At 51.5% G+C, this 57,671-nt stretch carries 54 protein-coding genes and 3 tRNA genes (1 of these 57 running past the window's edge); 19 read left to right on the forward strand and 38 right to left on the reverse strand.

What is annotated here, in order from left to right; translation table 11 throughout:
• Positions 1-174: 174 nt before the first annotated feature.
• From cgtA to rplU, 4 genes are all read right to left on the reverse strand, one after another.
• A complete protein-coding gene (gene cgtA / locus AACU55_RS05345) occupies positions 175-1,347 on the reverse strand; it encodes an Obg family GTPase CgtA (protein WP_134706794.1) in 1,173 nt (390 codons plus the stop codon).
• Positions 1,348-1,380: 33 nt separating this feature from the next.
• A complete protein-coding gene (locus AACU55_RS05350) occupies positions 1,381-2,337 on the reverse strand; it encodes a DMT family transporter (protein ID WP_037034243.1) in 957 nt (318 codons plus the stop codon).
• An 85-nt stretch (positions 2,338-2,422) separates the two neighbouring features.
• Positions 2,423-2,680 carry a 50S ribosomal protein L27 gene (gene rpmA / locus AACU55_RS05355; RefSeq protein WP_013573805.1) on the reverse strand — a complete coding sequence of 86 codons (258 nt, stop codon included), beginning with the start codon at positions 2,678-2,680 and terminating at the stop codon, positions 2,423-2,425.
• Positions 2,681-2,698: 18 nt separating this feature from the next.
• Positions 2,699-3,010 carry a 50S ribosomal protein L21 gene (rplU, locus tag AACU55_RS05360; RefSeq protein WP_013573804.1) on the reverse strand — a complete coding sequence of 104 codons (312 nt, stop codon included), beginning with the start codon at positions 3,008-3,010 and terminating at the stop codon, positions 2,699-2,701.
• A 259-nt stretch (positions 3,011-3,269) separates the two neighbouring features.
• Here rplU and ispB point away from each other — a divergent pair, with 259 nt between their 5' ends.
• Positions 3,270-4,241, forward strand: coding sequence for an octaprenyl diphosphate synthase (gene ispB, locus AACU55_RS05365; RefSeq protein WP_013573803.1), 972 nt, complete (start codon positions 3,270-3,272; stop codon positions 4,239-4,241).
• A gap of 53 nt (positions 4,242-4,294) precedes the next feature.
• Here the strand turns inward: ispB and AACU55_RS05370 are convergent, their stop codons facing one another.
• Positions 4,295-4,654 (reverse strand): DNA-binding protein, encoded by a 360-nt coding sequence (locus AACU55_RS05370; RefSeq protein ID WP_013573802.1) that lies wholly within the window; start codon positions 4,652-4,654, stop codon positions 4,295-4,297.
• Positions 4,655-5,314: 660 nt separating this feature from the next.
• On the opposite strand from AACU55_RS05370, the gene AACU55_RS05375 reads away from it, so the two are divergent.
• Entirely contained in the window at positions 5,315-5,587 is a 273-nt protein-coding gene (locus AACU55_RS05375) for a helix-turn-helix domain-containing protein (RefSeq protein ID WP_013573801.1), read from the forward strand.
• 43 nt (positions 5,588-5,630) lie between these two features.
• Here the strand turns inward: AACU55_RS05375 and mdh are convergent, their stop codons facing one another.
• On the reverse strand, positions 5,631-6,569 hold the full coding sequence (gene mdh, locus AACU55_RS05380) for a malate dehydrogenase (RefSeq protein ID WP_013573800.1): 939 nt from the start codon (positions 6,567-6,569) through the stop codon (positions 5,631-5,633).
• A gap of 464 nt (positions 6,570-7,033) precedes the next feature.
• Between mdh and argR the strand changes: the two genes are divergently transcribed.
• The 3 genes from argR to yhcN (AACU55_RS05395) all read left to right on the forward strand — a co-directional run bounded on the left by argR (position 7,034) and on the right by yhcN (AACU55_RS05395) (position 8,682).
• Positions 7,034-7,504: a transcriptional regulator ArgR gene (gene argR / locus AACU55_RS05385; RefSeq protein ID WP_013573799.1), complete on the forward strand. Its 471-nt coding sequence runs from the start codon at positions 7,034-7,036 to the stop codon at positions 7,502-7,504.
• 449 nt (positions 7,505-7,953) lie between these two features.
• Positions 7,954-8,217 (forward strand): peroxide/acid stress response protein YhcN, encoded by a 264-nt coding sequence (yhcN, locus tag AACU55_RS05390; protein WP_013573798.1) that lies wholly within the window; start codon positions 7,954-7,956, stop codon positions 8,215-8,217.
• Between the two features lie 201 nt (positions 8,218-8,418).
• Positions 8,419-8,682: a peroxide/acid stress response protein YhcN gene (gene yhcN, locus AACU55_RS05395; RefSeq protein WP_014411566.1), complete on the forward strand. Its 264-nt coding sequence runs from the start codon at positions 8,419-8,421 to the stop codon at positions 8,680-8,682.
• Between the two features lie 298 nt (positions 8,683-8,980).
• On the opposite strand, the gene mpl is transcribed toward yhcN (AACU55_RS05395), so the two are convergent.
• A complete protein-coding gene (gene mpl / locus AACU55_RS05400; RefSeq protein WP_013573795.1) occupies positions 8,981-10,366 on the reverse strand; it encodes a UDP-N-acetylmuramate:L-alanyl-gamma-D-glutamyl-meso-diaminopimelate ligase in 1,386 nt (461 codons plus the stop codon).
• A 167-nt stretch (positions 10,367-10,533) separates the two neighbouring features.
• On the opposite strand from mpl, the gene fbp reads away from it, so the two are divergent.
• Positions 10,534-11,538 (forward strand): class 1 fructose-bisphosphatase, encoded by a 1,005-nt coding sequence (gene fbp, locus AACU55_RS05405; protein ID WP_013573794.1) that lies wholly within the window; start codon positions 10,534-10,536, stop codon positions 11,536-11,538.
• A gap of 123 nt (positions 11,539-11,661) precedes the next feature.
• On the opposite strand, the gene AACU55_RS05410 is transcribed toward fbp, so the two are convergent.
• The gene (locus AACU55_RS05410) at positions 11,662-13,233 is read right to left on the reverse strand and encodes a methyl-accepting chemotaxis protein (RefSeq protein ID WP_134706795.1); all 1,572 of its coding nucleotides are present in this window, start codon (positions 13,231-13,233) and stop codon (positions 11,662-11,664) included.
• Between the two features lie 316 nt (positions 13,234-13,549).
• On the opposite strand from AACU55_RS05410, the gene ppa reads away from it, so the two are divergent.
• Positions 13,550-14,080: an inorganic diphosphatase gene (gene ppa / locus AACU55_RS05415; RefSeq protein ID WP_013573791.1), complete on the forward strand. Its 531-nt coding sequence runs from the start codon at positions 13,550-13,552 to the stop codon at positions 14,078-14,080.
• Between the two features lie 101 nt (positions 14,081-14,181).
• Here ppa and AACU55_RS05420 read toward each other — a convergent pair whose 3' ends face one another.
• From AACU55_RS05420 to tamA, 3 genes are read right to left on the reverse strand one after another with little or no spacing between them, the layout of a single operon-like run.
• On the reverse strand, positions 14,182-14,535 hold the full coding sequence (locus tag AACU55_RS05420; RefSeq protein WP_013573790.1) for a gamma-glutamylcyclotransferase family protein: 354 nt from the start codon (positions 14,533-14,535) through the stop codon (positions 14,182-14,184).
• A 31-nt stretch (positions 14,536-14,566) separates the two neighbouring features.
• Positions 14,567-18,382: an autotransporter assembly complex protein TamB gene (gene tamB / locus AACU55_RS05425; RefSeq protein WP_112152040.1), complete on the reverse strand. Its 3,816-nt coding sequence runs from the start codon at positions 18,380-18,382 to the stop codon at positions 14,567-14,569.
• Complete coding sequence (gene tamA, locus AACU55_RS05430; RefSeq protein WP_222940672.1) at positions 18,379-20,058, reverse strand: autotransporter assembly complex protein TamA; 1,680 nt, start codon at positions 20,056-20,058, stop codon at positions 18,379-18,381. The genes tamB and tamA overlap by 4 nt, the downstream gene beginning before the upstream one ends.
• Positions 20,059-20,387: 329 nt before the next feature.
• On the opposite strand from tamA, the gene msrA reads away from it, so the two are divergent.
• Together msrA and AACU55_RS05440 are read left to right on the forward strand one after the other, a co-directional pair.
• Positions 20,388-21,023: a peptide-methionine (S)-S-oxide reductase MsrA gene (msrA, locus tag AACU55_RS05435; protein ID WP_014411565.1), complete on the forward strand. Its 636-nt coding sequence runs from the start codon at positions 20,388-20,390 to the stop codon at positions 21,021-21,023.
• A 227-nt stretch (positions 21,024-21,250) separates the two neighbouring features.
• Positions 21,251-22,600 (forward strand): hemolysin family protein, encoded by a 1,350-nt coding sequence (locus AACU55_RS05440; protein ID WP_013573786.1) that lies wholly within the window; start codon positions 21,251-21,253, stop codon positions 22,598-22,600.
• 113 nt (positions 22,601-22,713) lie between these two features.
• On the opposite strand, the gene AACU55_RS05445 is transcribed toward AACU55_RS05440, so the two are convergent.
• Positions 22,714-22,920: a DUF1107 domain-containing protein gene (locus AACU55_RS05445; RefSeq protein WP_013573785.1), complete on the reverse strand. Its 207-nt coding sequence runs from the start codon at positions 22,918-22,920 to the stop codon at positions 22,714-22,716.
• A gap of 309 nt (positions 22,921-23,229) precedes the next feature.
• On the opposite strand from AACU55_RS05445, the gene AACU55_RS05450 reads away from it, so the two are divergent.
• The gene (locus AACU55_RS05450) at positions 23,230-23,787 is read left to right on the forward strand and encodes a YtfJ family protein (RefSeq protein WP_134706796.1); all 558 of its coding nucleotides are present in this window, start codon (positions 23,230-23,232) and stop codon (positions 23,785-23,787) included.
• Between the two features lie 35 nt (positions 23,788-23,822).
• Here AACU55_RS05450 and cysQ read toward each other — a convergent pair whose 3' ends face one another.
• The gene (cysQ, locus tag AACU55_RS05455; protein WP_134706797.1) at positions 23,823-24,569 is read right to left on the reverse strand and encodes a 3'(2'),5'-bisphosphate nucleotidase CysQ; all 747 of its coding nucleotides are present in this window, start codon (positions 24,567-24,569) and stop codon (positions 23,823-23,825) included.
• 198 nt (positions 24,570-24,767) lie between these two features.
• Between cysQ and AACU55_RS05460 the strand changes: the two genes are divergently transcribed.
• Positions 24,768-26,717, forward strand: a complete 1,950-nt coding sequence (locus AACU55_RS05460; RefSeq protein WP_134706798.1) for a bifunctional 2',3'-cyclic-nucleotide 2'-phosphodiesterase/3'-nucleotidase — start codon at positions 24,768-24,770, stop codon at positions 26,715-26,717.
• 123 nt (positions 26,718-26,840) lie between these two features.
• Positions 26,841-27,506: an iron-sulfur cluster repair protein YtfE gene (ytfE, locus tag AACU55_RS05465; protein ID WP_134706799.1), complete on the forward strand. Its 666-nt coding sequence runs from the start codon at positions 26,841-26,843 to the stop codon at positions 27,504-27,506.
• Between the two features lie 65 nt (positions 27,507-27,571).
• Here the strand turns inward: ytfE and fklB are convergent, their stop codons facing one another.
• Positions 27,572-28,192 carry an FKBP-type peptidyl-prolyl cis-trans isomerase gene (gene fklB / locus AACU55_RS05470; RefSeq protein ID WP_037034256.1) on the reverse strand — a complete coding sequence of 207 codons (621 nt, stop codon included), beginning with the start codon at positions 28,190-28,192 and terminating at the stop codon, positions 27,572-27,574.
• Positions 28,193-28,447: 255 nt separating this feature from the next.
• Here fklB and AACU55_RS05475 point away from each other — a divergent pair, with 255 nt between their 5' ends.
• Positions 28,448-29,158 carry a LysM-like peptidoglycan-binding domain-containing protein gene (locus tag AACU55_RS05475; protein ID WP_013573779.1) on the forward strand — a complete coding sequence of 237 codons (711 nt, stop codon included), beginning with the start codon at positions 28,448-28,450 and terminating at the stop codon, positions 29,156-29,158.
• Positions 29,159-29,245: 87 nt separating this feature from the next.
• Here AACU55_RS05475 and rplI read toward each other — a convergent pair whose 3' ends face one another.
• The 5 genes from rplI to yjfP all read right to left on the reverse strand — a co-directional run bounded on the left by rplI (position 29,246) and on the right by yjfP (position 31,585).
• Positions 29,246-29,698, reverse strand: coding sequence for a 50S ribosomal protein L9 (rplI, locus tag AACU55_RS05480; protein WP_013573778.1), 453 nt, complete (start codon positions 29,696-29,698; stop codon positions 29,246-29,248).
• Between the two features lie 39 nt (positions 29,699-29,737).
• Entirely contained in the window at positions 29,738-29,965 is a 228-nt protein-coding gene (gene rpsR, locus AACU55_RS05485) for a 30S ribosomal protein S18 (RefSeq protein WP_002210155.1), read from the reverse strand.
• A gap of 4 nt (positions 29,966-29,969) precedes the next feature.
• A complete protein-coding gene (gene priB, locus AACU55_RS05490) occupies positions 29,970-30,287 on the reverse strand; it encodes a primosomal replication protein N (RefSeq protein ID WP_013573777.1) in 318 nt (105 codons plus the stop codon).
• 5 nt (positions 30,288-30,292) lie between these two features.
• On the reverse strand, positions 30,293-30,685 hold the full coding sequence (rpsF, locus tag AACU55_RS05495) for a 30S ribosomal protein S6 (RefSeq protein ID WP_013573776.1): 393 nt from the start codon (positions 30,683-30,685) through the stop codon (positions 30,293-30,295).
• A gap of 150 nt (positions 30,686-30,835) precedes the next feature.
• Positions 30,836-31,585, reverse strand: a complete 750-nt coding sequence (gene yjfP / locus AACU55_RS05500) for an esterase (RefSeq protein WP_134706801.1) — start codon at positions 31,583-31,585, stop codon at positions 30,836-30,838.
• Positions 31,586-31,864: 279 nt separating this feature from the next.
• Here yjfP and AACU55_RS05505 point away from each other — a divergent pair, with 279 nt between their 5' ends.
• Both AACU55_RS05505 and bsmA read left to right on the forward strand, forming a co-directional pair.
• Positions 31,865-33,814, forward strand: coding sequence for a methyl-accepting chemotaxis protein (locus tag AACU55_RS05505; RefSeq protein ID WP_134706802.1), 1,950 nt, complete (start codon positions 31,865-31,867; stop codon positions 33,812-33,814).
• Between the two features lie 96 nt (positions 33,815-33,910).
• The gene (gene bsmA, locus AACU55_RS05510; protein ID WP_037034266.1) at positions 33,911-34,222 is read left to right on the forward strand and encodes a biofilm peroxide resistance protein BsmA; all 312 of its coding nucleotides are present in this window, start codon (positions 33,911-33,913) and stop codon (positions 34,220-34,222) included.
• On the opposite strand, the gene AACU55_RS05515 is transcribed toward bsmA, so the two are convergent.
• From AACU55_RS05515 to nnr, 15 genes are all read right to left on the reverse strand, one after another.
• Positions 34,223-35,854, reverse strand: a complete 1,632-nt coding sequence (locus tag AACU55_RS05515) for an isovaleryl-CoA dehydrogenase (protein WP_134706803.1) — start codon at positions 35,852-35,854, stop codon at positions 34,223-34,225.
• Positions 35,855-35,990: 136 nt separating this feature from the next.
• Positions 35,991-36,734 carry a 23S rRNA (guanosine(2251)-2'-O)-methyltransferase RlmB gene (rlmB, locus tag AACU55_RS05520; RefSeq protein ID WP_014411562.1) on the reverse strand — a complete coding sequence of 248 codons (744 nt, stop codon included), beginning with the start codon at positions 36,732-36,734 and terminating at the stop codon, positions 35,991-35,993.
• Positions 36,735-36,826: 92 nt separating this feature from the next.
• Positions 36,827-39,325 (reverse strand): ribonuclease R, encoded by a 2,499-nt coding sequence (gene rnr / locus AACU55_RS05525; RefSeq protein ID WP_013573770.1) that lies wholly within the window; start codon positions 39,323-39,325, stop codon positions 36,827-36,829.
• 41 nt (positions 39,326-39,366) lie between these two features.
• The gene (nsrR, locus tag AACU55_RS05530) at positions 39,367-39,792 is read right to left on the reverse strand and encodes a nitric oxide-sensing transcriptional repressor NsrR (RefSeq protein ID WP_013573769.1); all 426 of its coding nucleotides are present in this window, start codon (positions 39,790-39,792) and stop codon (positions 39,367-39,369) included.
• A gap of 227 nt (positions 39,793-40,019) precedes the next feature.
• Positions 40,020-41,318, reverse strand: a complete 1,299-nt coding sequence (locus AACU55_RS05535; protein ID WP_013573768.1) for an adenylosuccinate synthase — start codon at positions 41,316-41,318, stop codon at positions 40,020-40,022.
• A 144-nt stretch (positions 41,319-41,462) separates the two neighbouring features.
• Positions 41,463-41,663, reverse strand: coding sequence for a DUF2065 domain-containing protein (locus AACU55_RS05540; protein WP_013573767.1), 201 nt, complete (start codon positions 41,661-41,663; stop codon positions 41,463-41,465).
• Positions 41,664-41,761: 98 nt separating this feature from the next.
• Positions 41,762-42,760 carry a protease modulator HflC gene (gene hflC, locus AACU55_RS05545; protein WP_013573766.1) on the reverse strand — a complete coding sequence of 333 codons (999 nt, stop codon included), beginning with the start codon at positions 42,758-42,760 and terminating at the stop codon, positions 41,762-41,764.
• Positions 42,761-42,762: 2 nt separating this feature from the next.
• Positions 42,763-44,061, reverse strand: coding sequence for an FtsH protease activity modulator HflK (gene hflK / locus AACU55_RS05550; protein WP_013573765.1), 1,299 nt, complete (start codon positions 44,059-44,061; stop codon positions 42,763-42,765).
• Between the two features lie 33 nt (positions 44,062-44,094).
• Positions 44,095-45,399: a ribosome rescue GTPase HflX gene (gene hflX / locus AACU55_RS05555; RefSeq protein WP_013573764.1), complete on the reverse strand. Its 1,305-nt coding sequence runs from the start codon at positions 45,397-45,399 to the stop codon at positions 44,095-44,097.
• Between the two features lie 98 nt (positions 45,400-45,497).
• Positions 45,498-45,806: an RNA chaperone Hfq gene (gene hfq, locus AACU55_RS05560; RefSeq protein WP_013573763.1), complete on the reverse strand. Its 309-nt coding sequence runs from the start codon at positions 45,804-45,806 to the stop codon at positions 45,498-45,500.
• Between the two features lie 114 nt (positions 45,807-45,920).
• The gene (gene miaA / locus AACU55_RS05565; RefSeq protein WP_013573762.1) at positions 45,921-46,862 is read right to left on the reverse strand and encodes a tRNA (adenosine(37)-N6)-dimethylallyltransferase MiaA; all 942 of its coding nucleotides are present in this window, start codon (positions 46,860-46,862) and stop codon (positions 45,921-45,923) included.
• Positions 46,855-48,774 (reverse strand): DNA mismatch repair endonuclease MutL, encoded by a 1,920-nt coding sequence (mutL, locus tag AACU55_RS05570; protein ID WP_134706804.1) that lies wholly within the window; start codon positions 48,772-48,774, stop codon positions 46,855-46,857. The genes miaA and mutL overlap by 8 nt, the downstream gene beginning before the upstream one ends.
• 31 nt (positions 48,775-48,805) lie before the next feature.
• Positions 48,806-50,572 carry an N-acetylmuramoyl-L-alanine amidase AmiB gene (gene amiB / locus AACU55_RS05575; RefSeq protein WP_134706805.1) on the reverse strand — a complete coding sequence of 589 codons (1,767 nt, stop codon included), beginning with the start codon at positions 50,570-50,572 and terminating at the stop codon, positions 48,806-48,808.
• A gap of 7 nt (positions 50,573-50,579) precedes the next feature.
• A complete protein-coding gene (gene tsaE / locus AACU55_RS05580) occupies positions 50,580-51,047 on the reverse strand; it encodes a tRNA (adenosine(37)-N6)-threonylcarbamoyltransferase complex ATPase subunit type 1 TsaE (protein ID WP_013573759.1) in 468 nt (155 codons plus the stop codon).
• 10 nt (positions 51,048-51,057) lie between these two features.
• Positions 51,058-52,572, reverse strand: a complete 1,515-nt coding sequence (nnr, locus tag AACU55_RS05585; protein WP_134706806.1) for a bifunctional ADP-dependent NAD(P)H-hydrate dehydratase/NAD(P)H-hydrate epimerase — start codon at positions 52,570-52,572, stop codon at positions 51,058-51,060.
• Between nnr and queG the strand changes: the two genes are divergently transcribed.
• Positions 52,571-53,725 carry a tRNA epoxyqueuosine(34) reductase QueG gene (gene queG / locus AACU55_RS05590; RefSeq protein ID WP_013573757.1) on the forward strand — a complete coding sequence of 385 codons (1,155 nt, stop codon included), beginning with the start codon at positions 52,571-52,573 and terminating at the stop codon, positions 53,723-53,725. The two genes, nnr and queG, sit on opposite strands and share 2 nt — an antisense overlap.
• A 314-nt stretch (positions 53,726-54,039) precedes the next feature.
• Here the strand turns inward: queG and AACU55_RS05595 are convergent.
• The 4 genes from AACU55_RS05595 to orn form a co-directional block, all read right to left on the reverse strand.
• A tRNA-Gly gene (locus tag AACU55_RS05595) sits at positions 54,040-54,115 on the reverse strand.
• Positions 54,116-54,176: 61 nt separating this feature from the next.
• Positions 54,177-54,252 (reverse strand) — tRNA-Gly (locus AACU55_RS05600).
• A 57-nt stretch (positions 54,253-54,309) separates the two neighbouring features.
• Positions 54,310-54,385 (reverse strand) — tRNA-Gly (locus AACU55_RS05605).
• Between the two features lie 184 nt (positions 54,386-54,569).
• Positions 54,570-55,124 (reverse strand): oligoribonuclease, encoded by a 555-nt coding sequence (orn, locus tag AACU55_RS05610; RefSeq protein ID WP_037034280.1) that lies wholly within the window; start codon positions 55,122-55,124, stop codon positions 54,570-54,572.
• 126 nt (positions 55,125-55,250) lie between these two features.
• On the opposite strand from orn, the gene rsgA reads away from it, so the two are divergent.
• From rsgA to mscM, 3 genes are all read left to right on the forward strand, one after another.
• Positions 55,251-56,288, forward strand: a complete 1,038-nt coding sequence (rsgA, locus tag AACU55_RS05615) for a small ribosomal subunit biogenesis GTPase RsgA (protein ID WP_037034282.1) — start codon at positions 55,251-55,253, stop codon at positions 56,286-56,288.
• A gap of 182 nt (positions 56,289-56,470) precedes the next feature.
• Positions 56,471-57,466 carry an archaetidylserine decarboxylase gene (gene asd, locus AACU55_RS05620; protein ID WP_134706807.1) on the forward strand — a complete coding sequence of 332 codons (996 nt, stop codon included), beginning with the start codon at positions 56,471-56,473 and terminating at the stop codon, positions 57,464-57,466.
• Between the two features lie 47 nt (positions 57,467-57,513).
• Positions 57,514-57,671 carry the start of a miniconductance mechanosensitive channel MscM gene (gene mscM, locus AACU55_RS05625; protein WP_134706808.1) on the forward strand. The gene runs 3,211 nt beyond the window's last position, so only the first 158 of its 3,369 coding nucleotides appear in the window; it begins with the start codon at positions 57,514-57,516; the stop codon falls past the right edge of the window.

Genomic DNA, 57,671 nt, shown 5'->3' on the forward strand with positions numbered 1-57,671 from the left:
GGGGGCAGTAAGATTGATAATACCGAGAGCTTGTGAAAGTTCCATTTAAAAAGGGTCCATGATGAGCATGAACCCTTTTTACACGAGCCACAGGATCGGTCAACTGATCCTTAAACGATCGGCATTATGCCAATGGCAGCCTTTCTTTCAGCGATGAAACGCTAATACACGGGATTAACGTTCGTAAATGATTTCTACGCCTTCGTCGTCATCTTCATCCCAGTCATCATCCCAGTCGTCGTCGGCTTCAGATTCCACTTCAGCCAGTTGTTCACGGTGATAATCATCCCACATGAACTCAACTTTCTCGGGTGCCGCTTCTTCAATCGCCATGTGCTTAGGATTTTCGTTGATGAACTTCATCACGTCCCAACACAATGCATTCACACCTTCGCGGTTTGCAGCGGAAATAAGGTAATAGTTACCTTCCCAACCTAATGCATCAGCAATCGCCTTAGCACGCGCTTCAGCTTCTTCTTTCTCGATCAGATCAACTTTATTGAACACTAACCAGCGCGGCTTATCAGCCAGCTTGGCGTTGTATTGCTTCAGTTCATTGATGATGACTTTGGCATTTTCGATCGGATCAGATTCATCGATCGGCGCAATGTCGATCAGGTGCAACAGAACGCGGCAACGCTCAAGGTGCTTCAGGAAGCGGATACCCAGACCAGCGCCTTCAGAAGCCCCTTCGATCAGACCGGGGATATCTGCAACCACGAAGCTTTGTTCGTGATCCATACGTACAACACCGAGACTTGGCACCAGTGTGGTAAACGGATAATCAGCCACTTTCGGCTTCGCTGCAGAGACGGAGCGGATAAACGTCGATTTACCTGCGTTTGGCAGACCCAGCATGCCTACATCGGCAAGCAGCATCAGTTCGAGTGCGATATCACGCTCTTCACCTTTGGTGCCCATGGTTTTCTGACGCGGTGAACGGTTCACGGAAGATTTAAAACGGGTGTTACCGAGTCCGTGGAAGCCGCCTTTAGCGACCATATTAACCTGACCATTTTTGGTCATATCCGCCAGGACTTCGCCAGTGCTTTGGTCAAGAACTCGCGTTCCCACAGGCACTTTAATGGTGATGTCCTTACCGCGTTTACCAGTACAGTCGCTGCTCTGACCGTTAGTACCGCGCTCAGCACGATAAGATTTCACAAAGCGGAAATCGATCAGCGTATTGAGGTTCTCATCAGCAACGAGGTACACATCACCGCCATCACCACCGTCGCCACCGTCAGGGCCGCCACGTGGAATGTATTTTTCGCGGCGGAAGCTGACGCACCCGTTACCGCCATCACCGGCCACAACCAGAATCGTGGCTTCATCAACAAACTTCATTTGTTCTGTCTCCGTAAATCATTCGCCGGGCAGCTAAAGTTTAGCTACCAGGTTTTGCTCTGTCCGACGTGGCCACCATCGATGGCCAATTGCGGAAAACATTGCACCCGCCACCACCACAAATGCTCCCAGATAACCAATAAAATTAAGTACTGGTACAGCAAAAAAGTCAGGCCAGGCAAGTGCCAATAAATCTGAAAATAGCAGGGTAAACAGCGGCGTGAGTGTCACTAATGCACTTACCTGAGCTGCCTGCCATCTCGCCATCGCTTCCGCTAAGGCGCCATATCCTACCAAGGTATTCGCGCCGCAAAACAACAGGCAGGCAAACTGCCAGCCGCTGAGCTGTGAAAGCACCGCAGGGCTGGCCAGCGGGAGCAATGCGATAGAACATAAAGTGTACAGCAAAAAAAGGATTTGCGGTGAAGCCAGTTGACGCAGTAAAACCTTTTGCGCCACACCGTATATCACCCAAACTGTTGCTGCCCCGACGCCAAAAATCACACCCAAAGTGTAATCCGTCAGACGGGTGAAAATCTCAATCAGACTGGTATTGAAAAACAATATCAGCCCAAAAATTAACATACTGGCGCCAATAACCTGCGTAACGCGCATCCTTTCTTTTAGGATGATTACGCTGGCCACCATCATACCGACCGGAGAAAGCTGTCCGATAACCTGAGAAGCCGTCGGGCTAAGAAATTGCAAAGAAGAACTAAAAAGAACAAAGTTTCCCAGTAATCCACAAGTTGCAATCAGCACTAAAACCAGCCAGCGCGGTCGCCTGAAAATCGCTCTCGGGGGTAGCCTTCGCCTCATGGCCAAAATGCAACCCAGCACAACGGCCGCCATCGAAAACCGATACCAAACCACAGTAAAGGGATCCATCACCACCAGAACCTGCTTCATGGCGATAGGCAAAGAGCCCCAGCTCATGGCAGTAATCAGCGCCAACAGAATCCCGACAGGTGCCTGTGATTTCGTATCCATATCCCGCCAGAATGGGCTAACCAGAATGTAAAAAGCCCCGCAACGAATTGCGGGGCTTACATCTATTTACTAAGACGCGAAAAACTTATTCAGCTTCGATGCTGATGTACTTACGGTTTTTCGGGCCTTTAACTTCGAACTTGACTTTACCGTCAGCCAAAGCAAACAGAGTGTGGTCCTTGCCGCAACCCACGTTGATACCAGCGTGGAATTTGGTGCCGCGCTGACGAACGATGATGCTGCCTGCCAGTACTGCTTCGCCGCCAAAGCGTTTTACGCCCAGACGTTTAGCTTCTGAATCGCGACCGTTACGTGTGGAGCCGCCAGCCTTTTTGTGTGCCATTGTTCCGCTCTCCTAATCTTAAGCGCTGATGCCGGTGATTTTAACGTCAGTGAACCACTGACGGTGGCCCTGCTGCTTACGATAGTGTTTACGACGACGAAACTTAACGATTTTGACCTTTTCGCCACGACCGTGAGCAACGACTTCAGCTTTGATTACACCGCCAGCCACTAAAGGCAGACCGATGTTGATTTCTTCACCGTTTGCAATCATCAGAACCTGATCGAACTCGATAGCTTCGCCAGTTGCAACGTCCAGCTTCTCCAGACGGATAGTCTGTCCTTCGCTGACACGGTGTTGTTTACCACCACTTTGGAAAACCGCGTACATATAAAACTCCGCTTTCCGCGCACTCAACTTTGTATAGTCCAGAGGGCGCTATAAATATTCACAATAGGGCGCGAATTCTACGCAAAAAATCAGCATAAGACAAGAGTACAATGACGACAAAAGAAGAAAAAAAGCGCAGTTCTTCCGATATCATTTATCTACACTGTTTTTCAAGTACAATCCCCTTTACAGTTAGCGCCATGTGCCAATGTGAGCCAGACCTCATTGCGGTGAAGAGAACAACAGCTGAAAAAACACAATGAACCTAGAACAGATTATTGATCTTACCCAGGACGACATGGCTGCAGTCAATGCATCCATCCTTGAACAGTTGAATTCAGAGGTTTCTCTCATCAATCAACTGGGATATTACATCATCAGTGGCGGCGGCAAACGTATCCGCCCGATGATAGCAGTACTGGCAGCCAAAGCACTATCCTACCAGGGCGATAAACACATCAAAGTCGCTGCTCTGATTGAGTTTATTCATACCGCCACACTGTTACATGACGATGTGGTTGACGAATCAGATATGCGTCGGGGAAAGGCCACTGCGAACGCCGCATTTGGCAACGCAGCCAGCGTATTGGTCGGCGATTTTATCTACACCCGCGCATTTCAAATGATGACAGATCTTGAATCGCTTCCTGTTCTGGCTCTGATGGCAAAAGCGGTGAATGTGATTGCAGAAGGCGAAGTGCAGCAACTGATTAATTGCAATGATCCTGACATCACAGAAGCCAGTTACATGCAGGTGATTTACAGCAAAACTGCGCGTCTTTTTGAAGCCGCGTCGCAAGCCTCTGCCATGCTGGCGGGCGGAAACAATGAGCAGATTACAGCTTTGCAAGATTATGGTCGTTATCTGGGCACCGCTTTCCAGCTGATTGATGATTTGCTCGATTACGATGCTGATGGCGAAACGCTGGGCAAAAACACTGGCGATGACCTTGATGAAGGAAAACCGACGTTGCCCCTTCTGCATGCGATGCAGCACGGTGACGCCGAACAATCCGCTATGATCCGCAAAGCTATCGAAGAGGGTAACGGGCGCCATTTATTGGAACCCGTGCTGGCAGCAATGCATCAGTGGGGCTCTCTGGCTTACACCCGCCAGCGTGCTGAAGAAGAAGCTGATAAAGCCATCCAGGCGCTTCAGGTGCTCCCGGAGTCGGAATATCGCTCTGCGCTTGAAGGCCTCGCGCATATGTCTGTAAAACGCGATTTCTGATATTTGCCTGTCGTACCTGCCAGAATAAAGCAGGCGCGACAGGCATTATTGCGCTAGTTTTTTTCAGGCTCACGTAATCTGTTGAGCAACTCAGATATCCCTTCCCTCACAATGAATGAGATCATCGTTTCACGTTCAGGTTCTCTCAGTTGCTTATAACTTTCGATCCAGATCGCCAGTGGGTCCTGATGTGACGTATACACATATTCAGCAGAACGCTCATTCATCGATAAGCTGGCGGCGGCATTACCGGGCAAGCTGTCGATGTGATATTCCACTGCACGTCCCTGAACGCCCAGCCTGCGGCGTTTAATCCAGCACAATCTGCGAGCCATCCCATGCACACCTTGGGTTGACGTCGGCAGTCCTTCTTTTCCGGTCAGTTCCTTTGCTGCAAACCACTCTTTTTTCATAACATTCCTTGTTTCTTATTAAGTAAGTAAGAAAGATCGTTGTTATACATCCATGAGGGTAATGCTGATATTTTCTGGTAATGAGCGTTTATATAAAAGGTGGTATTAACATAAGTCATTTAGAAAAACACCTATTTGACAGAAAGAAGATATTCAATTTTTTGGAGTGAGTCTATAGATGTATGTAAATGCTTCCATGAATTATGTTTATCAACAGCCGGGTGAACTGATTAAATTTTTTTTCGGAAAGCAGTTTAAATAAAATCTTAAACTAAAATAAGAGGGAAATTAAAAAAAGCAAATTACAACAAGTAGATAGCCATCTAAGAAAGCAAGAAAAACCGCCTTAAATCATAATTTAAATAACTGAAATTCAATTAGTTAATTAACCTTATCAATGTATTTGTTCAAAAAAAACACATGCCAGTTACGTTTTCACTTTAAAAAAATACAATAATAAAATTATAAACTGACACAAATCACAAAAAGCAAAAGGAATTTACTTGTTTGTCTAAATCAAAATAAGAATGTATTTTCTAAATAAGTAAAATAATGGATTTTAGGAAACATTGATATGGTTTATATGAGTAGTATGAGCAATTTTTAAAAGTATGTTTAATAGCGTGTTTATTGAAAATCATTTTTCAGAAGGAAGAGATCATGATGACAAGGAATGAAGACTGGCACCAGGCTGATATTATTGCAGCACTGAGAAAGAAGGGCACCACACTCGCAGCAGTATCACGATCAGCAGGCCTGAGCTCTTCGACACTTTCAAATGCATTATCACGACCATGGCCAAAAGGAGAATTGCTTATCGCAGGCGCTTTGGGTATCCATCCCTCACTGATCTGGCCTAGCCGGTATTTTGATCCCAAAACGTTGCAAATCATTGAACGCCGTTGCCGCCCGACCAATGAAACACCGCGTTAAGAAAAACAAAAGCCGCCCGTTAACCGGCGGCTTTGTTCAATGTTCACTTATTAATAAACTGCTCACCAAGCTCGATATCTTTGCGAAGAATATCCAGCATCGAATCCAGCGATTGCTGCTCAAAAGCACTGAGCTGACCGATATCGATAAGCTCTGCAATGCCATTTTTACCTAGCAGAACCGGTTGTGCGAAAAATCGCGCATAATCGCCTTTACCTTCAACATAGGCACATTCCACAACATTCTCTTCACCCTGCATCGCCCGCATCAGTGAAAGTCCGAAGCGTGCTGCAGCCTGCCCCATTGAAAGCGTGGCAGAACCGCCACCGGCTTTGGCCTCTACCACTTCCGTTCCGGCATTCTGAATACGCTGAGTCAGTGCAACAATTTCGCTTTCAGTGAAAGAGACACCTGGGATCTGAGACAATAAAGGCAGAATCGTCACACCGGAGTGCCCGCCGATAACTGGCACTTCGATATCTTCAGGTTGCTTACCCTTCAGCTCAGCCACAAAAGTATTGGAGCGGATTGCGTCCAGAGTCGTTACGCCAAACAGTTTATTTTTGTCGTAGACGCCCGCATTTTTCAATACTTCAGCCGCAATCGCGACCGTGGTATTTACCGGGTTAGTGATAATACCAATGCAGGCTTTCGGGCAGGTACTGGCAACTTGCTGGATCAGATTCCGCACGATCCCGGCATTCACATTAAACAGGTCTGAACGATCCATGCCGGGTTTACGTGCCACCCCCGCAGAAATCAGGACGATGTCAGCCCCTTCCAGAGCCGGTTTAGCATCTTCACCACAGAAACCTTTAATTTTGACCGCGGTAGGGATATGGCTGAGATCGACGGCGACACCCGGAGTGACCGGTGCGATATCATATAATGAGAGTTCGGAACCGGAAGGTAGCTGGGTCTTGAGCAGAAGCGCGAGGGCCTGACCGATACCACCCGCAGCACCTAGAACTGCAACTTTCATCCTATACTCCTTTTTTATCATTAACTTATAAGTGTCATGTAATTAATTGGTGTGACCTTAATCACTTACGCTGTTAAAAACAATCGCTCACCTGCAGAGAATCTGAGGTTGGTCGTTTAGAAAGTAAAAAAACATCTCTAAGATGACCTTTTTCCGCTTTTAGTGACTTTTTATCGGAAAGCTTCATCATTAAAAATAGCACCACAAAATAGGCCAGGTTAATAAATGGTTAAATTCGGTCCAATGTGAGAGCTGAATCGAGATCATCACATTAAATCCCTTGTGCAACACAGTTCACCCGCAATGCACAATTTTGGCATATTCATTAAATTGAGCTTAAAACAGCGGCACTTACATTCCTTGTTCCAAGCTTAATTAATGATTTTTGCAATTAACCTCTGTTGCATAAAAATTCAATTATCTGCATAATCAGCCCCACTATGATTCAGAGACCAGGGTGCAAAATGCGTAATCCTGCTAAACAGGAAGATTTGATCAAAGCCTTCAAGGCACTGTTGAAGGAAGAGAAATTCAGCTCTCAGGGCGAAATCGTTGTCGCACTTCAGGATGATGGTTTCGAAAATATCAATCAGTCAAAAGTCTCACGGATGCTGACAAAATTTGGTGCTGTCAGAACTCGTAATGCGAAGATGGAAATGGTGTACTGCCTGCCCGCTGAAATTGGCGTGCCGACAACCACCAGTCCTCTGAAGAATCTTGTGCTGGATATCGACCATAACGATGCCGTTGTGGTGATCCGAACCAGCCCGGGAGCCGCACAACTGATCGCGCGTTTACTCGATTCCCTGGGTAAATCCGAAGGGATCCTCGGAACAATTGCCGGTGATGATACGATCTTCACGACACCGGCCCGCGGATTTAGCGTCAAACAGTTGCACGATGCGATCCTCAGTTTGTTCGAGCAGGAGCTCTAGGGCTGCAACATTTTGCACCTCCTGTCGCTTTCATTCTGTGCCTGAGGTCAGAAGATTACCTTCTCTGACCTCATTCAACGTCATTCACTTCCTTTATTGCTGCCTTCCGTTTCTCAAAAAAACGCAAACGCACCGCCTTTCTGTTAAATCTCGCTACAACCTACGAAATTCCGTCACACAAATATTTCCAGGGTGTGATTCACCGCAAGAATAAGCACAAATAGTCAAATTCACTCAATCCATTGATTTTACTAAAAATCAACACAAAATGAACGTTTTTCATCCACTTTTTATGCCTTTCTGTTATTAAAAACACAGATAGTTGACATATAACCACCTAAATAACTATTAGCGAGCTATTAATTTATGGCGTGACTAGATGTATACTCATTTCCGTGGTGTGAAGCACCAGTTGTTGGAAACATAATAAAATCGACGAGGTCAAAATCATGAAAGTTAAAACTACCATCGCAACATTAAGCATTCTCTCTGCATTGTCATTTGGCGTTTTTGCAGCACAACCTGTTACACAAGAACAAGCCGCAACAATGCAGCCTACAGGGATGATCAGCGTCAGCGGCGTAGCCGGTGCACCATCAGATATCCGTCAGGCACTGTCAGATAAAGCCGATGCCAAAGGTGCTAAAGCATTCCGTGTTATCGAAGTTCGTGAAGAAGGTAACTACCACGCGACCGCAGAAATTTACCAATAATTTCGGGTAAACGAAGCGAAGGGGCCTGAATGACTCAGGCCCGCGCTATGCGCATTAAGAAGGATTTGTCACTGCACCATCTACGTTCCCGCACGCTTTATGCGCTCCAGAACACGATATTACAGTCCTGATAAATCCAAATCTCAATCGACGTTGCTCTCTGATGAAAAGCACCAACGTCTGTGAATTCAGGAAACCATCATGAAAATTATTACCACTATTGCCGCACTTAGCCTGTTGTCTGTTGTTTCTTTTGGTGCCTCTGCCGCACAGCTTGTGACAAACCAGCAGGCAGAAAATCTGCAACCGATGGGCATGGTCAGCGTTAGCGGCGTCAACGGCGTGCCAATGGATATCCGCCAGCAGCTGTCTGATAAAGCTGAGAGCAAGGGCGCAAAATCTTTCCGTGTGATCGAAGCCCATAACGACGGTGCTTATCACGCGACAGCAGAAATCTATCAATAACATTTCTGAGTAAGTCACTGATATAAAACCGCTGTTTGAGTATTTCATAAATTAGCGTTACCGGGTTTCAACAGCCACAGACCAGCGAAAATAAGCGCTGTTGAGGCTGGGAAGAGCGTTGACACTGCCACTGCCCGACTCTCTTGCTAACGATACCCTCGTCGTCCTGTCCGACGACACCCTTTGGCCCTCAAAATTTCGGGGGCTTTTTTTTGCCTGAGAAAACCTTAACACGGCGGATCACAGGCATAAAAAAAGCACAGCAACTGCTGTGCTTATTCACTATAAAAATATGATTTTACTGAACTTGTGACGCTTTCGCTTTTGCAGCCAGGGCCGTAAGCAGTTTTCCATGTATACCACCAAAACCGCCATTGCTCATCACCAGAATATGATCGCCAGGCTGCGAGGCCTTAACGACCATATCGACCAGCGAATCGACGTCTGCGCTCCAGTGAGCAGGCTGAATACAGTGTTCAGCCACTTCGGCCACCTGCCAGGGAATATGCTGCGGCTGTAAAAGGAAAACTTCATCAGCACGTCCCAGGGAAGGTGCCAGTTCATTTTTACTCATGCCCATTTTCATGGTGTTTGAACGGGGTTCCAGCACGGCCAGAATACGTGCAGTTCCGCCGACTTTGCTGCGCAATGCAGAAAGCGTTGCCAGAATAGCCGTCGGATGGTGAGCAAAATCGTCGTACACGCTGACATCATTTTCTACGCCGCGCAATTCGAGACGGCGACGGGCATTAATGAAATCGCCTAATGCCTTACAGGCATCTTCCGGCTTCACGCCCACATGGCGTGCCGCAGCAATCGCCATCAGGCCGTTATGCATGTTGTGCTCGCCAACCAGATTCCACTTCACCTGCCCGACCGCTTCGCCGTGCAAATAAACCTCGAAAGTACTGGAATCTGGCGTCAGTTTCTTAGCATCCCACACACAATTTTCGGCATCACCGACAAATTCCTGCTCACTCCAGCACCCCATCGCCATCACTTGTTTCAGCGGTGTGTCGTGCTCCGGCAGAATGATTTTTCCCTTGCCCGGCACCAGACGCACCAGATGGTGGAACTGTTTCTGAATCGCTTTCAGATCATCAAAGATGTCAGCGTGATCGAATTCGAGATTGTTGAGGATCAGCGTACGCGGGCTGTAATGAACAAACTTGGAACGCTTATCGAAGAACGCACAGTCGTATTCATCAGCTTCCAGCACGATAAACGGGCTGTTGCCCAGACGCGCAGACACCTCGAAATTGCCCGGCACGCCACCAATGACGTAGCCCGGTTCATAACCGCAGGCTTCGAGGATCCACGTTACCATGCCGGCAGTGGTGGTTTTACCGTGCGTCCCCGCAACGGCAATAACCCAGCGCTCTGGCAGAACATGGTCATGTAACCATTGCGGGCCCGAGACATAAGGGATCCCAAGCTCCAGCACCGCTTCGACACAAGGATTGCCGCGCGTCATCGCGTTGCCGATGATCACCAGATCCGGCTGAGGATCTAACTGGGCAGGATCGTACCCCTGGATCAGGTCGATCCCCTGATTTTCCAGCAGCGTACTCATCGGTGGATAAACGTTGTCGTCCGAACCGGTTACCTGATGCCCCTGTGCACGAGCCAGCATCGCCAGCCCGCCCATAAACGTGCCGCAAATCCCAAGAATATGAATGCGCATATATTTTCCATTAATGCCTTTAAGTCAGCCGCTATTCTACCGCTCAGAATCCTCCAGAAGAAATGGATTTGCCTATGATTCGTCCATATATTTGGGCTAAACTGCTCACGCTCTTGTGAAATTTTTATTAACGTACCGTTATCTATCCTCGATTCAGGGAAAGTGTCATGAAAACGTTAGGCGAATTTATTGTTGAGAAGCAGCAAGATTTTCCACATGCAACTGGTGAACTGACAGCGTTACTTTCAGCAATTAAACTCGGCGCTAAAATCATTCACCGTGATATCAACAAAGCGGGTCTGGTCGACATTCTGGGTACCAGTGGTGCAGAGAATGTGCAGGGTGAAGTGCAGATGAAGCTTGATCTGTACGCAAATGAAAAATTAAAAGCCGCGATGAAGGCGCGTGGTGAGATTGCCGGTATCGCGTCAGAAGAAGAAGATGAGATTGTCATTTTCGAAGGTGAACGCGCTGAAAATGCAAAATACGTCATTTTGATGGATCCGCTGGATGGTTCTTCAAACATCGACGTTAACGTTTCTGTCGGGACAATTTTCTCGATTTACCGCCGTACGACTCCGCTGGGTCAGCCGGTGACGGAAGCTGACTTCCTGCAACCGGGGAACCGCCAGGTCGCCGCAGGTTATGTGGTATATGGTTCTTCCACCATGTTGGTTTACACCACCGGCGCAGGCGTTCATGCCTTTACCTACGATCCTTCACTTGGTGTTTTCTGCCTCTCTCACGAAAAAGTCTGTTTCCCTAAAAAGGGCAACATGTACTCGATCAACGAAGGCAACTACATTAAATTCCCGCTTGGCGTTAAAAAATACATCAAGTATTGCCAGGAACAGGATGAAGCGACGCAACGCCCTTACACCTCACGCTACATCGGCTCGCTGGTGGCAGATTTCCACCGCAACCTGCTGAAAGGTGGCATTTATATTTATCCAAGCACCGCCAGCCATCCGAACGGAAAACTGCGTCTGCTGTATGAATGCAACCCGATGGCTTTCCTGGCCGAGCAGGCTGGCGGTAAAGCCAGTGACGGTAAAAACCGTATCCTGGATATCATCCCGCAGAAACTGCATGAACGTGCACCATTCTTTGTGGGCAACAGTTCAATGGTGGAAGACGCGGAGCGCTTCATTGCCCAGTTCCCTGATGAATAACTGAAATACGCATCAAAAAATCATCAAAGAATGAATGTGATACCTGTGTAGCTTTGCATTGACCCAAACATAAAAAGGTGGCTTAAAAGCCACCTTTTTTATTGTTTACCGCTCAGGATTTTTTCAGAAATGATCGGCTCGATTGAGTTTAAACACCGCCATGCTTTTTGCCAGTAACTGCGCCTGCTCTTCCAGTGAACGTGTGGCCGCTGTCGCCTGTTCCACCAGTGCGGCGTTTTGCTGCGCTACCTGATCCATCTGCGTAATCGCCACGTTCACCTGTTCGATGCCGTGCGTTTGTTCGGTCGTCGCGATGGAAATCTCACGCATCAGGCTGGTCACTCGTGTCACTTCGCTGGAGATTTCCAGCATAGTGTTTGCGGCAGATTTCACCATATCCGAACCTTCAGAAACCCGGCTTTCAGAATCCACAATCAGCTCTTTAATCTCTTTAGCCGATTGCGCACTGCGTTGCGCCAGGCTTCGCACTTCACCCGCCACCACCGCAAAACCACGACCCTGCTCGCCGGCACGTGCGGCTTCGACTGCCGCATTCAGCGCCAGAATATTGGTCTGGAAGGCAATGCCGTCGATGACCGTAATAATGTCGCCGATACGTTTTGAGCTATCGGTGATGCCCTGCATTTTATCCATTACCTGATGGACGACTTCGCTGCCTTTGTTGGCAATGACTGACACGCTTTGCGCCAGTTGATTGGCCTGGTCAGAGTTCGCGGCATTCATGCGCACGGTTGAGGTCAGTTGCTCCATGCTCGCGGCAGTTTCTTCCAGCGATGCAGCGGATTCTTCGGTGCGCTGCGCCAGATGGACGTTACCGGCAGCCAGTTCGCGGGAACCGACATCGATCTGATTCCCGGCATCGCGTACGCGTCCGACAGAAAGCGCCAGCGAATCCTGCATTTGCTTCATCGCTTTCAGCAAACGCCCCATTTCGTTATTACGGGAATCATCAATTTCATGGGTCAGATCGCCTTGGGCGATATATTCCAGTTGCGCAATGGAGAACGTCAGCGGATGCATGATGATCTTCTGCAAGGCGAACCATGCCAGCACCGCGATAATCAGCGCAATGATGAAGCTGGTGGCAATCACTGTCAGTTGGATACGTGCATTGGCGCGGGCCTGTTCAATGCGGTTGTTGGTATTATCTACGGCATAGGCACGGAAATCCGCCAGCGCTTTATCATAAGCATTGCTGTAAGGCGTGATTTTGTTTTCCAGCACATCGTAATAACCGTCTGCACTTTGCGCCTGAATTGCTGCCAGCAGCGGCACTAAGCCGTTAGCTTTATAGGCATCGTAGGTTTTCTTCACGGCGTCGGATAAATCTCTGCCCTGCTGAGTGTCATCCTGGATGCTGATAAATTTCGCCAGATCGGTATCGGCTTGTTTGATATAACCGCTAATGCGGTCCGCTGTATTTTTCGCATCATCCATCATGCCAATTTCCAGCTGACGTACCGCCACGCCGCTGGCGACACGTGTGCGTAACGAGAAACTGTAGCTGTCGGCCAGTGAACCAAGTTCATCGCCCTGAAGCTGGTTAATTTTTTGCAGTGATGTCGCACTTTGCCGGATGGCATTCGCCCCCAGTACGCTCACCAGCAAGAGAATTAACGTCATAAATACCAGCAGGCCAATCAGACCGGCTTTTACGCTCAACTTATTCAACATACGGTGTTATCCAGCCATTCAGGTGAAAAGGAGATACTTCAGATGGGTAGGGATCAGGTTAATCCTGATTTTTTGTTTGAATATTGTTATCGGCAATCGCTCGAATATCTTGATAAGAAAAGCAAAAACAGGCAGTTACGCGGAAAAGTATCGGATCAGTAAATTTTACTGCCAATACGGAAGATTTAGCCGAGGTTCAACAGCAGGTCATGCCGGAAAATGCGCGCAGACGATTCGACGAAAAGGGCGGGAAATCGCGGGAGAGTTGGCTATAATGTGCGGCACTCTATTCCTGGTTCAATGAAGGAAACCAACAATGAGCTTACTGAATGTCCCGGCGGGCAAAGAACTGCCAGAAGATATCTACGTAGTGATCGAAATTCCTGCAAACGCAGATCCAATCAAGTACGAAGTGGATAAAGATACCGGCGCGCTGTTTGTAGACCGTTTCATGTCTACTGCGATGTTCTATCCGTGCAACTACGGTTACATCAACCACACGCTGTCTCTGGATGGCGACCCGGTTGACGTTCTGGTTCCGACTCCGTACCCGCTGCAACCAGGTTCTGTGATCCGCTGCCGCCCTGTCGGTATGCTGAAAATGACCGACGAAGCCGGTGAAGATGCGAAACTGGTTGCCGTTCCGCACACCAAACTGAGCAAAGAATACGATCACATCAAAGATGTGAACGACCTGCCAGAACTGCTGCGCGGTCAGATCACCCACTTCTTCGAGCAATACAAAGCGCTGGAAAAAGGCAAATGGGTAAAAGTTGACGGTTGGGCTGATGCTGCTGCTGCAAAAGCTGAAATCGTGACCTCTTTCGAACGTGCTAAAAACAAATAAGTTTTCTGCCGTTTGAACAAAAAAACACCGCCAGATGGCGGTGTTTTTTTATGTATTAAGCGTTGTCAGACAACGATTATTTTCCGACGACCTTGCTCAGATTACTCACTTACTGCTTCGTTACGCTTAACCCAGTCACCACCCTCAATTCTCGGCACACCATCCAGTGAACGAATGTAGAGGTAAATCCAGGCGCTGCCATAAGGTGTCGAAATCAGCTCACGACGATAATCTTTCGTATTACTTTTCAGCTCATCTAACTCAGCCATGATGGACGAGTTAATGCGGTAAACTTCGCAATAGACTTTGCCTTCCCCTGGTATAACAGCAGGATAGTGACCCAGATTATACAGGGCGTAACCTTCCAGCTCATGATCACCCAACCATTGAGCATTCGTCATCCAATGACTGTTGCCTTGCTTGCGTCGTAAGCTACCGTAAACAATTATTCGCATGTTTATATTCGTATAGTAAAAGTCACATGAATTAAAACTCAAACTGATAGAGCAAATCCAATGCCTGATCGATGCCCGATACAGCCTGCAGGTAAAGCTTGGGCATCAACCGGTAGCGCAGAGTGAGCGTTGCCAGCGAGTCGAATATCCCGACGCCATATTTCACCTGTAAACCCGGTAAAACATAACCACTGACCACGACCTGGGAGCTGTCTCCCACGCCCTGAGTATCCAGCGCCAGATTGCTGACACCGAATGCCTCGCCGATTTTACCCACAAGTTTACCACTTTGTGCAACCCCTAACCCGATAAGAGCGGAAGTCATTGCGCCGCTGTCACCGCCGGAGTTGTCTAATCCTTGCCCGCGAAGCAGGTAGGACAAGGCTTCCTGCTGTGACATCGCCGGATCTGAGAATATCTCAAGTTTAGGCGCATCGGCCTCACCGGTAACTCTCAAACCAGCAACCACATCGTTTTCTGTCGCGTCCGGGTTACGGATCGCTTCCAGATTCAGTAGCGGCTGGTCCGCCGGGCCGGAGAACAGCAACTGGCCTTTACGCACAATCAGATCCTGCCCGTAAGCATGGAAGCGCCCGGACGGAATATTAATTTGCCCGTTCAGCCCCAGGCCGCGGCTGTCCTGTGCCACTTTCAGCGCACCTTCCAGCCGGGCTTTCAGACCGAAGGCATCGAGACGAACATCTTTACCAATGTTCACCATCAGATTGCTGTTGATCGGAATAGAAGCAGAAGCCGGTGCGATAGGCTGACGCTGATCGTTGAGCATTACTTCATCCGACGACACGCCCACTGCACTTTCCGGCAATTCCTGCACCGTAATGCGCGCCCACGGAATATCAACGGTTCCGTTAAGCGAGAACAACTGCGGCGTGGCATCAAACACTAAATCCGGTGAAACGTCCAGACGTACCATCGGTGGCACGGAAACCCGCACTTTGTTGCCTCTCGCCGCGATGCGGGCGCGCCAGGCATTAATTTCACTCCAGTCGGCGTTACCGTTCAGCTCAAGCTGACCCTGCGCAGTTTTGATCACCCCTTCCATGATGGATGACATGCCGTTGAAATTAATGCCGATATTGGCATCGGTGATATCAAACGGCATAAATTGCGCGTCGAAATCAACACCGGTCAGCGCCAGCCTGCCAAACACCAGCGGTTTCTGTGCGTTACCGCCGAGGCGCAGATTGGCATTCAAAATACCCGAGGCTTTTTCGCCGTCCATCAGCGCGGGTTGCAGCAAGGCCATCGAGATACGGGCAATATTCACATTACCGCTGAGGTTACGTTTTCCCTGCGGATCGGCAATCTGGATGCTGCCGTCAAGCTGACCGTTGTGGGTGATTTTAATCAGCCAGTCGAGACTGGCACGACCGTTGTTCAGCCCGGCGTTCAGATTCAGCGTATCAAACGCCACCGGCAGCGGGCTGCCCTGCACCAGTTGCTGAACTTTCACGCCTTTACCCACCAGTGAAACACTGGCCTGCGGCAGTCCGCCTTCCGCTTTCCAGCTCACATCGGCTTTCCCACTGAACACGCCGCTCAGCTGTGTGTCATCGGTCAGGAAAGGTTTGATCATCGCCAGGTCAAAGCGGTTGAGCACCACGCTCGCCTGCCCGCTGGCACCGGCATCAATCGTTTTCGGTACGCACAAATCAGCATTCGGGTTTTGCCAGCAATGCGGACCAACGGTGATCCGTTGCTCTTTATTAAAGTAATCCAGTGCAATCGAACGGTTCAGTCGCCATTGCCCGACTGGCGTATCAAACAAGGTATTGGTGATGTCGCCTTTCCATTCCTCTGTGGCGCGGTCAAAACTGCCGCTCAGCGCCAGACGACCTGAAACCGGTTTGCCATCGACTTTCAACGTCAGTTCATGCTTTTTCTCGTTACCTTTGGCCTCGAGATTAATGTCAGTGATATCCAGCGCATCCTGTTTAAGCTGCTGAACGCGTACACTAAAATTGCCCTGGATCTGATCGGTAGAGCTGACGTCGCCTTTAATATCCACGCGGCGCACCGTCAGCGCCTGCCATTTAAGGCCCGTCGCTGTTATATCCGCCAGCAGCTTCGGTGCCTTGAGGTCACCGCGCAGTTGCAGCATTCCTTTCACTACACCGCCCAGACCCGGCAATGCACCGTCAAGATGTGGGGCATCGACTTTAGCGTCGAGATTCCAGGTATCAGCGAGCGTCCCCTTCACATCCAGATTATTGCGCCCCAGTTCAAGATGCAGTTGCGGGATATCCCACTGGCCATAACTGTTGCCGCGCACATTACCCTGCGCTTTGACCGCGTTTTGCTTCACGTTACCGGTCAGATCCAGCACCGGCACCTGAATCTGCCATGTGCCGCCATACAGGCTGCCGCGCGTGGTGATCTTGCCCTGCAATTTCGCCGGCCAGTCAGGATACTGTTTAGCGGTATTAATGCCGGTCAGCTTCAGTTCACTGTTCCAGCTGATGGCTTTACTCCAGTCCACCACGCCGGTCAGGTCGGTATTGCCTTCCAGCGCGGCAAGGCGCAGCAGGCTCAGTTTGAACTGCTCCACGTTGCCTTTACCGTCGAGGGTCAGCGTCGCAGGCGGTATCTGCTCGCCTTTGAAATCTGAACGCAGTGACAGCGCGTAATCGGTCGCTTTACCACTCACGTTAAATTTGAAGCCTTTCACCTGATACTGCGGCGTGCCGGTCAGCGGCCATTGCAGCGCATCGCTGGTAAGTTGCAGATCCAACGGCAAACCGGCTTCCGCCAGCTGAGTTTGCAAGGCCAGCTGAGCACGCACCGGGCCGGAAAGATTGAGGCCAACATCCAGCTTATCGCGCAGCCCGCCCGCGACTTTCAGTTTGATCTTCTCCCCTTTCAGCGGATCGATATTCACGGCGGTATTGAGGGTCATATCGACCGGCCAGTTCTGGTTGAGCGTCGCCTGCCCCATACCATCCACGGAACCCTGTGGCGAGCGCACCATCAGTTTATCCAGTTTTACAATCTGATTTTGCGTACTGGCTTTCAGCTCGAAACGGGTGATCAGCACATCGGTATCGCCGGTGAGACGCAGGTTTTCGGCGAGAATTTGCTGAATATCCAGATCAACCGGCAGACGGAAATCCGGTAACTCAGGCAGCAGCGGTTTAGCAAACAACTCCTGCAATGTTTCACCCAGCGGCTTCTCCGGCACGACCACCGGCGGTTGTGCCGGTTTGCCCGTCGCTTTTTCGACGGCTTTGTCCTGCGCGGCCTGCACCACGTCCGGTAACGGGCTGACTGGCGTTTTCGGCAGCGCAATCAGTAATCCGCCGATACGCGTTGGCATCAGCTGAATTGCGCGGCCTTCCCAGTGCGCCCCGGTGCGGAATGACGCCAGCGAAATAGCCCGGTCATCCAGCGTAATATTGATGTTATCCAGCGTCAGCAAACGCAGCGTGATCGGATACGGCGTGCTGAGATTGGTTAGCGGCTCGCTGTTTTCCGGCTCAGGTTGCGCGGCGGCTGGCGTCATTTCTTTGGTATTGACCACCACATTAACGTCTTTCACCCGCAACGCATTGACGCACAGCGCGCTGTTTTTCAGGCAGGAGAAATCGAGGGAAAGGTGAAACTCCCCGGCTTTAACGTCCACACCCGGCATTTCGTAATGCACGCCTTTCAGTGTCAGGTCGCGCCATCCACCTTCGGTACTGGCTATGTTCAGGCCCGGTACGAACCGGTTGGCACCGTTGATCATCAGGTGCAAACCGGTTTGTGTGCCGACCAGAAAGGCCACCAGGCTGATTAACAGCACCAGGAAAATCAGGAATCCCAGGCAGATCTTTTTAAATAAACTCATAATTCCGGACCCAAACCGATGTAAAACTGCAATCCATGCTCATCTTTGTCACCCACCGGAGCGGCAACATCTAATTTCACCGGGCCGATCGGCGAAGCCCAGCGCACACCCACACCCGCGCCGGTTTTAAAATCGTTTTGTGTAATGTCATTAACCGCTTCACCGGAATCGACAAACACGGCGCCCCACCATTTTCCGGTCACGTTGTACTGGTATTCCACCGAACCGGTGCCCAGATAGGACGCACCGGTCAGTTTGCCTTCGTCATCACGTGGAGAAATGGATTTGTATTTGTAACCACGGATACTGCGGTCACCACCGGCGAAGAAGCGCAAGGATGGTGGCACACGTTCGAAGTCATTGGTTTCAATCCACCCCAGATTGCCGCGGAACACAAAACGGTGCTTGTCAGCCAGGGTGCGGATCCAGACGTTTTGCGCCTGAATCACGGCGAAATCGACGTCAGAACCCCAGCTAGTATCGGACACATCAAGAGAGTAGCGCTGAGAATCGCCCCAGGTTGGCATCAGACCGCCGCGCTGACGCGTACGGTTGAGGCTCACACCCGGATAAATCAGCATGGTGGTGTTGGTCACGCTACCCTGCGTAAAGTGATCGAGGCTCCAGCGCAGATTGACCGCATGCTGCCAGCCGCTCGAGAGATCCCAATAACGCGCCAGATTGACGGTGGTGGAATCTGAATTGGTATCGTTCAGGTCTTCACGTTTGAAACCGCCCTGCACCAGGTAATATTGCTCCAGCGGGGATTTCAGCAGCGGAATTTTATAACTGAGATCTAAAGACTGCTCCGGGCCGGAGAGCGTGGTTGAGGTTTCAAAACTCTGACCACGATCGTTAACCCATGGTTTCTTCCAGTTGGCCGTCACCCGCGGGCCAATGTCCGTGGAATAACCGATACCGGTTTCGATGGTATTCTCGGTGCGCGGCGACACCACGGCATTCAGCGGCAGGGTTTTCGTGGCTTTGGCATCCGTGAAATCCGGTGACACGACAACAGAGTTAAACCAGCCGGTAGCAGACAGGCGGCGGTTAAGCTCAGCCAGTTGCGCCGTGGTGTAGTAATCACCCTGATGAAATGGCACCAGATTTTGCAGATATTCATCACGGATCTGCGATCCCTGATAATGCACGTCACCGAAGCGGTAACGCTCGCCGCTGTCAAACTGAATGTCCCAGAACGCTTTGTGCTCGTCTTCGATGACGCCCAGTTGGCTTTTACGCATCGTGGCGTCAAAATAACCTTTGCGCAGGGCAATGCCGGTCAGTGAGCTTTTGAAATTGTCGTACGTCCCGTGGTTTAAAATCGTCCCTACCGCAGGCACATCACGCTGTTTGAGCTGTTCGAATTCATTATCTTTGTCTGCCTGCCCTTCAATCACGACACTCGTGCCAGCGATTTTCACCGGTATCCCTGGTGTCACTTTGGCAATCAACACCGGACGCCCGGGCGGCGGTGTTTCGCGGTAATCAAAATCGATGGTCGGCGAATAATACCCCAGCGGCCGTAAACCCTGTTCAATGGCAGCACTGACGCGGGCACGGAACCGTCCGTTAGCCCCGACTTCATCGCTTTGAATGGCTGATAAACGAACGCGGACGTTCCTTTCTAAATCGCCATCCAGGCCTTCCAGTTGCAAACGCACCTTCGCTGCCATGGAAAGTGAGGGGGCCAGCAGTACAAATAACAAACCCAGTTCACGATATCGTGGCACACGCACTCCTGCTAAATTTTACTGTCCTGTTAAAATATCAGATGCCCGCCGGAGATTATCTGCCCATCTTTGGCAGATTCATCTTTTTAAAGTCTGATGAAAGCATTTTAGTGCTAATCCCCTGAAAATGTTCAACGACGAAGCAACGTCCTTCGTATTGTGTGCAAAGACGCAATCAGATACAACTAACACTGACCTGTTGGTCGTTGTTATTCGTACAAACCTTTTGTGACAAACCTCGTTCACTAAAGCAACAACTGGAGTTTTCTGTGGTGCAACTTTCCGATAAAACGCAGTCTGTCACGCAGGCAGAAGCGTTACCTGGCCGTACAACCCCGATGCCGGTGGCAACCCTTCATGCAGTAAGTGGCCACTCAATGACGCATGTTCCTGACAACATGGAAGTCGCGATTTTTGCGATGGGCTGCTTCTGGGGCGTAGAGCGTTTGTTCTGGCAACAGGAAGGGGTTTACAGTACGGCAGCCGGTTATAGCGGCGGTTTCACTCCCAACCCGACCTACCGCGAAGTGTGTACCGGCCAGACCGGTCATGCGGAAGTCGTGCGCGTAGTCTTTGACCCGGCGATTATCAGCTACACAAAACTGTTGCAGATTTTCTGGGAAAATCACGACCCGGCGCAGGGTATGCGTCAGGGTGGCGATATTGGCACGCAATATCGCTCCGCGCTGTATGTGCTGAGCGCAGAACAACAGGATCAGGCGCTGGCAAGTCTGGCGAGTTTCCAGCAGGCGATGGACGAAGCCAACGATAAGCGCACTATTACCACGGAAATCACCGAAGCCCTGCCGTTCTATTATGCGGAAGATGAACATCAGCAATATCTGTTCAAAAACCCGGAAGGTTACTGCGGATTAGGCGGCATAGGCGTCTGTCTGCCGCCGCAATAATGCGGGATTTTTAAGCGCTGGCGGCAGTCTCAGTGCTGCTGCTATACTATGCGGGTCACAAAAGTGGCCCTTGAAAACTATTTCTGGCAATTATCTTTGTTTTTCATCCTTAACGCTTTTTTCTTCTGAACAGCTTTTTAATGTTTTTTAAAAAGGGTGTTCTTTAAGCAACAAAAATAATGAGTGCCTTTCTCTGCCGGTTAATTCCGGTGTTAAACGGATAGATTATGTTAAACAGTATTTTACTGATTCTCTTATTAATCGCGATCAGTGCCTTTTTCTCGCTGTCAGAGATATCGCTGGCCGCTTCCCGCAAAATAAAACTCAAACAGTTGGCAGACGAAGGAAACGTCAATGCCTCCCGTGTCATGAAGTTACAGGAAACCCCTGGCCTGTTCTTTACCGTGGTGCAGATTGGCCTCAATGCCGTCGCCATCCTCGGTGGTATCGTGGGTGATGCCGCATTTTCCCCGGCTTTCCGGACCTTTTTTATCCGCTTTATGTCGCCTGAAATGGCGGATCAAATCAGCTTTATCTTTTCGTTCGTGCTGGTCACCAGCCTGTTCATTCTGTTTGCTGACCTGACACCGAAGCGCATCGGTATGATTTCACCTGAGTCGGTTGCCGTCCGTATAGTCAACCCGATGCGTTTCTGTCTGATGATTTGCCGCCCGATGGTGTGGTTCTTCAACGGTATGGCGAACATGATTTTCCGTCTGTTCAAGCTGCCCATGGTGCGTAACGACGACATCACTTCCGACGATATTTATGCCGTCTTTGAAGCCGGTGCGCTGGCAGGCGTACTGCGTAAGCAGGAACATGAACTGATTGAGAATGTGTTCGAGCTGGAATCCCGTACCGTTCCGTCGTCAATGACCTCACGTGAAAGCGTGATTTATTTTGACCTGCGTGAAAGCGAAGAAAGTATTAAAGAGAAAATCGCCACTCACCCGCATTCCAAATTTCTGGTGTGTGACGGTCATATCGATCAGGTCGTCGGTTATGTTGATTCGAAAGATTTACTGAACCGTGTGCTGGGTAATCAGAGCTTAATGTTGAGCAGCGGTGTGCAAATCCGCAATGCGCTGATTGTGCCGGATACGCTGACGCTTTCCGAAGCACTGGAAAGCTTCAAAGCGGCAGGCGAAGACTTTGCCGTGATCCTCAACGAATATGCGCTGGTGGTGGGTATTATCACGCTTAACGACGTGATGACCACGCTGATGGGGGATCTGGTGGGTCAGGGTATGGAAGAACAGATTGTGGCCCGTGATGAGCATTCATGGCTGGTTGAAGGCGGTACGCCAATCGAAGACGTGATGCGCGTGCTGCATATCGAAGAATTCCCGCAATCCGGTAACTATGAAACCATCGGCGGCTTCATGATGTTCATGCTGCGCAAGATCCCTAAGCGTACGGATTTTGTGAAATTCTCCGGCTTCAAATTTGAAGTGGTCGATATCGACAGCTATAAGATTGATCAGTTGCTGGTGACGCGTATTGTCGACCAGCCTGCTGCACCGCTGCTGCCAAAAACGCCGCAGGAAATTAAAGACGACAAGAAAGCGCAGGGGTAAGGCGCTTTTTCAAGCGTGGAAAATTCAAACGCCAGAAACACTAACGGCTCCTTCAGGGAGCCGTTTCTTTTTGCGCACGCTGCTATAAAGCAGTGACAACACGCAGGGCACACTTAGCCCATTTCTGCCTGCAAATGCGTAACCTGACGGTTAACTTCAGACATCACGCTAAAGTGGCGCTTATCGCGTACCTTTGGCAACAAGATCTTGCCTTGGTCGAATTCAAAAGCGCCGACGTCCTTGATATACAAACGTCCACGAAACAGTGTCTTAACGTACTTTGCGACTTTCATCGGATTGTAACGCTGGAATATTCTCATTTTTCTATTGTTCTCCGTTAAATCACTGCAGGTACCGGCCACGTCGCAAGGCGACAGATACCGGGACAGAAAAGTGTTTTGCAGTGAAGAGACCTATAACATAGCAGGGCGCTCAGGTATTGCCAGTGGATTTAACTGCTTTTACATTGATTTTCAGTATTGTCTTAAACCCTGACATTCAAACACAGTATAACCCTGCTTTATGTGGCAATTTTGTAATCAGCAACACAAATTTAACATACCAACAGGACAGACCACTTAGGGCGTCCTATGATTGGCGTGACTGTTCTTTTACGCCCCGGAGAATCTATGCTTTTAAGAAGTCTTTTTGTGATCACTTTTATGACATTTTCGCTTTTTGCATCTGCCCACAACTTTACCGTCGGCCAGCGTCTGGCACCGGTCGGGGTGGATGATAAAGGCGAACTGAATGACGTTAAGGATGTATTCAGTTACAGCAAATGGAACAGCGCAAAACTTCCTGGAAAAGTGCGTATTGTGCAGCACATGGCGGGAAGAAGCAGCGCCAAGGCCCTGAACGAACCGCTAATTACCGCGATCAGAGCCGCGAATTTGCCCCATGACCGTTATCAGACCACGACTATCGTCAATACCGACGACGCTATTATCGGTACCGGCATGTTTGTGCGTAAAAGCATAGAAAGCGGCAAACGTGAATTCCCGTGGTCGCAGGTAATTGTCGACAGCAACGGTGCGGTGAAAAAGGCATGGGACCTGCAACCGGAAAGTTCAGCAGTGGTGGTTCTGGATAAAAACGGGGTAATTAAATTCGCCAAAGACGGGCAGTTGTCACCGCAGGAAGTCCAGCAGGTGATTACGCTGGTGGATCAGCTGGTAAAAGAATAAAACGTAAAAACCCCGGCGTAAACCGGGGTGTCATATCAGAATAAAGACACTCTGAAGCCCGGATTCAGGAACGATTCGCGTGGCACGTAGTTCAGCGTCTGCCCTTTCCAGTCATGTACCTGCGCACCGGCAGCCAGCGCGACAGCATGACCGGCGCCGGTATCCCAGATATTAGTCGGTCCGAAGCGCGGATAAAGTTGTGCCGCACCTTCCGCTACCAGACAGAATTTCAGCGACGAACCGATCGCTACCGTCTGATGTTCGCCCAGTTGCGCCAGGTAATCCTGCAATTCAGGGTCATTACTGAAGTGTGAACGACTGACGACCACCAGCGGCGGATGCGCTTCTTTCACTTCAATCTGCTGACGTTCGCCCTGCTCTTCTTTCCAGGCTTTGCCTTCTGCGGCGCTGTACATCACCTTGGTCACCGGCACGTACACCACGCCTAACACCGGGATACCGTCTTCGATCAGTGCAATATTAACGGTGAATTCACCGTTACGCTTGAGGAATTCTTTCGTACCGTCCAGCGGATCAACCAGCCAGTAGCGCGTCCAGTTCTGACGCTCGCTCCAGCTTTGCGGGTCTTCTTCCGACAGCATCGGCGTTTGCGGATCCAGCGTTTGCAGGCCGGTTTTAATCACGTTGTGCGCTGCAATATCTGCTGCGGTGACCGGCGAATCGTCTTTTTTATGGCGCGCATCAAGCGGTTGTTCACCGTCATACACCGCCATGATTGCGTCACCCGCATCGCGCGCTAACTGACAAATTTGCTCTAACATCGTTTACCTCAGTGCTTTGATTCTCATTTCTCAAGCCTAGTTTTTTTTGCCGCGAATAGCCATCCCGTAATGTGAACACGTCATAAAGCTGTTACATCTCACATTTATCCATGACAACTGATTACATTCTCAGCAAATTTTGAGATACATATCCGGTTTTCTCTTACGGGCATCATCCCTTTCTCTGGAGGCAAGGCAATGAATAAACGTCATCTGACGTTATCCCTGCTGGCGGTACTGACGGCAGCATCCGTTCAGGCGTCACAGGTGGATCTGCGCATTATGGAAACCACGGACCTGCACAGCAACATGATGGACTTCGATTACTACAAAGATAAACCGACCGATAAATTTGGACTGGTACGCACCGCGAGCCTGATCCATGCGGCACGGAACGAAGTCACCAACTCAGTATTAGTCGATAACGGCGACATCATACAGGGCAGCCCGCTGGGCGATTACATGGCGGCGAAAGGCCTGAAACAGGGCGACGTCCATCCTGTTTATCTGGCGATGAATACACTCGATTACGCGGTCGGTAATCTCGGTAATCACGAATTTAACTACGGTCTGGATTATCTGAAAAAAGCACTGGCCGGGGCGAAGTTTCCTTACGTAAATGCCAACGTCATTGATGACAAAACCGGTAAGCCGCTGTTCACGCCATTCCTGATCACCGATAACGCGGTAAAAGACCGGGAAGGTAAAACCCATAATTTGCGCATCGGCTATATCGGTTTCGTGCCGCCGCAAATCATGGTCTGGGACAAAGCCAATCTGCAGGGCAAAGTCACTGTGGCGGATATCACCGAAACCGCTAAAAAGTGGATCCCCGAAATGCGTAAGCAAGGTGCCGACATCATTGTCGCCATCCCGCACTCTGGTCTTTCCGGCGACCCATACAAAACCATGGCAGAAAACTCGGTGTATTACCTGAGCCAGGTGAAAGGCATCGACGCCATTATGTTCGGCCATGCGCACGCGGTTTTCCCGAGTGAGGAATTCGCCAGCATCAAAGGCGCGGACATCAGACAAGGCACGCTGAATGGTGTTCCTGCCGTGATGCCCGGCATGTGGGGCGACCATCTTGGTGTCGTGGATATGGTGCTGAACAACGACAGTGGCAGTTGGAAAGTCGAAATGGCTAAAGCTGAAGCGCGCCCGATTTACGATAAAGAGCAGAAGAAATCTCTGGCGGCGGAAGATCAGAGTCTGGTGAAAGTGCTCGCCCCTTCTCATGACGCAACACGTAAATTTGTCAGCAAGCCAATCGGCAAATCCACCGACAACATGTACAGCTATCTGGCACTGGTTCAGGACGACCCGACGGTACAAATCGTCAATAATGCGCAGAAAGCCTATACCGAACATTTCATTCAGGGCGACCCGGATTTAGCCGATCTGCCGGTACTTTCTGCTGCTGCACCCTTTAAAGTCGGCGGACGTAAAAACGATCCGGCCAGTTTCGTGGAAGTGGAAAAAGGTGAGCTGACTTTCCGCAATGCGGCAGATTTGTATCTGTATCCGAATACACTGGTGGTGATGAAAGTCACCGGACAGGAAGTCAAAGACTGGCTGGAATGTTCTGCCGGACAGTTTAATCAGATCGATATTCACAGCACCAAACCACAACCGCTGATCAACTGGGATGGCTTCCGTACTTATAATTTTGACGTTATCGACGGCGTGAAATATGAAGTTGATGTCAGCCAGCCGGCAAAATTCGATGGTGAATGCGCACTGATTAATAAAGATGCAGAACGCATTAAAAACCTGACCTACAACGGTAAGCCGATAGACCTGAAAGCCACCTTCCTGGTCGCCACGAATAATTACCGGGCTTACGGCGGAAAATTCGCAGGTACCGGCGATAAACACATCGCTTTCGCGTCACCGGATGAAAACCGTTCCGTGGTTGCGGCGTACATCAGTGCCGAAACCAAAAAAGCAGGCGCGGTCACACCAACGGCGGACAACAACTGGAAGCTGGCGAAAATTGCGGCACCGCAACCGCTGGATATCCGTTTCGAAACGTCTCCTGGCGACAAAGCGGCGGCCTTTATTCAGTCTCACGCACAATACCCGATGACGGCCAAAGGCACCGATGCCATAGGTTTTCAGATTTATCAGGTCGATTTGCAAAAATAATGCCCTGTCAAACGCCCCGCCTGGGGCGTTTTTTCTTTCTGTACTTCCTTTGAGCTATAGCCGCGCCTTAAACATGTATTTATAATACATGTTATAAATTCTTTCATTTAACGAGGCTTCATCATGGACTATCGCGACCAACTCCTTGGCGCTCTGGCTGTTGCCATTCCGCGCGCTACCCGTCTGTTCCGTCAGTACGATCTCGATTTCTGCTGTGGCGGTAAACAAACCCTGCTGCGCGCCGTCACCAAAAAAGAGCTGGATATTGATCTCATCGAACAGCAGATTGCTGAAATTGCCCGGCTGCCGGATACCTCCACTGACTGGAAAACCGCACCGCTGGCGCAAATTATCGATTTTATTATTCCTCGCTACCATGACCGCCACCGTCAGGAGCTGCCTGAACTGGTTCTGATGGCAGAGAAAGTGGAACGGGTACACGGTGACAAATTGCCTTGTCCCCATGGTCTGGCGGTTCAGCTGCAACTGATTCTGGAAGAACTGACCAGCCACATGATGAAAGAAGAACAGATCCTGTTCCCGATGATCCGCGGCGGAATGGGCCGTCAGGCTGCCGGTCCGATTTCAGTCATGGAACGTGAGCACGATGATGCGGGGCAGATTCTTGAAGAGATTAAACGTCTGACCAATAACGTGACGCCGCCGGAAGGGGCGTGTGTGACCTGGCGTGCGCTGTACGCCGGGATCAACGAATTCATCACCGACCTGATGGAGCATATCCATCTGGAAAACAACCTGTTGTTCCCGCGCGCGCTGCGTGGAGAATAATTCAGGTTTCAGAGGTAAAAAAGGGCGCATATGCGCCCTTTCTTGTTTCTGCTATCCGGAAGGAATTACAGAATTTCCAACAGCTCAACTTCGAAGATCAGCGCGCTGTATGGAGGGATGGAAGCCCCCGCGCCACGTTCGCCGTAAGCCAGGTTATGTGGTATATACAGTTCCCACTTAGAGCCGACAGGCATCAGGGTCAGTGCTTCGATCCAGCCCGCGATCACGCCATTGACCGGGAATTCAGCCGGCTCGCCACGCTGTACGGAGCTGTCAAACACGGTACCGTCGATCAGTTTACCGGTGTAATGAACACGTACGCGATCCTGACGGCCCGGAATAGTGCCTTCGCCCTGGGTGATGACAGAGAATTGCAGACCAGACTCGGTGCTGCTCACGCCTTCGCGCTGTGCATTTGCAGCCAGGAATTCCTGACCCTGAACAGCCAGAGCTTCCTGGCGTTCACGACGAACAGCATCAGCACGTTCGTGGACTTCACGCAGTGCGCGGTGAACCACATCAACAGGAACGGCTGGCGTATTCCCTTCCAGCGCGTCGCGTAAGCCTGCCAGCAGTGCGTCAGGCTCTAAACCCTGCAAACCTGATTCCTGCAACTGTTGACCGACCTGCAGGCCGATACCGTAACTTGCCTGCGCTTCTACGCTGTCAAATGAAGGGGTAGTCATGAAATTTCCTTAGCTCTTAAAAATGTCGAACGCGCAGCATAGCAGCGCAAGGCTTTTGGGTAAAATTCTCTGTGAGGCAACATGACGGCAGGCGCAGTTCCTTTCCTTTTTCGGTAAATTTTTCGCATTTGACGCCATTCACGACATCGTTCGGGTGATATTTGTGCTTTGTCCCTTTCCGCATCAAGCAGTTAAACGGCTATACTAGGCAGCAACAGGCAGTCGACATTACGACAGTTAACAAGAGAGGTCGTCATGGGCAGAATCCCGCCCAGGAGAAGGAAAGCCATCCGTATTTATCAACCCATGTTGAGATCCTGGATTGCCATTATGAAAAGGCCGATGCGAGACACCACAGCACCGCAGAGTGAAAGCGAGAGTGAAATCACTTCTGCAGAAACGGAAACCGGTACTTCCGCCGCCGCCCGGGGCAAAACGCTGCTGAGCAAAATCTGGCACATGAGCGACGATTTCCACTGGTTGTCGCCCCTGCCGTATGCGCACCGCCGCGGCATTATTCTGGCTGTGCTGGTCATCCTGCTGGCATTACTGTGGCCCTATACGCCAGAAAACACCTATGCGCCGTCGCAACCGCAACAACCGGCAAGTATCCCGATGCAGGCCGATTTGCGTAACGATCAGGGCCGCACGACGCAAATGGCGCAGCCTGAGCCTGTTCAGCCGCAGAGTAATGACAACAGCGGCACGTGGCGCAGTTATCAGGTGCAGTCGGGTCAGACGCTGGCGCAGTTGTTCCGCGATAATAATATGGCAGTAAATGACGTATTTTCGATGGCACGGGTAGAAGGGGCGGACAAACCGCTGAGTACCCTGAAAACCGGGCAGGAAGTGAAGATACAGCGTGATGCGCAGGGGATGGTCATGGCCCTGCAAGTGACAACGGATCAAAATGTTACCGTGACGTTTACCCGTCAGCCGGACGGCAGTTTCCAGCGCGGTAACTGATCGGCTTCTTATCTTTGCATTGTTCATCATGCAGAAAAGCAAAACGCCGGCACATGGCCGGCGTTTCACAGGTTAACTTCAGCGCTATTACGCTTCAGCAACCACAACTACGTTCAGTTTAGCGAATACGTCGCTGTGTACCTGGAACTCAACTTCGTGTTCACCAGTGGTACGCAGAACGCCATTCGGCAAACGAACTTCGCTTTTAGCAACTTCAACGCCAGCAGCAGTTACTGCATCAGCAATATCGCGAGTACCGATAGAGCCGAACAGTTTGCCTTCGTCGCCTGATTTAGACGCGATGGTTACTGAACCCAGTTCGTTGATTTTAGTTGCGCGAGCTTCAGCAGCGTTCAGAACGTCAGCCAGTTTGGCTTCCAGTTCTGCACGACGTGCTTCGAAGAACTCAACGTTTTTCTTGGTAGCAGGAACAGCTTTGCCCTGTGGTACCAGGAAGTTACGAGCGTAGCCCGCTTTAACGTTAACTTGATCACCCAGGCTGCCCAGGTTTGCTACTTTATCAAGCAGAATAACTTGCATTACTTTATCCTCTCAAAGTCGTTAATAGACAGTGGCCGATTACTGATGACGATCAGTGTATGGCAACAATGAAAGGTAGCGAGCGCGCTTGATGCAACGAGCGAGCTGACGCTGGTATTTTGCACGAGTACCGGTAATACGGCTCGGGACAATTTTACCGCTTTCGGTAATGTAGTTTTTCAGTGTAGCGATGTCTTTGTAATCAATCTCTACAACGCCTTCCGCGGTGAAACGGCAGAACTTGCGACGACGGAAATAACGTGCCATTAGGCTAGTCTCCAGAATCTATCAAATCAATCTGCTCGGCATGTAACACCACTTTATTCAGACCATTGCGCCCTTGATGGCAGCTAATGAATCCGGTCACAGTGAGTTGCGTGCCGACCGTTATACTGTGAGTTAATGCTTGTGACGCTTGTCCACTGACAACCACGGGCATTCTGCACCATGCTTGTCGGTTAAATCCGGCTTCCTGCTGCGACGATTTGTGCTCTAGCACAAACTGGCAGTGTGGAATGCCCGAAGGACTGACTTTACGAATGGGGGTCTTGCACACAGTGCCCGACAACACCAGACGATTCGCCGTCACGGCAATTACTCTTCAGAATCCCCAGCTTCAGCATCATCGTTAGCTTCAGCAAAGTCTTCGCGGCGATCACGACGCTCATCTTTTGCTTTAACCATTGGAGATGCTTCAGTTACCGCGTGTTTAGTACGCATAACCATGCTACGGATAACGGCGTCGTTGAAGCGGAAGTTAGTTTCCAGCTCATCGATCGCTTCCTGCGGAGCTTCAACGTTCAGCAGAACGTAGTGGGCTTTGTGCAGTTTGTTGATCGGGTAAGCCAGTTGACGGCGGCCCCAGTCTTCCAGACGGTGAATCTGACCAGCTGCGTTAGTGATTACTGCACTGTAACGCTCGATCATGCCCGGAACCTGTTCGCTTTGGTCAGGGTGAACCATAAAAACGATTTCGTAATGACGCATCGAATTGCTCCTTACGGATTATTCAGCCTCCTGTCAGGGTCAACCGCGGCCCATGGAAGCAAGGAACGTGTTTGTGTGCGGTCGAAAAAATGACGCGCAATTATATGTACAGCCTGTGGGAAACTCAAGGAGAAAGGCAGATTAATTTCTCTACAGCTTTGCAGCGAAGAATGCCGTGGCTTCTGCCAGCGCATGAACCGAGACTTTATGCTTCGCGCCCGCCTCAGAAATAAAGGTCAGATTATCATCTGCACCGCTTTCAGCCAGTTCCTGCCGCAAGCGCTGGCTTTCAGCAAAAGGCACCACATCATCTTCTTCACCGTGCCAGACAAACAACGGAATATCTGCGATTAACGCCGCTTTCCCGGTGAAATCCAGACTCAGCAAAGGCGCGATTTCGCGTTCAAATACGTCACGCTGCACAATGCCACCGGCGTTGTAAGCTGGAAAAAGGTGGTGAGATAAACGCGCGAAATAACCAGAGCCCATCAGGTTGGCCGCCGCTTTAATCCATGGGAATTTGATCAGCGCCGCCATGGTGGTCATGCCCCCCATCGAAACGCCAGCGACGCCTAAACGCTGCGGATCCGCCAGACCGCGTCCGACAAACTCGTCTTTCAGACACGCCAGTTCATCAATGTTGTTCTGCAAAATGCTCCAGAAATTCGCCAGACATCGCGCTTCGTCGTTTTCTGCGCGCGCACCGTGCATTAATGCATCAGGCAATATCACGCGAAAACCCGCCTTTGCCAGCGTGTAGCCGAAATATGAATAAATCTCTTTGGAAGACAGAAAACCATGATAGAAAAAAATCGTCGGAAGTTGCTGCTGATACTGTCCGGCGGGCACGGCATGAATGATCTGGATCCCTTCAATATTTTCTTCGTACATCTCAACCATCGTGCTTTCCCCTGTGCATTTAGAAAAAATATCGGCCTCTGTGAGTTTTGACATTCTACGGGTCTGCAAAACGGCGACCACAACCTTTTTCGTATGATTTATAACCCGTTATTCAAAATCCGCATTTTTCAATTGGCTGACCTTAATTCAAATTCACACATTTATATTTATTTCATTGATTCAGATCAATTTTACATGAAATAAATGGTTACATTTGATGGTTAATCCTTTCCCGTTCTCCGCCGTTAGTGCGCTATCAGAAGCTAACGGGAAAAACCCATGAAAACGGCATCAAAACGCTCATTTCGACGGTGGAGCATTGGCGCAAAACTGGCCAGCATCGCCTCCCTGCTGGTCGGTTCCTTATTTATTATTTTCACTTTGTCACTGACTCACTCCGCTGGAAAGCAGGTCAATGAACTGGCCGTTAACGCCATTTCCGAGCAGGTGACCGGGGTGGTAGACATGATTGAAATGTACAATGCCAGCCTGAATGCGGAAGTGGACAGCTATACGCGTCTGTTCAGCCATTTTCTGCCATCGGATTTCGAACTTGATACTACCAGCCCGATGATGGTGGGCGATCAGTCAGCACCTGTCATAAAAGCAGGCGGTACGCCACTGAATCTGGATAGCAAAATCCCCGATGATTTTCTGGCGCGCACCGGCGCAATTTCCACCGTGTTTGCACGCCGCGGCGATGACTTTATCCGCGTAACCACGTCCCTGAAAAAACAGGACGGCACCCGCGCCATCGGCACCTTGCTCGACAGTAGCAGCCCCGCTTATGCGCAAATTATGGCAGGGCAACCTTTCAGCGGGCTGGCAACGCTGTTCGGCAAAAAATACATCACCAAATATCAGCCGGTGCGCGATGCACAGGGCAGCGTCATTGGGATTTTGTTCGTGGGTGTGGATATCACGCAGGAATATGCCGACATGCGCCAGAAAATCCTGTCCAAACGCATTGGCGAGAAAGGCTATTTCTTTGTGCTCAACAGCGCACCCGGTAAAGATCTCGGTAAATATCTGGTGCATTCCACTGATGAAGGAAAAACGCCAGCGTGGCCTGAAGGCGAACTGCAGCAGGTGATGGCGCAGCCGAAAGGCCAGCGTGAGTACACTGACGCAACCAGCCAGCATCAGCAATTCATGGTATATGCGAATGTGCCGGCCTGGCATTGGGTGGTGGTCGGCAGTACCGATAAAAACAGTCTGATGGAACAGGTCAATAGCACGCGTAATCACTTCCTGATGGTGAGCCTGCTGGCGCTGGCATGTTTCGCTGCACTGTTTATCTGGCTGACGCGCAAGCTGGTCAGCCGCCCGCTGAGCGACGTCGTGAGTATTGCACAACAATATGCCAGCGGTGACCTGCGCGCGCGGGCTGAAACCCAGCGTGTTGATGAAATTGGTGCCCTGATGCATGCGATCGACGGAATCGGCCACGGGCTGGAAAAAATTGTCGGTGAAGTCCGGCAGGTTTCCTCTGAAATTATGATGAATACGCAAGGACTTGCGCGCGACAGCGAGCAGATTAATCATCAGATCGGCACGCAAGCCAGCAGTCTGGAAGAAACCTCAGCCAGCATGGAGCAGATCACCGCTACCGTACAGAACACGGCGGACAATGCCACACAGGCCACTCAACTGGTGCAACAGACCGACAAAGCGGCCACGGTCGGTGCTGATGCAGTGAATCAGTCGGTTGAGAGCATGGAGGCCATTAAGCACGCCTCAACGCGTATTGCGGATATCACGACCGTCATCGAGGGCATCGCCTTCCAGACCAATATTCTGGCCCTTAACGCTGCCGTAGAAGCTGCCAGAGCCGGTGAGCACGGGCGCGGGTTCGCGGTTGTCGCTGCAGAAGTCCGGGCGCTGGCACAGCGCAGTTCAAATGCGGTGAAGGAGATTGAAAATCTGGTCGCAGATTCCCTGAGTAAAGTCGAGGACGGCCACCAGAGTGCAGCCAAAACGCAGATAAACATGAACGATATTTTGCAGGGTATTCGCCAGGTCAAAGTGCTGATGAGCGATATCGATCTGGCCTCGCACGAGCAGTCGTCCGGTATTTCACAGGTAAACATTGCCATTATGCAGATTGGTAAAGCGACGCAGGAGAACGCCACGCTGGTGGAGAATTCACAGCAAACTGCGGCGGCGCTCAGCGAACAAGGCCGCCATCTCTCACAACTGGTCAGCGTCTTTAAAATTTCCGAACGGTAAGACGTGAATTGCGCGGCAATATACACCGCGCGGACTCGCCAGCACACCGGTGAAAGGGCTACACTTCAGGGTATCGCCCTTTTACCGGATATCACGATGAAATCCCTCCGAATCTCCGCTGCGCTGTTGTTAGTGGTTGCGCTAAGCGGTTGCAGTAATCTGATGCAAACCACGCCGGTTCCGCCGCCTGCCGTGACGACCAAAGCGCAGGAAATTACCCGTGCGCAGACTTCCACTCTCACCAAAATTGGCAGCATCACGGTCGATGTGATTGGCAGCCCGATGGATGCAGAAGCAGAAGTGCAGCGACGCGCCGATGCGGCGGGTGCGCATTACTACGTGATCATGTTTAACAGCGAAACTATTATTCCCGGCCGCTGGTATTCACAGGCCACACTCTACCGCTGATTATTCAGCGCCGATCGCCCGGTTAAGCAACAACTGGCACAAACGTTCCGGCAACAGCGTTTCTCCACGCGGATCAAGCACCATTCGGCACCACGCGTCTGCCACCGGTGGCGACGCAAACTCCAGCATTTGCGTCGCGGTCAGCAGGTTAAATAGCTGACCGGTAAGCCAGCGACCCTGCGCTTCTTCCGGCTTACGCAGCCGTTGTAAAAACTGGCGCGACGCCCGGTCAAAGACGCGGTTTTGTCCGCGCGCCTGATGCAAAATCTGCTGAACCATTTCCGCGCTGGCAGGCAGTTTTTTCAGCGTGCGCAGCACATCAAGACACATAACGTTTCCCGATCCTTCCCAGATACTGTTGACCGGCATTTCGCGGTACAAACGCGGCAACTCGCTGTCTTCGCAATAGCCAATCCCTCCCAGCACTTCCATCGCCTCTGCCACAAACGGCATCCCCTGGCAGCACACTTCGAACTTTGCAGCGGGCGTCAGCAGGCGGCATAATAATTGTTCCGCCGGATTATCCTGCGCATCGGACGCCGCGGCCAGACGCATCAGCAACATCGTCTGCCCTTCCAGCAACAGCGCCATGCGGCTCAGCGTCTGGCGCATCAGTGGTTGTTCGATAAGCTGTTTACCAAAAACCTGCCGCTGGAAGGCGTGGTACAGCGCAACCGACAACGCCCGGCGCATCATAGCGTGGCTGCCCAGCGCGCAGTCAAAGCGCGTATGACCGCCCATTTTCAGGATATGGCGGACGCCCTCGCCTTCTTCGCCCAGCAGCCAGCCGGTGGCATTCTGAAACTCCACTTCGCTGCTGGCGTTCGAACGGTTACCCAGTTTGTCTTTCAGGCGTTCGATGCGGATCGCATTGCGCGTTCCGTCTGGCAATACGCGCGGCAGAAAGAAGCAGGACAGTCCGCCATCAGTCTGCGCCAGCACCAGATGCGCATCGCTTTGCGGCACGGAGAAGAACCATTTGTGGCCCACCAGATGATAAGGTTTTCCGCTGCCTCGTCCTTCCAGCGCCGTCGCCCGCGTGGTGTTGCTGAGCACGTCCGAGCCGCCCTGTTTTTCCGTCATGCCCATGCCGATCAGCACGCCTTTCTTCTGATCGCCGGATTGCAGATGCGGATCATAACGGTCAGATAACAGCGGTTTCATCCAGCCACTGAACTCCGGCGGCAGATATTTTTGCAGCAACGGGATCGCGCCAAATGTCATCGTCACCGGGCATAACGTCCCCGCTTCAACCTGACCGTGAAGAATAAAACGCGCCGCACGCGCCACCACCGAACCGATACGCGCATCTTCCTGCCAGGGTAAATTGTGCACGCGGTTGGCGATCAACCCTTGCATCAGCAGATGCCACGCAGGATGGAAACGCACGTCATCAAGACGTTCACCGGTGGTGTCATAACGCAAAAGATCGGGCGGATTGGTATTCGCCAGCCTTCCCAGCTCCAGCGATTCTGCAGAGCCTAACTGCTGCCCGAGGGACGCCAGGACATCGGCATCCCAGCCCGCCTGCTGGCGGGAAACCGCTTCGCGCAACGGGGTGTCGGAAAGGAATAAATTGCTGTTACTCAGTGGTTTGGGTTGATTGAAAACCCGGTGTGTTTCCCAGTCCATCGCCTGCTCCCTGTTAAAAGGATATGGCGTAAGTATGGTAAAAAACGGGGAATTAACAGGCGGACAGATCACAAAGGCAGAAATGCAAACGGGAGCCCTGAGGCTCCCGTTTAATCAGCGGATCAATAAACGACAATCAGCTTTTCTTCAGGCCGCGCTGACGTACCGCTTCGAACAGGCAAACACCGGTGGCTACGGAAACATTCAGGGAAGAGACGCTCCCCGCCATCGGGATGCTGATCAGTTCGTCGCAATGTTCGCGGGTCAGACGGCGCATACCTTCGCCTTCTGCGCCCATCACCAGCGCCATCGGGCCGGTCATTTTACTCTGGAACAGGTCATGATCCGCTTCACCGGCCGTGCCGACGATCCAGACATTATGTTCCTGCAATACGCGCAACGTACGCGCCAGATTGGTCACGTTGATCAACGGCACGTTTTCAGCGGCGCCGCTGGCAACTTTTTTGGCGGTGGCGTTCAGTTTCGCGGAACGGTCGCGCGGAACAATCACCGCGTGAACACCCGCCGCATCCGCGGTACGCAGACAGGCACCCAGGTTATGTGGATCCGTTACGCCATCCAGCACCAGCAGGAACGGACAATCGAGGCTTTCCAGCAACGCAGGCAGGTCATTTTCCTGATACTGGCGGCCTTCGCGCACACGCGCAATAATCCCCTGATGCACAGCACCTTCGGATTTCTCATCCAGCCACTGGCGGCTCGCCACCTGGATCACGATACCACTGGCTTCCAGCTCGTCGATTAGCGGTTTCAGGCGTTTATCGTCACGGCCTTTCAGGATAAAGACTTCCAGAAAGCGTTGCGGATCGTTGTCGAGTAAGGCTTTAACGGAGTGAATACCGTAGATAATTTCGCTCATGATGCTCTTTAAAATAGACTTGCGGACAGCAAGCTGTCCGCAATTTAGTAAGGTTACAGACGATTCTATCATAGAAGAATCGTCAGAAAGGACTAGCTGTCAGACTGCTTTTTCTTCGCGCGTTTGGCTCTGGTGGCCGCCGCAATTTTTGCAGTTTTGTCAGAAGGCTTTTTGGCTTTCTTCGGTTTACCGTCTTTACCCACAGCACTGACCGCTTTCTCTTTCTTCGGTTTGGCTGGTTTTGCGTCATCTTTGCGGAACGCGCTGTCCGGCTCAAAATTCACGTTTTTCTTAGCGGTACGGCGACGGCCAGCATTGGCTGGCGCGGCAGAACGCATGGTACGTTCGCCACCTTTTTTCGCGCGGTCACGTGCGGTTTTGCCTTCACCCCGTGCTTTGCGGGTGCTGGAAACCAGCGCGAAATCGATTTTACGTTCGTCCATATGCACGGCTTCAACGCGAATTTCTACCGTATCGCCCAGGCGATAAACCGCACCGGAGGATTCACCCACCAGACGCTGACCGATGTTATCGTAACGGTAATAATCATTGTCGAGCGATGACACGTGCACCAGGCCGTCGATGAACAGATCGTTGAGGCGTACGAAGAAGCCGAAGCCGGTGACACTGGCGATAATGCCGGTGAAGACTTCACCCACATGATCCTGCATGAAGTCGCACTTCAGCCAGTCCGCCACGTTGCGGGTGGCTTCGTCCGCGCGGCGTTCTGCCATCGAACAATGCTCGCCGAGTTGCAACATATCTTCGTAATCACTGTGCCAGCCGCCGGTTGGCGTCCAGCGATCTTTCAACGTGCCGTGCTCTTTCGCCAGCAGATACTTGATCGCGCGGTGCAATGCCAGATCCGGATAACGACGGATTGGCGACGTAAAATGCCCGTAAGAAGGCAATGCCAGACCAAAGTGGCCACGGTTTTCCGGATCGTAAATCGCCTGTTTCATTGAACGCAGCAACATAGTTTGCAGCATTTCGCGGTCAGGACGATCGGCCAGTTCATCCATGATCTGAGCATAATCTTTCGGCTCAGGTTTCATGCCGCCGCCCATCACCAGACCCAATTCACCCAGCACGCTTTTCAGCGCGGAGATATGGTCATCGCTTGGACGGTCATGCACGCGGAACAGCGCCGGTTCGTTATGTTTTTCAACAAAACGCGCCGCAGCAATGTTCGCCATGATCATGCACTCTTCGATCAGTTTGTGGGCATCGTTACGTACGGTCGGTTCGACACGTTCGATACGACGCTCAGCATTGAAGATAAATTTCGCTTCTTCGGTTTCGAACGCGATACCGCCACGTTCTGCACGCGCCTGATCCAGCACTTTGTACATGGTGTGCAGTTCAAGCAGATGCTTAACCAGCGGCGAATATTGCTCGCGCAGTTCCGGGTCGCCTTCGATGATGCGCCAGACTTTGTTGTATGTCAGACGCGCGTGAGAGCTCATCACGGCTTCGTAGAATTTAGAGCTGGTCAGTTTGCCCTGTGCGGAGATAGTCATCTCACAGACCATACACAGGCGGTCTACCTGCGGGTTCAGCGAACACAGGCCATTAGACAGCACTTCCGGCAGCATCGGCACAACCTGTGACGGGAAATACACCGACGTAGCGCGGCTGCGGGCTTCATCGTCCAGCGCGGTGCCGTGACGGACATAATAGCTCACGTCGGCGATTGCCACCCACAGGCGCCAGCCACCACCACGTTTTTTCTCACAGTACACGGCGTCATCGAAGTCACGGGCATCTTCACCATCAATGGTGACCAGCGGCAGACTGCGTAAATCCACGCGACCTTTTTTCGCTTCTTCCGGCACCTGTTCGCTCAGGTCTTCGACCTGTTTGAGAACCTGTGGCGGCCAGACATGCGGGATTTCATGGGTGCGCAGGGCGATATCTACCGCCATGCTGGTGCCCATTTTATCGCCGAGGACTTCAACGATTTTACCGACCGCTTTGGTACGGCGGGTCGGACGCTGTGTCAGCTCGACCACCACCATATATCCCATGCGTGCGCCGTTAATGGCATCGGCCGGGATCAGAATATCAAAGCTCAGACGACTGTCGTCGGGTACCACAAAACCGGCACCCGCATCGGTAAAGTAACGGCCCACAATCTGGCTCATTTTAGGCACCAGAACACGCACGATGCGCGCTTCACGGCGGCCTTTACGGTCAGTTCCAACTGGTTGTGCCAGGACCACGTCACCGTGGATGCACATTTTCATTTGTTCAGCAGACAAATACACATCGTCTTTCTTCACGCCTTCCAGGCGCAGGAAACCGTAACCATCACGATGGCCGATAACCGTGCCTTTCAGCAAGTCCAGACGCTCCGGCAGCGCGTAGCACTGGCGGCGGGTAAAGACTAACTGGCCGTCACGCTCCATGGCGCGCAAACGGCGACGCAGGGCTTCCAGCGCTTCTTCTCCGGAAAGATTCAGTTCGTTACCAATTTCTTCCCGGCTGGCTGGGGTTTCACGTTTCGCGAGATGTTCCAGAATAAATTCACGGCTGGGAATAGGTGATTCGTATTTTTCTGCTTCTCGTTCCAGGAATGGATCTTGTGACATAGCGGTTCCTCCGTTGTCATCAGCAGTTTGTTGAAAGTCTTTCATTCAACAAGCAATAATTTATAGAGCGTTGAGTTGTCTTTGACCATATCGGCCAGAGTGTACTGATTCAGCTCATCAAGAAAATGTTCTACAGCAGTGTGCAGGACTTGTTTTAGTCGGCATGCAGGCGTGATGTGACAAAAGTCGCTGGCGCAATTGACCAGCGAAAGAGGTTCCAGTTCGCGCACCACGTCGCCAATGCGAATGGTCTCTGCGGGCTTGCCCAGTTTAATACCTCCGTTCTTTCCGCGAACGGCAGTGACCAGACCAGCACGGCTCAACTGATTAATGATTTTCACCATGTGGTTGCGCGATACACCGTAAACCTCGGTGACCTGCGAAATGTTGGTCATCTGATCGTCAGGCAACGAAGCCATATAAATCAACGCTCTCAAACCATAATCAGTAAAACTCGTTAACTGCACACATACCTCTGGGTAGCTATTACCCGGTCTTTCCACGCCAGCAATGACAACAGGGTGAAGATGATTGTTTATTATGACACTTTGATGATAAACCAGCCGCGAACTTTGCAGCTAATCATTTAGATAGTGGATGGTTTATGGAAAGTAAACAAGTGAAGGGATTCAGAAAAAAATAAACCGGGCAATTTTGCCCGGTTATGACGTTTTTACACAATCAGCTCTGACTGTTATGCATCAAACGGGTCACGCAGAATCATCGTTTCGCTACGATCCGGGCCAGTAGAGATAATATCAACCGGCACTTCAGTCAGCTCTTCGATACGCTTGATATAGTTAAGCGCTGCCTGCGGCAGGTTTTCGACTTCTTTCACCCCAAAGGTGGTTTCGGTCCAGCCGGGCATGATTTCGTAGATTGGCTCGATACCTTCCCAGCCTTCAGCAGCCAGCGGTGTAGTCGTCATTTCACGGCCATCAGGCATGCGGTAACCGACACACAGCTTCACTTCTTTCAGACCGTCCAGCACATCCAGTTTAGTCAGACAAAAACCAGACAGGGAGTTGATCTGCACAGAGCGGCGAACCGCCACGATGTCCAGCCAGCCACAACGACGGCTACGGCCAGTGGTCGCGCCAAACTCGTTACCTTGCTTGCGCAGGAACTCGCCTGTTTCATCAAACAGTTCAGTCGGGAACGGACCTGCACCCACGCGGGTAGAGTAGGCTTTCACGATGCCGAGCACATAATCAACATAACGTGGACCAATACCTGAACCGGTAGCGACGCCGCCAGCAGTGGTGTTGGAAGAGGTTACGTACGGATAAGTCCCGTGGTCGATGTCCAGAAGCGTGCCTTGCGCGCCTTCGAACATGATCAGATCGCCACGCTTACGCGCGCCATCCAGCAGCTCAGAGACGTCAACAACCATTGCGGTCAGGATGTCGGCAATCGCCATCACATCATCCAACGTTTTCTGGAAATCAACGGCTTCTACTTTGTAGTAGTTCACCAGCTGGAAGTTATGGTATTCGATGATTTCTTTCAGCTTGATAGCGAAAGTTTCTTTGTTGAAGAGATCGCCTACGCGCAGACCGCGACGGGCTACTTTATCTTCATAAGCCGGGCCGATGCCACGACCGGTGGTGCCGATCGCTTTATCGCCACGCGCTTTTTCGCGCGCCATGTCGAGTGCGACATGATAAGGCAGGATCAGCGGGCAAGCTTCAGACAGTAACAGACGTTCGCGTACAGGGATGCCACGAGCTTCAAGTTCGCCCATTTCTTTCATCAACGCGTCAGGCGCCAGTACAACACCGTTGCCGATGATGCTGGTCACGTTTTCACGCAGAATGCCAGAAGGAATTAAATGAAGAACGGTTTTTTCACCGTTGATAACCAGAGTGTGACCGGCGTTGTGACCGCCCTGATAGCGCACAACATATTTAGCCCGTTCAGTAAGCAGGTCTACGACCTTGCCTTTCCCTTCATCACCCCATTGAGTGCCGAGTACGACGACGTTCTTACCCATCTCAAGAATCACCAGGTTGCTTAAAAAAGGATTCTAACATCTCATTCTGTGCTTTCCAGCACTTTTAGCACACGTTTGCGGGAAAAATTTTAATTGCGTGCTACCGGTCTCAGCAAGACGTGACAAGCCCGGCGTAACAAACCCTCATCCACCCAGACGACTACGCAACATGTAGTAAATTACGAAGCCTGCGACCACAAGACCCCCACCAAAACGGCGTAAAACCGTGTCCGGAAGATTCGCCAGCGAGAGGATCATTTTTCGCCATGTTTTTGGATAAAGCATCGGCCCCAGGCCTTCAAGAACCAAAACTAATGCCAGCGCCAGCCAGATTGTCGCATTCATGATGAATCGTTCTCATTACATCCCTTCCCTAAAAAGAAAGAAGGATTTCAGAAAAGACAAAAGGCCCCTGAAGGGCCTTTTGGAAATTGCAGAAGCAATTATTTATTTTTTTCAGGTGACTTCATAAAGCGGAAGAAATCGCTGTCAGGGCTTAACACCATGACGTCGTTGCCGCTCTTAAAGCTGGCCTCGTAAGCTCGCAGGCTACGGATGAATGCGTAGAAGTCAGGATCCTGGCTGAACGCATCAGCAAACAGTTTCGCCGCTTCGGCATCTCCTTCACCGCGGGTGATACGGGCAGTACGCTCTGCTTCAGCAACGGTACGGGTTCTTTCGTAATCCGCAGCAGCCTGAATTTTGGTCGCCTCTTCTTTACCCTGAGAGATGTGACGCAATGCCACCGCATTACGCTCAGCACGCATACGATCGTAAATCGCGCTGGACACTTCTTCCGGCAAGTTGATTTGTTTCAGACGTACATCCACCACTTCGATCCCCAATGCCGCCATGCTGTTCGGGTTCACCGCAGGTTGTTTACCTTTGGTTTCCTGCTCAACACGTTTTGCTGCAGAGGCAATCGCATCATCGGCTTCGGTGGTCGCTTCAGGCTCATCGCCTACGCTACCGGTGTTCAGGGCATCACGCACATCCAGCGTCAGACGACCACGGGAATCGGTCACGATATCTTTCACATCAAGACGACCAATTTCAGAACGCAGACGGTCACTGAATTTACGTTTCAGCAGAATTTCTGCCTGAGATACATCACCACCGCCTGTTGCCAGGTAGTAGCGGCTGAAATCACTGATACGCCATTTCAGGTAAGAATCGACGATTAAGTCTTTCTTCTCGCTGGTGACGAAGCGGTCAGCCTGGTTATCCATGGTCTGGATACGCGCGTCGAGCATTTTAATGGATTCCACGAATGGAACTTTAAAATGCAGGCCCGGCGCATACACCAGCGGTTTATTATCGCTGTCACGCAGGACTTTACCAAAGCGCAGCACAATACCGCGCTGACCTTCCTGAACAACAAACAGTGAAGCATAAAGCGCCACCAGCACCACAACGACGATAAGTAAAAATGACTTACGCATTGTTATTCTCTCCCTACGCGAAGTGTATCGTCACGCTGTGCATTTGCACGGCGCTGGTCCATGACACTGCCAGACGAACGGGAACTGCTGTTATCGGCACTGCTTTTACTGTTACTGCTGGTTAAACCTGGAACGGAAGGCAACAAACCTGTTTCATCATTTTTGCTGGTGTCGTTGGCTGCTGCGTTATTTCCACGCAGCATTTGATCCAGCGGCAAGACCATCAGGTTATTCCCTTTATCACTCACCAGCACTTTACGGGTGTGGCTGAGGACTTTTTCCATGGTTTCGATATACAGACGCTCGCGGGTAATTTCCGGCGCGGCTTTATATTCAGGTAACAGTTTGGAGAAACGGGCCACTTCACCCTGTGCTTCCAGAACCGTACGATCTTTATAGGCTTTAGCATCTTCCAGTAAGCGCTGTGCTTCACCGTTTGCCAGAGGCTGAATCTGGTTCGCGTAAGCTTCTGCTTCACGAATAGACTGTTGTTCTCTTTCACGGGCGGCGATCGCGTTATCGAAGGAAGCTTTCACTTCTTCCGGCGGACGCGCGGTCTGGAAGTTGACGTCCTGAATGGTAATACCCATTTTGTACGGACGAATAGTTTCTTCCAGTACACGCTGGGTATCGCTACGCACGGTCGTACGGCCTTCCGTCAGGATTTTATCCATCGTGTATTTGCCGATAACGCCACGTAATGCGCTGTCAGTCGCCTGGCTCAGGCTGTCGTCAGGGTTGGCGACGCTGAACAGATAAGCTTCAGGATCCGTCACGCGATACTGCACGTTCATTTCAACGCGCACAACGTTCTCATCAGACGTCAGCATTACACCAGACGCAGCAAGTTCACGTACCGATTCTACGTTTACTGCACGAACTTGATCGATGAAGGTCGGTTTCCAGTTCAGGCCAGGCTCAACCAGATGGCTGAACTTACCAAAACGAGTCACAACGCCACGCTCGGCTTCTTTAATGGTATAGAAACCCGTTGCTGCCCAGATCACCACCACCGCTGCGACCGCGATGCCAACAATCCGGCCACCACTCATCCCATGACCGGAACCCGTTGGTGCGCCATTGTTGCTGTTATTGTTGTTGCCTGAACCTTTTCCACCGAAGCCCCCCAGCTTTTTGCTGAGCTTACGGAAGATATCATCCAGATCAGGTGGCCCCTGATTGCGGCCACCTTTGTTGTCGTTATTTCCACCAGAATTTCCACCAGAGTTGCCGCTATTATTATTGCTGCTGCCCCAGGGGTCGCGGTCCTGTCCGTTATTACCGGGCTGATTCCACGCCATGTTATAGCTCCATTATTCTATGATTGGTGTTCTTCAGGCCAAATCAGACAGACTCTGGTTGCGGACATAGCTTTCCAGTTCCTGCTCTTGTTTGCAGAGGCGACGCCAGTCAACGATGGGCATTCGCACCATCAGACCAATACTGCCATCCTCTTCAATCCATTCTTTTTCAATGGCCTGAAGCTGGTAAAAACGGCTACGAAGTCGGCCTGCTTCCGGCGGTAAGCACAATTCATGCTGCGCAATCTCGCCAGAGAGTCGCTCCGTTAATGCCTGGAAAAGCAACGGAATACCTTCACCTGTCACGGCTGAGAGCCAGACCCTGACCGGCAAATTCTCCTCGTTGCGGTCGATACGCGGAACAAAGTCATCCAGCATATCTATTTTGTTCATCACTAACAGCGCAGGAATTTCATCTGCTTCGATCTCTGCCAGCACCGTATTCACCGCGTCAATATTTTCCTGAACACGGATGTCCGCTGCATCAATCACATGGAGTAACAGAGATGCCTGTCGGGTTTCCTGCAACGTTGCTTTAAAAGCCGCAACCAAATCATGGGGCAGGTGACGAATAAACCCTACGGTGTCCGCCAAAACCGTCTCCCCGACATCTGCCACTATAATACGGCGCAGCGTAGGATCCAGCGTAGCAAACAACTGATTGGCCACGTAGACATCGGCCTGAGTAATACGGTTAAAGAGTGTGGATTTCCCGGCGTTGGTATACCCAACCAAAGACACCGTCGGAATATCCGCACGAACGCGTGAACGACGACCCTGTTCACGCTGCTTAGCCACTTTTTCAAGACGGCTGAGGATCAAAGTGATTCTGTCCCGCAGCAAGCGGCGGTCAGTTTCGAGCTGGGTTTCACCTGGGCCACGCGCGCCAATGCCGCCGCCCTGCCGCTCAAGGTGCGTCCAGCCGCGAACCAGTCGGGTAGCAATGTGGCGTAATTGCGCCAGTTCTACTTGTAACTTACCTTCATGTGTTCGGGCCCGCTGGGCAAAAATATCTAATATCAATCCGGTGCGGTCGACAACTCGACATTCGCATAAGGCTTCCAGGTTTCTTTCCTGGCCGGGAGACAAGGCGTGATCAAACAGGATGACAGAGGCGCCCGTTGCTTTGACGGCATCTGCGATTTCTTGGGCCTTTCCTTCACCGACAAAGTATTTTGGGTGCGGTGCCTTGCGGCTCCCGGTGACGACTTGCAACGCCTCTACACCTGCAGAAGATACCAGCGATTCAAATTCGCTCAGGTCTTCCGTGTCTTTGTCCTGCGAGAAATAGATATGAACCAGTACGGCCTGCTCACCGGCTTCATAACGGTCAAACAAGCTTGCGACCTCTCATTTGGGAAAAATTCGCCAGCCGGGGGTGCATAAGCATAATCGGAATACTTATGAACCCCTTCGTGGTTGACCAACGTTGCGCTTTATTCAGCGTCATCGTTTTCCTGCTGCGGCTGTTGCGCAGACGGAGTGCTACCTTGGTGATAATTGTTGGTGCTGCCCGAACCTGGATTATTGCTATGGTGTGACACCGGGCGGGAAGGCACTACGGTGGAGATAGCGTGTTTATACACCATCTGGCTAACCGTATTTTTTAACAGAATGACAAACTGGTCAAAAGACTCAATCTGGCCTTGCAGCTTAATACCATTCACCAAGTAAATAGAAACCGGAACACGTTCACGACGCAATGCGTTCAGGAACGGATCTTGCAAAGATTGCCCCTTAGCCATTCTATCTTTTCCTTATTAGTTTGTTGTTTGTAACTTTGAGCCTATCGGCTCGAAAATAAATCACATAAAAAATTTGCGCGCTGAGTACTGATCAATTGTACACAATCACCCAACCTATGCACTAACAACCTGAATTACACGGTTTAAGGCCTCTTCTGGCTTCTCAGAATCGAGCCATTCGACACTCTCCCAACCTCGCAACCAGGTCATCTGACGTTTGGCCAGCTGTCGTGTCGCGCAAACACCACGATAAACCATTTCATCGTAATCGAATTCACCAGACAAATATGACCACATCTGGCGATAACCCACACAACGAATGGAAGGCAAATCTGTATGCAAATCGCCCCGGGCTATCAGCGTTCTGACTTCGTCTTCAAAACCATTGGACAACATCTGACTAAAACGTTCCTCGATCCGCGCATGTAATAATTCCCGGCGGGTCGGCGCAATCGCAAACTGATGTACGCGATAGGGTAATGTTTCACCCGAAATTTTAGTCAGTTCCGTTAAAGTTTTACCCGAAATAAAAAAAACTTCCAGTGCTCTGGACAGTCTCTGCGGATCATTCGGATGAATTCGCATAGCCGCAACGGGATCTATTTTGCGCAACTGGTCATGTAACGCCTCCCAACCCTGTTCTGCAGCCTGCTTTTCGATACGCTCGCGCACGACAGGATCAGCAGGTGGCAAAGGGGAAAGACCTTCAAGCAATGCCTTGAAATAAAGCATAGTCCCACCTACCAATAACGGGATCTTATTGCGCGAGGTTATTTCTGCCATTTCGCGTAATGCGTCTCGACGAAAGTCAGCCGCCGAATAAGCCACCGTCGGGTCAAGAATATTAATCAACCGGTGCGGTGCTTCAGCCAGCTCTTCTGCCGTGGGTTTCGCCGTGCCAATATCCATCCCGCGATAAATCAGGGCGGAATCGACACTGATAAGCTCGACAGGCAGGTGTTTCAGCAGCGACATCGCCAATGCTGTTTTACCGGAGGCAGTCGGCCCCATAATAAAGATTGCCGGGGGAAGTGCGTTGTTTTCAGAATCAGTCATGCTTAAAAGCCGCCAGCGCGGACTGTAAATCAAGAGGTTGCAGAAGGCCGGACGGGGGCGATTTCACCAATTGCGGGCAAAGACGCTCAACATCCGTGAGTAATTGTATGGCTTGCGAAATCGTCCAGACCTCATGCTCGCAGCCGCAGTGGCGGGCAAACCACATAGCTACCGCATCAGAAGTCACCTCCTGCTGAACAGCAAGGTAACCTAACAGATCAGGTATCAACTTTTGTAAATTTTGTTGGCGTAATGGTAAAGGTACCGCGCGAACCGTCACACGCTGTGACTCACTGAGCATTTCTAAACCAAAATGCTGTAATAACGCCTGATGGCGCGCCAGCACGGCGGTCTCTTCTTTCTGCATTGTCAGCTTCAGCGGAATTAATAACGGCTGCGGCCGCAATCCTTCTTCGGGTGGTGTCAGCTGCGCCCATTTCAGCCAGCGATCGGCCACCGGTAACGCCAGCAACACCAGTTGTTTGCCGCGCTCAAGTAACGCATATTCCGCGGAACATACCGTCAGCACGCGCCCGAAACTCTGGCTGTGTGATTCCAGCGCCGGTTCCGTCAGTGTACGGGCCACTGAAACAGCGGGCTTAGCGGGCTGTGCCACAGCAGGTGCCGGTTCCTGTAAGGAAAACGACTCCGGCGCGGGCTGCAACAAACGTCCGTAAGCTTTGCTTTCTGAAGGATTGTAAGCGGGTTCCGTGCTGCGATAAGCAGATTCACGTGGCTGGCTGGCGCGGGCAGTTTCAGGAAACACATTTTCACGCGGGGAATTGTTTTCCCGCGATGTCGGCACTTTGCGTTCTGCCGGCTGCGAGAAATGATTGCCACCCGCCGCCTGACGATTTTCCTGCTGCCAGCGCGGCGTATCTTCCTGAAGCTGTGGCTCGTCAAGAACGGGTGCCCCCGCCTGCTGCAATACGGACATCACCGCCTGATAAATAAAATCATGTACCAGCCGCGACTGATGGAAACGCACCTCGTGTTTTGCCGGATGCACATTCACATCCACCTGATGCGGATCGACATCCAGATAAAGCACATACGCGGGCTGCTGATCATCTTTGAGCTGATCCTGATACGCCTGACGGATCGCGTGATTAATCAGGCGATCTTTCATCATGCGGTTGTTCACATAGCAATACTGCATATCTGTCAGACTGCGCGAACCCGCCGGATCGGCGACCCAGCCACGGATCGCCAGATCACCGTGGCTCCATTCCACTTCCAGTGCGTGCTCGACAAACGCCGGGCTACAAATACTGGCCAGACGGCGGGAGAACTGTGAACGGTCTTTCACCGCGCGATACTGACGGATGAGTTTGCCGTTGTGGCTGAGATTGACGGACACGTCAAAGCGCGCCAGCGCAATTCGCCGGACAACTTCATCGATATGGGTGAATTCGGTTTTCTCAGTGCGCATGAATTTACGGCGGGCGGGCGTATTGTAAAACAGATCCAGCACTTCAACCGTCGAGCCTTGCGGATGCGCCGCCGGTTTGACCGTCACCGCCATATCCCGTCCTTCGGCATAGGCCTGCCAGGCTTCATTCTGCTCTGCGGTGCGCGATGTCAGAATCAGGCGCGATACCGAGCTGATACTGGCCAGCGCTTCGCCGCGAAATCCGAGGCTCAGGATCGCTTCCAGATCATCAAGACAGGTGATTTTACTGGTGGCATGACGCGCCAGCGCCAGCGCCAGATCGTCTTTGCCAATCCCGCAGCCGTTGTCGCGAATGCGGATAAGCTTGGCGCCACCGCGATCGATATCAATATCAATACGCGTCGCGCCCGCATCAAGGCTGTTTTCCACCAGTTCCTTCACCACGGAAGCCGGCCTTTCGACAACTTCGCCCGCTGCTATCTGGTTAGCAAGTTGCGGCGGCAGTACCTTGATCGGCATAGCGGCTCCTGTGGCAGACGGTTATTCCCGCCTATGACTGTGGAATAGTTAAGGTTTGGCCGAGCTGTACCTCGCCAGACTTCATATGATTTGCGGTTCTGATGTCGTTCATGCTGACACCATATTTACTGGCGATCGCCGACAGCGTATCGCCGCGTTTCACTTTATGTTTCGCGGGTTTCTTCGCCGTTTTTGCTGTCGAATCCGGTGCTGCGGCTATTGAAGATGTGCGGGTTCCCGCAGGGACTTTCAATCGCTGGCCGACCCAGACGCCGTCTTTTTTCAACTTATTGAGGTCGCGCAGTGCCGCATTTGTCGTGCCATAGCTGTTCGCGATCCCGGTCAGGGTTTCACCCCGTGTCACTTTATGGATCTGCGTGGCACCGGCTGCCCCGGCAGTCACCTCAATCGGACCCGGTTGACTCACGGCAGAGCGGGTTGTCGCACTACTGTCTGCCGCCGCTGCTGATGAGGCCAGCAGCGGACGGTTTTCGACCTTTGGGCCGTTTTGTATCGGATGCGACTGGAAATAATTACGCAGGCCGATGTGGATAGCCCTCGCAATTTTATCCTGGTACGCGCTGCTGCCCAGCAGCCGCTCCTCAGTTGAATTACTGATAAAGCCGGTTTCCACCAGCAGGGAAGGAATATCCGGCGAACGCAACACGCCTAAACTGGCGTGCTCAGGCTTCGCTTTATGCAAAGAGCCAACGGAGCGCAGTTCGCGCAGAACACGGGTCGCGACGTCATAACCCACACGTTGTGAATGACCGAACTGTAAATCCAACACTGCCTGGCTGAGATACGGGTCTGAAGCGGTATTCGCCAGCACATCCCCGGCGCCGCCGAGCAGTTCTGATTGTTTCTCGTGCTGCTCCAGCCAGTTACCCATTTCGCTGTTAGCACGACGGTTCGACAGCACCCAGACTGATGCACCACGCGCGCTGCGGCTTGGCGCGGCATCTGCGTGAATGGAAACCAGCACATTAGCGTTTTTCTTGCGCGCCACATCGGAACGTCCCATGACGGAAATAAAGTAATCACCGTCGCGGGTCAAGACCGGCTGGAACATCGGGTCGGCATTCAGAATCGCCTGTAATTTACGGGCGATAGAGATGGTGACATTTTTTTCTTTCAGCCCGCCCGCGCCAATTGCGCCCGGATCCTGCCCGCCATGACCGGCGTCAATCGCGACAATTATCCTGCTGTCACTGGTCGACACGGTAGAAGAGCGTGAGTTATCCGGCGCCACCGTAGTAGCTACGACTTTAGTCTGATCATTGGTAAACGGGTTTGATTTTTCGGAAGGCGTAATCATTTTGCCCGCATTTGGCGATGGCGTGTTGGTCGCCACGGCAACCGGTGCACGCTGACGTGCCGGAGCAGAGGCGTTCATGGTCAGCACCACGGTATACTGGCTGCCGTCTTTTTGTTTGGTGGCGTTGGTTCTGACTTTCTGATTCAGTTCAAATACCAGACGCTGACTCTGCGCATTGGGCGGCGTACTGGCACGCACACGCGTCACCAGATTCTGACCGTTGAAATTCAACGGCAAGCCTTTCATCACGCCGTCCTGACGGATATCCATCACTACGCGTTCAGGGTTGTGCAGAGGGAAAAAAGAGTAATCCGGTGAGCCATCAAATGTAATCGTAACGGTAGATTGCGTGGCACCGTTGGAAACATTGATGTTTTTCATGCCTGCTGCAAAAACCGGTGAGGCCAGCACAGCAAACAACATCAGCGTCGATAACAACATCGCGGCTGAAATATAAAGAGAGGTAAAACGTGAGTTCATCGCGTGATCATCCTTGCTGTTGAACACGATGCAGCAATTTTATGCCAGATTCAGAAACCGCCACCAGCTTCGCGGTGCGACCGGTCAGGGAATAATCCAGCGTCAGTTCAATATCCGGTTCAGGCAACACACCTGCCCCCTGCTGTGGCCATTCCACCAGACAAATAGCGTCCTGTGCGAAATAATCGCGGATCCCCATAAACTCCAGTTCTTCCGGATCAGCAAGGCGATATAAATCAAAATGATACACGGCAATCTTTTCCAGCTGATAAGGCTCAACCAGCGTGTAGGTCGGGCTTTTCACATTGCCCTGATGCCCCAATGCCTGAAGAAATCCCCGGCTAAAGGTTGTTTTACCGGCTCCCAGATCGCCATAAAGATGGATAACCGTTGAACCTTCACAGGCTTTCGCCAGGGAAGCACCTAGTTGCAACGTTGCCGCTTCGTCGGGTAAAGAGATATTAAGTTGATTCATTCAGTGATATCTATTTCTTCAGGTCTGGATTAACTAACGGGGCAATCACCGCTAAAAGATCAGTTGCCAGCATACCGCGCGTTCCCTGCCGGTGGGCAATTTCGTCTGCGGCAGCGCCATGCACTACTGAGCCCGCGCAGGCCGCATCATAACTATTCAGTTTCTGAGCCAGCAGGCCGCCGATAATACCAGAAAGTACGTCGCCCATGCCGCCGGATGCCATACCGGCATTGCCGACATCCGCGACCGCCATCTCGCCACGCTCACTGGCAATCAGAGTGCCGGCACCTTTGAGCACCACCACACCGCCATATCGCTCCGTGAGTTTCTTGGCTGAAAGTAAGCGGTCACTTTCAATTTCGTTCACGCTGCAACCTAGCAAACGTGCCGCTTCGCCCGGATGGGGCGTCAGCACACGATTTTGCCGTTTCCGCGGATTGATTGCCAGCAGGTTAAGCGCATCAGCGTCCCATAAGGCCGGTTTATCCCAATTTTCTGCGCGTTCTACCGCCTGTTTGCCCCATTCTTTCTGACCCAGACCGGGGCCGATAACTAACACATCTGCCCATTCAAGCCCTTCATCGAGCGACTCTGCGGTGAGTTCTTCCACCATCAGCTCAGGTCTCGCGGTCAGTAACGGTCCGGCATGTTCTTTGTGAGTGAGTACTCGCACCAGTCCGGCTCCACTACGCAACGCGGCTTCCGAAGCCATGCGGATCGCCCCAGCAAAACCGGTATCACCGCCCACTACCAGCAAACGCCCGTGTTCGCCCTTGTGAGAACAAGGGCGACGCGGGTGCAGCCATGCGCCTAATTGTGACGCATCCAGCCGTTGTAAGGGAGCAAGATGCCCGCCCAGCCAGCTTTCCAGCCCCAGCGCATCGCAGTGTAATTTGCCGGTGTAGTCGCGCGCCTGCCCGGTCAGTAAACCGGGTTTCAGGGCGATGAAACTGATCGTATGCGAGGCGTGAACCGCCTTCCCCGCAGTCTGACCCGTTTGCGCATCAAGACCGGAAGGGATATCTAAAGAGATGACAGGCAAAGACGCCGAGTTAATGGCTTCAATCAGCCCGTCATAAGGTGCTCGCGGCGCGGAAGATAAACCGGTGCCAAGCAAACCATCGATAATCAGATCAGCGTCCTGCGGCCATGCAAAGTCCGCAGGGTTAACCGTGCCGCCGCTTTTCAGCCAATCCTGCCGCGCTGTTTCTGCCTCTTCTGGCAGCGGCTTACTGCCTGCCACGGCCAGCAGCGTCACGCTTATGCCTGCAGTTTTCGCCAGACGCGCAACTTCAAAACCGTCGCCACCGTTATTACCTTGGCCACACAAAATCAGCCAGTGGCGGGTTTGCGGAAACTCACGCTGCGCCAGTAAAAAAGCGGCTTTTGCCGCACGTTGCATCAGTGTAAACAGAGAAATCCCCGTTTCCTGCGCCGCCTGGCGTTCAGCCGGTCGCAGCCAGTCAGCAGAAAACACAGAATGTGGTAAACTCGCCTCGTTTCGTTTTTCACGTTGGTTCGTCATGACACTCCCTCTCGATCTCGTTCAACTGGCTCAACATATCAAGCAATGGGGCCAATCGCTAGGCTTCCAGCAGGTTGGCATCTGCGATACAGACTTATCTGCCGAAGAGCCTAAACTGCAAGACTGGCTTGATAAACAATATCATGGCGAGATGGAATGGATGGCGCGCCACGGCATGTTACGCGCACGGCCGCATGAACTTCTGCCCGGCACATTGCGGGTGATCAGCGTGCGCATGAATTATTTACCCGCCAAAGCGGCCTTTGCCAAAATCCTGAATAATCCGCAACTCGGCTACGTCAGCCGCTATGCCCTTGGACGTGACTATCACAAAGTCTTGCGCCAGCGCCTGAAAAAACTTGGCGATATGATTCAGGCGCATTGTACTGAACACGCTGATCAGACCGTCACCTTCCGCCCTTTTGTCGATTCCGCCCCCGTGATGGAACGCCCGCTGGCGGCGAAAGCCGGTCTTGGCTGGGTTGGTAAACACTCACTCATTCTTAACCGTGAATCCGGTTCATGGTTCTTTCTCGGCGAACTACTGATTGATTTGCCCCTGCCTGTCGATCAGCCGCAGGAAGAGAAATGCGGAAAGTGCGTGGCCTGCATCACCACTTGCCCGACCGGTGCCATTGTTGCGCCTTATACCGTCGATGCCCGCCGCTGTATTTCCTATCTGACCATTGAGCTGGAAGGCGCAATACCGGAAGAATTCCGCGCGCTGATGGGTAACCGTATCTACGGCTGCGATGATTGCCAGCTGATTTGCCCCTGGAATCGCTATTCGCAACTGACGGATGAAGAAGATTTCAGCCCGCGCGCCGCGCTGCATGCACCAGAGCTGATTGAATTGTTTAGCTGGGCGGAAGAAAAATTTTTGCGTATCACGGAAGGTTCGCCGATCCGGCGTATCGGACATCTGCGCTGGCTGCGCAATATTGCAGTGGCGCTGGGCAATGCGCCCTATTCGGAAGACGTGCTTAATGCCTTACAGTCGCGGGAAGGGGAAAATGCGTTGCTGGATGAACATATCAGTTGGGCAATCGCACAGCAGACAGAAAGAAGGAATGAACATCGGATAGAAGTGCAAACTTCACAGCAAAAACGCCTGATCCGCGCAGTGGAAAAGGGTTTGCCAAGGGATGCATAACCATTCCCCAAAGCAATGCATGAGAAAAGCGATATTTTCTGTGCATAAAAATAAAAATGCTTTGCCAATCAAGTGCAAAAAAAAGAGCAAGTGATCGTCATAACGTTTCTTTATAAATTTATATTGATTTAAATCAACAAGTTATATTTTGGCAATATGGCGGGCGCAAAAAACAGACAGTGTAAAAAAACAACTAAACCTGTGGATAAGTCTGTTTAAAACATTACTACAAATCGTGTAATGATCACGTCATTTATGCACAGAAAATGCAGGAAGAAAGCGTTAAGAAATGATTTTGAACTGAAGAAGAAAACTGGAGCGGGAAACGAGACTCGAACTCGCGACCCCGACCTTGGCAAGGTCGTGCTCTACCAACTGAGCTATTCCCGCATTGAGATGTCTGACATCTGCTGTACTGGCATTTGCTATAAATGCACAGCCTTTGAAACTTTGGAGCGGGAAACGAGACTCGAACTCGCGACCCCGACCTTGGCAAGGTCGTGCTCTACCAACTGAGCTATTCCCGCGTCGCATGGCACTGCTTTTTACGGCTTAAATCTTTGAATCTACGTAACTTAAAAATTTGGAGCGGGAAACGAGACTCGAACTCGCGACCCCGACCTTGGCAAGGTCGTGCTCTACCAACTGAGCTATTCCCGCTCTGCGCACTCAACGAAATTCTTCATCGGTACGGGGTGCGCATTATACGAGAAATCCTTTTAGCCGCAAGCCCCTGAAAGCAAAAAAATGAATTTTTCGTTCAAGTGTCGATTAAAACATCAAAGAGATGAATTAATCAGCGAAACACGGTGATTTCGTGCTCCGCAGCGCAATAAAAAAGATTTCAGTTATTGTGGAGATTAATAAAATGTTCACGGTAGTAGGCTAATTCAGCGACGGATTCACGGATATCATCCAGAGCCTGATGGGTATTTTGCTTTTTAAAACCTGCCAGCACTTCCGGCTTCCAGCGACGCGCCAGCTCTTTCAGCGTGCTGACGTCCAGGTAACGGTAATGGAAATACTCTTCCAGCTCCGGCATATACTTAAACAGGAAACGTCGGTCCTGCCCGACGCTGTTGCCGCAAATCGGCGATTTCCCCGCCGGAACCCACTCGCGCAGGAACTCGATAGTTTTTTGCTGTGCTGCATTGTCATCAAACGGGCTGGCTTTGACGCGATCCACCAGACCGCTGCCGGTGTGCGTACGCACATTCCAGTCATCCATCAGCGCCAGCTGAGCATCAGACTGATGCACCGCCATCACCGGCCCTTCGGCCAGAATGTTCAGATGCGCGTCAGTCACCAGCGTGGCAATCTCAATAATGCGGTCACGTTCAGGATCCAGACCAGTCATTTCCAGGTCGATCCAAATTAAGTTCGAGTCATTTGCAGCCATGATGTGTCCTGTTACAAAGTAGAGAGTTGACGGAGATCTCCGTCATTCGGGCAATTACTATAAAATAGCTGGTATCATAGTCGTTTTGGTCGCACCGAGCGATTAAAGCCAGTCAAGTGAGGCGCAGTGACTAAGTCAAAACTGTCTAAAGGGCAACAACGTCGCGTTCAGACTAACCATCAGCGTCGTCTGACACAGACCGACAAACGAAAAGAGCTGGACGATTCTCTGCATGGCGAACCGCAGGACGGCGTTGTCATCAGCCGTTTCGGGATGCATGCGGACGTTGAAGCGGCCGACGGCAGCCAGCACCGTTGCAATATCCGCCGTACCATCCGTTCTCTGGTCACCGGTGACCGCGTTGTATGGCGCGCCGGGGAAAATGCCAGTGTGAAAGGTATCGTCGAGGCGGTCCACGAACGAACTTCCGTTCTGACACGCCCTGATTTCTATGATGGCGTCAAACCCATTGCCGCAAACATTGACCAGATCGTCATTGTCTCCGCCATTCTGCCGGAGCTGTCGCTCAATATTATTGACCGTTATCTGGTGGCGTGCGAAACCGTTGAAGTTGAGCCGCTGATTGTGCTCAATAAAATCGATCTGCTCGACGACGAAGGCCGTAAATTCGTTCAGGGCATGATGGATATCTACCGCAATATCAATTATCGCGTACTCGAAGTGTCGAGCCAGACCGGCGAAGGCATGCCTGCGTTTGAAAAGGCACTGACTGACCGCATCAGTATTTTTGCCGGCCAGTCAGGCGTAGGCAAATCCAGCCTGCTGAACGCCCTGTTGCCACCGGATGAAAAACAAATTCTGGTGAATGAAGTCTCTGATAACTCAGGCCTGGGTCAGCACACCACCACCGCAGCGCGTCTGTATCACTTCCAGCATGGCGGCGACGTCATCGACTCCCCGGGCGTGCGTGAATTCGGCTTATGGCACCTTGCGCCAGAGCAAATCACCCAGGGCTTTGTCGAATTCCGTCCTTTCCTTGGCTACTGCAAATTCCGTGACTGCAAACACGGCAGCGATCCGGGCTGTGCAATCCGTGACGCCGTAGACCGGGGTGAAATAGCCGAAGAACGTTTCGACAACTACCACCGCATTCTGGAAAGCATGGAAGACGTAAAAACACGTAAAAACTTCGACACGCTGTAATGCTAATTAATTGAATTAACATGTTAATGGCAAACGGGTGAGGTTAACGGAAGTTGAACCGTTGATTTCACCCCGTTACAATCCTCCGCCATACAACACTGCGTGACCCTGAACTGATTTCAGGGTCTCCTGCAAAATGACCGGTAACACCGGTCATTCATACCATCCAAGAGGTTTTCCCCGTGCTGGACAGTATCAAAATCAAACTGCAATACTTACTTCCTAAACAAGGAATGACCCGTCTTGCTGGCTGGGGCGCGGACAAACGTGCGGCCACGCTGACCCATTGGGTGATCAAAGCGTTTGCGCGTTTTTATAACGTCGACATGAAAGAAGCGCAAAACCCGGATCTCAAATCTTACGCCACATTTAACGAATTCTTCGTGCGTCCGCTGCGCGATGGCGCACGTCCGGTCGTCAGCGGTCTGGATATGCTTTGTCTGCCAGCCGACGGCGCAGTTAGCCAGTTAGGGGCAATTACCGATGGCAAGCTGTTCCAGGCTAAAGGTCATTTCTACAGTTTAGAAGCGCTGCTGGCGGGTAACTATCTGCTGGCTGAGCAGTTCAAAGACGGCCAGTTCGCCACCATTTATCTGGCACCACGGGATTATCACCGCGTGCATATGCCGTGCGACGGCGTGCTGCGCGAAATGATTTATGTGCCGGGTGATTTGTTCTCCGTCAACCCGCTGACCGCTGCGAATGTGCCAAATCTGTTCGCCCGTAACGAACGCGTCATCTGCGTCTTTGATACTGAATTCGGGCCGATGGTGCAGATTCTGGTCGGCGCAACGATTGTCGGCAGCATTGAAACCGTCTGGGCCGGCTGTGTCACACCACCACGCGAAGGCATTATCAAACGCTGGACCTATCCGGCGGCGGGCGAAGAAGGTGCCATCGCGCTGGAAAAAGGTCAGGAAATGGGCCGTTTCAAACTGGGTTCTACGGTGATCAACCTGTTTGCCGCTAAACAAATTCGCTTCATGCCGAATCTGAGCAATGGCACCGTGACCCGCATGGGCGAACCGTTCGCTGAAGCGCTGCGTGAAGCGGCACCCGCAACAACAGACGCGCAAGCACCAGCAACAGCAACAGCAACAGCAACAGAAGTACCTGTAGCAACAGAAACACCTGCTGGTGTGGCAACGGCTGAACCACAAGTCCCGAAAGATTATTAAGTTCGCCCTGAACAGACGAAAAGAACTGAGAAAAAGGATGTGACCGAGTGCGCCTGATCCCCGCCCTGCTGATGAGTTTACTGCTGTCCCTGCCATTGATGGCGGGTGCGGCCCCGACTGAAGATCAGCTCAAACAGGAGCTGAAACAGGCGGAAGCCAACAAAGAAATGGCCAATCAGACGCAGGTGGTTGAGGCGCTGCAAAG

The sequence above is a fragment of the Rahnella sp. CJA17(1/100) genome, assembly GCF_963881615.1.
Taxonomy (GTDB): Bacteria; Pseudomonadota; Gammaproteobacteria; order Enterobacterales; family Enterobacteriaceae; genus Rahnella; species Rahnella aceris.

Excerpts from the sequence above, each read along its gene's own strand:
- cgtA (WP_134706794.1), bottom strand. The coding sequence starts at position 1,347 with ATGAAGTTTGTTGATGAAGCCACGATTCTGGTTGTGGCCGGTGATGGC.
- AACU55_RS05350 (WP_037034243.1), bottom strand. The coding sequence starts at position 2,337 with ATGGATACGAAATCACAGGCACCTGTCGGGATTCTGTTGGCGCTGATT.
- rpmA (WP_013573805.1), bottom strand. The coding sequence starts at position 2,680 with ATGGCACACAAAAAGGCTGGCGGCTCCACACGTAACGGTCGCGATTCA.
- rplU (WP_013573804.1), bottom strand. The coding sequence starts at position 3,010 with ATGTACGCGGTTTTCCAAAGTGGTGGTAAACAACACCGTGTCAGCGAA.
- ispB (WP_013573803.1), top strand. The coding sequence starts at position 3,270 with ATGAACCTAGAACAGATTATTGATCTTACCCAGGACGACATGGCTGCA.
- AACU55_RS05370 (WP_013573802.1), bottom strand. The coding sequence starts at position 4,654 with ATGAAAAAAGAGTGGTTTGCAGCAAAGGAACTGACCGGAAAAGAAGGA.
- AACU55_RS05375 (WP_013573801.1), top strand. The coding sequence starts at position 5,315 with ATGATGACAAGGAATGAAGACTGGCACCAGGCTGATATTATTGCAGCA.
- mdh (WP_013573800.1), bottom strand. The coding sequence starts at position 6,569 with ATGAAAGTTGCAGTTCTAGGTGCTGCGGGTGGTATCGGTCAGGCCCTC.
- argR (WP_013573799.1), top strand. The coding sequence starts at position 7,034 with ATGCGTAATCCTGCTAAACAGGAAGATTTGATCAAAGCCTTCAAGGCA.
- yhcN (WP_013573798.1), top strand. The coding sequence starts at position 7,954 with ATGAAAGTTAAAACTACCATCGCAACATTAAGCATTCTCTCTGCATTG.
- yhcN (WP_014411566.1), top strand. The coding sequence starts at position 8,419 with ATGAAAATTATTACCACTATTGCCGCACTTAGCCTGTTGTCTGTTGTT.
- mpl (WP_013573795.1), bottom strand. The coding sequence starts at position 10,366 with ATGCGCATTCATATTCTTGGGATTTGCGGCACGTTTATGGGCGGGCTG.
- fbp (WP_013573794.1), top strand. The coding sequence starts at position 10,534 with ATGAAAACGTTAGGCGAATTTATTGTTGAGAAGCAGCAAGATTTTCCA.
- AACU55_RS05410 (WP_134706795.1), bottom strand. The coding sequence starts at position 13,233 with ATGTTGAATAAGTTGAGCGTAAAAGCCGGTCTGATTGGCCTGCTGGTA.
- ppa (WP_013573791.1), top strand. The coding sequence starts at position 13,550 with ATGAGCTTACTGAATGTCCCGGCGGGCAAAGAACTGCCAGAAGATATC.
- AACU55_RS05420 (WP_013573790.1), bottom strand. The coding sequence starts at position 14,535 with ATGCGAATAATTGTTTACGGTAGCTTACGACGCAAGCAAGGCAACAGT.
- tamB (WP_112152040.1), bottom strand. The coding sequence starts at position 18,382 with ATGAGTTTATTTAAAAAGATCTGCCTGGGATTCCTGATTTTCCTGGTG.
- tamA (WP_222940672.1), bottom strand. The coding sequence starts at position 20,058 with ATGGCAGCGAAGGTGCGTTTGCAACTGGAAGGCCTGGATGGCGATTTA.
- AACU55_RS05440 (WP_013573786.1), top strand. The coding sequence starts at position 21,251 with ATGTTAAACAGTATTTTACTGATTCTCTTATTAATCGCGATCAGTGCC.
- AACU55_RS05445 (WP_013573785.1), bottom strand. The coding sequence starts at position 22,920 with ATGAGAATATTCCAGCGTTACAATCCGATGAAAGTCGCAAAGTACGTT.
- AACU55_RS05450 (WP_134706796.1), top strand. The coding sequence starts at position 23,230 with ATGCTTTTAAGAAGTCTTTTTGTGATCACTTTTATGACATTTTCGCTT.
- cysQ (WP_134706797.1), bottom strand. The coding sequence starts at position 24,569 with ATGTTAGAGCAAATTTGTCAGTTAGCGCGCGATGCGGGTGACGCAATC.
- AACU55_RS05460 (WP_134706798.1), top strand. The coding sequence starts at position 24,768 with ATGAATAAACGTCATCTGACGTTATCCCTGCTGGCGGTACTGACGGCA.
- ytfE (WP_134706799.1), top strand. The coding sequence starts at position 26,841 with ATGGACTATCGCGACCAACTCCTTGGCGCTCTGGCTGTTGCCATTCCG.
- fklB (WP_037034256.1), bottom strand. The coding sequence starts at position 28,192 with ATGACTACCCCTTCATTTGACAGCGTAGAAGCGCAGGCAAGTTACGGT.
- AACU55_RS05475 (WP_013573779.1), top strand. The coding sequence starts at position 28,448 with ATGGGCAGAATCCCGCCCAGGAGAAGGAAAGCCATCCGTATTTATCAA.
- rplI (WP_013573778.1), bottom strand. The coding sequence starts at position 29,698 with ATGCAAGTTATTCTGCTTGATAAAGTAGCAAACCTGGGCAGCCTGGGT.
- rpsR (WP_002210155.1), bottom strand. The coding sequence starts at position 29,965 with ATGGCACGTTATTTCCGTCGTCGCAAGTTCTGCCGTTTCACCGCGGAA.
- rpsF (WP_013573776.1), bottom strand. The coding sequence starts at position 30,685 with ATGCGTCATTACGAAATCGTTTTTATGGTTCACCCTGACCAAAGCGAA.
- yjfP (WP_134706801.1), bottom strand. The coding sequence starts at position 31,585 with ATGGTTGAGATGTACGAAGAAAATATTGAAGGGATCCAGATCATTCAT.
- AACU55_RS05505 (WP_134706802.1), top strand. The coding sequence starts at position 31,865 with ATGAAAACGGCATCAAAACGCTCATTTCGACGGTGGAGCATTGGCGCA.
- bsmA (WP_037034266.1), top strand. The coding sequence starts at position 33,911 with ATGAAATCCCTCCGAATCTCCGCTGCGCTGTTGTTAGTGGTTGCGCTA.
- AACU55_RS05515 (WP_134706803.1), bottom strand. The coding sequence starts at position 35,854 with ATGGACTGGGAAACACACCGGGTTTTCAATCAACCCAAACCACTGAGT.
- rlmB (WP_014411562.1), bottom strand. The coding sequence starts at position 36,734 with ATGAGCGAAATTATCTACGGTATTCACTCCGTTAAAGCCTTACTCGAC.
- rnr (WP_013573770.1), bottom strand. The coding sequence starts at position 39,325 with ATGTCACAAGATCCATTCCTGGAACGAGAAGCAGAAAAATACGAATCA.
- AACU55_RS05535 (WP_013573768.1), bottom strand. The coding sequence starts at position 41,318 with ATGGGTAAGAACGTCGTCGTACTCGGCACTCAATGGGGTGATGAAGGG.
- AACU55_RS05540 (WP_013573767.1), bottom strand. The coding sequence starts at position 41,663 with ATGAATGCGACAATCTGGCTGGCGCTGGCATTAGTTTTGGTTCTTGAA.
- hflC (WP_013573766.1), bottom strand. The coding sequence starts at position 42,760 with ATGCGTAAGTCATTTTTACTTATCGTCGTTGTGGTGCTGGTGGCGCTT.
- hflK (WP_013573765.1), bottom strand. The coding sequence starts at position 44,061 with ATGGCGTGGAATCAGCCCGGTAATAACGGACAGGACCGCGACCCCTGG.
- hfq (WP_013573763.1), bottom strand. The coding sequence starts at position 45,806 with ATGGCTAAGGGGCAATCTTTGCAAGATCCGTTCCTGAACGCATTGCGT.
- miaA (WP_013573762.1), bottom strand. The coding sequence starts at position 46,862 with ATGACTGATTCTGAAAACAACGCACTTCCCCCGGCAATCTTTATTATG.
- mutL (WP_134706804.1), bottom strand. The coding sequence starts at position 48,774 with ATGCCGATCAAGGTACTGCCGCCGCAACTTGCTAACCAGATAGCAGCG.
- amiB (WP_134706805.1), bottom strand. The coding sequence starts at position 50,572 with ATGAACTCACGTTTTACCTCTCTTTATATTTCAGCCGCGATGTTGTTA.
- tsaE (WP_013573759.1), bottom strand. The coding sequence starts at position 51,047 with ATGAATCAACTTAATATCTCTTTACCCGACGAAGCGGCAACGTTGCAA.
- queG (WP_013573757.1), top strand. The coding sequence starts at position 52,571 with ATGACACTCCCTCTCGATCTCGTTCAACTGGCTCAACATATCAAGCAA.
- nnr (WP_134706806.1), bottom strand. The coding sequence starts at position 52,572 with ATGACGAACCAACGTGAAAAACGAAACGAGGCGAGTTTACCACATTCT.
- orn (WP_037034280.1), bottom strand. The coding sequence starts at position 55,124 with ATGGCTGCAAATGACTCGAACTTAATTTGGATCGACCTGGAAATGACT.